Genomic DNA, 57,671 nt, shown 5'->3' with positions numbered 1-57,671 from the left:
TATCCGTTACAGCCGGCTGTTTTTTCGTTGTTGTGGAAAAAATCAGGGATCAACCGCCTGATATTATCGATTTTCTGCTGCTAATCGGATAATTTACTTTGTCACCGGCACCGTTCAAACCCTATCTTTGCAACACCATGTCGCTGTTTATTGCATCGCTGAATTCCGGAAGTAATGGAAACTGTTATTATGTGGGCAACGACCAGGAAGCCATTCTGGTGGATGCTGGTATCTCCTGCCGTGAAACCGAAAGGCGTATGACCCGCCTTGGACTGTCGATGCAAATGGTAAAAGCCATTTTTGTTTCGCATGAACATACTGATCACATTTGCGGCATTCCGGTGCTCGCCAAAAAATACAAGCTGCCTGTTTATATAACCGACTCAACGCTGTATCATGGCAGGCTGGAGATCCAGAAAGAACAGGTATACTCGTTCAAAGCATACGAACCCATTCGCATCGGCAACCTCGCTGTTCAGGCCTTTCCTAAAAGACATGATGCTGCCGAACCGCATAGTTTTATAGTGAACGGCAACAACGTGAACATTGGCGTTTTTACTGATATCGGTTCGCCCTGCGAAAACCTCATCATGCATTTCAAACATTGCCATGCTGCTTTTCTGGAGGCGAATTATGATGAAGAGATGCTGGAGAAAGGGAGTTATCCCCGGCATTTGAAGAACCGCATCCGGGGTGGTCATGGCCATCTGTCAAACAAACAGGCGCTGGAAGTATTTACCAAACACCGGCCTGCACATATGAGCCATCTGTTCCTTTCGCACCTGTCGAGAGATAATAACTCGCCGCAACTTGTGCAACAACTATTCAACGAATACGCGGGCAATACGCAGATCATTGTTGCTTCCCGTTTTGAAGAAACCGCTGTGTACCATGTAAAAGCAGACGCCAGTTCAATACCGGTCGATCTTCCTCAAAAAACAACCATGGCAGTTCGCTCAGCGCCCGTATACACACAGTTACGGCTGTGGTGATTGGGTAAAATCTTTGAACGAGTGCCTCATCGGGACAATCCTCCCATTTTATATTTCGCCTTGTCCGCACTTATTTTTTCAACAAATCACTGCCATTTTTTGGATCCGCAGCCGTGAACACCCCGGTTTTTCCATGTATAGTGGTCCAAACAGACATACCTTATTTTTATTTATATAATTCTCTGAATTGTACATTGTTAATGAAATTATAAAAGAAAAAGTACTGGCATACCGTTTTTAGAGAAAAGATTAACAATGTGTAGTTTTGCGGCAGGAATTTCCATGAAAAAATTCTTGGTAACCATATTAGCCTTTGTGTATCTGACAAGCACTTTCGGTGCTACGTTGCGGCTGGATTGTTGCCTGGAAAAATTGGTTTCCATTGGTTTGGGTGCTGCAGTGGAGGATGATTCCTTACAGGAGGAAAACAAAGGTGATTGCAACGACGATCATAAGAAGGCGAAGCTGGGGCATGAGCAAAAACGCAACGACGCCAAGATCAGGTTTGCCAAATATGTACCGGCATCACTCGATACCAATTATCCGGATTACTCATTTCATCCCGTATCTACTTTAAGGGAAGCATATCCGGTGAACAATGCGCCGCCACAAAAGGCGATGATCCCATTGTTTATCCTGCATTGCGTACACCGGCTCTAATCGGTTCTCCTACCCCATACTACTCCGGGGTCTGATTTGCAATAACTATATACAAGTCTCTACAGCAAGCTATTTACTTAACTGGCGGGTTATTCACCTGACCAGCGGCTTTAATCAATAGTACAATCACCAATAAATTGTAAGACCATGAGAAGGATATTTATGGCATTATCATTTTTAGTCATCGGAATGGTAGCAAATGCCCAGAGCGGAGTTTATCGTACACTGGATGATTTCGAGAATAACAAGCTCACCTATGCCACCAATGATGAGTCGAACAATAATAAAATACGGTTCAATGAATTTATAACAAAGCCTTTTCTCATTGTAAAGCAGAATGGAGAAAAGATCCATGTCTTCAAGGACGAGATCTATGCGTATAAGAACAAAGGGAATATTGTGCGCACCTGGAACTTTACACAGTATAATTTTTTAGAGAAAGGGCCGGTATGGATCTATTATAAGGATGTATACACTTCACAACCTAAAGGAACGCAGCGGGTACGGAAATATTTCTATTCAACGCATGGCAAGGGCGAGATTCTGCCTTTGACCGTAAACAACCTGAAGAGATCATTTCCAGACAATGACCTGTTCCATATTTACCTGGATATGCAGTTCCGTAATGACAGTGAGTTGGCGCACTATGACAATTTCGCCAACAAGTATAAAGTGAATCATCTTTTAGAAAAAGCCAATACAGGGCTATCTAAAAGGTAGGGGGAAATGAAAAACCAGAGATAGATTGTGCACTTTCAGGGTACAACACAAGGGCCCACGGCAAAAGCGGTGGGCTTTTTGTTTGGGGGTAATAAACAAAAACGGCCAGAAAAACCCTGGTTCCCCTGGCCGTTATACATTCACTGAAGAGCAACGCTAGGCGTTGAATCTTATTTTGGAAAATTCGGATCTGACTTCACTTCCTTGATCTGCTGCGTGTGCCGGTTGCTGTGAGCCGCCGTAAACAGGATCAATTGATAACTGTCTATCATGCCAATAGGTGTTTGGGTTATATGATCGCGCAGGCCGTCATTGGTCGACTTAACATATTCCATCACCTTATCACGGTTTTTCTTGAATGATTCAAATGCTTCGTCCGTGTCTTTATAGGGAAGGTTTTCAGGCATTAATTTGTCATTGGTCTTTACTTTCGTAGTGCGGTCGCCGATCCTTTGTACCAATTGTTCATCGGTGACTGTTATTTCACTGCGTTTTTCCGGATTGGCAGGCATCTTTACAGTGCCTTCCAGTGTTTGCCAGAACATCTCTTCACTGGCAGCAAGATGCTTGACACATTCTTCAATGCTCCATTTGTCAGACCCAGGTTTAAATTTCAGTTGAGCTTCCGACAGCCCTTTGATCTCATCCTTTAGTCGCTTTTCGGTGTCCTTTAACAGCTTGCTGGCGTAATTCCTTTCTTTTTTTGAAATGGGATCAACTACCAGGAAAGACAGCATCATGAGTGCTGATGCCATAAAAAACAGTTTTTTCATAATGCAATTGCTTTTTGGAGTGAACAATAAGGGGGCAGTTTAGATAGAGCGGGACTTTGGTAGCGGTTGCTAAATTAAGGAAAATTATAATAAGTCCTGAATGATAATAATCACCCTGAAAGGTCCGGCTTTCTGTTAGCAGATATTAACTAATTTATATCGGTAATTAGCCAATAATCTTACCATAACGATATAGTGCTAAGAAAACCACATCGATCTTAGTCTAAGAAATTCCGTTATATACATTTTCACACGGGCTAATTAGTTATATTTGTATTGACCCAGCCATATGAACTACAAGGTTGTTGACGATGCGATACTTTTGAAATTACTCAAAGCCGGTGATGGAGCTGCTTTGGAGGAAATTTATGTGCGTTATAGTGAACAGGTCTTTTTGGCTGCACTGAAAAAGGTACGGTCGAAAGCCATTGCCGAAGAGCTCGTGCAAAATCTTTTTATCAGTTTGTGGGTAAAACGCGAAACCGCCCAGATCCAGCACCTGTCATCCTACCTGCAATCAGCCGTTCGCTACCAGGTGATCGATTATATCCGCTCACAGCTTATCAGGGAGAAGTATTACCAGTCAGCCAGGGATCAGCTGGCCATACAGGAGAATTCCTCCGAATCAAGACTGTTATTACATGAGTTGTCTATCGCCATCGATAATACCATCAAAAAACTGCCGCATAAAACACAGGAAATATTCCGCTTAAGCCGGTATGAAAAGCGTTCTACCAAAGAGATCGCCCAGCATATGAACCTGTCTGAAAAAGCCGTGGAGTATCATGTAACGCAATCGTTGAAATTTATGCGCCTGCACCTGAAGGATTTCATCATTGTTGAATTATTCCTGTTAAGTCTTTAAATACCTTATCACCTGCATAAACCCCTTCTGCTATGAAATTCAATTGTACATCGAGTGCTGCCTGGTTAATTATAGCCCTTGCCGGCTGTTTCTCAGCCTGTTCTTCCGGCACTTCAAACACCATCGCATATCCGCAGCCAACGCCCGATTCAGCAGCTAAAGTATTTCTGCCGGGTATTGTGTCAAAAGATACCCTCGACTTCAACGCAACATTTACTGCGGATGGCAAAACCTTCCTGTTCGCCCGTTCCCAGAACCGGAAATATATGATCTTTCAATCGGTGTACAGCAATAAGCAATGGCAGCCGGAAACCATCAGTCCCCTGTTCGATACGCTGTATTCCAACGTAGATCCTTTTGTGGCGGCCGACAGCGCTATCTACTTTATCTCGAACCGGCCCAAAGACAACAGCGACACTACGAAGGATTATGATATTTACCGCATGGCCAAACTGGCCGATGGTTATGCCGCGCCGGAGTATCTTGCCGCGGTCAATAGCGACAGTACCGAATATTACGTCTCCGTATCCCGTTCGGGTGCTATCTTCTTTTCTTCCTATCGCGATGGTAACCTCGATCTGTATGTAAGTAAAAAAGGGGTGAATGGCTATGAAAGACCGGTGACCCTGGGCAATAGCGTCAATACCCAATCCGATGAGCATGACCCATTGATCGCCCCTGATGAATCGTATATCGTCTTTGCATCTGACCGGCCGGGCGGACTGGGACAGGCCGATCTTTATATCTCCTATAACCTGAACGGACAATGGCAGACGCCTACCGCTTTAGGCCATGGAATAAACACCAAAACCTACGAATACTGCCCCTATTTGTCGCCCGATGGCAAATACTTCTTTTTCAGCAGTGAGTTCAATGTTAAGTGGATCGGCAGCGATGTTCTGAAACGTTGATCGTTAATCTGATACAGGTGTGATGCGCGTACATGCAGTTACAAGTTACAGGTTACAGGGAAAAACAACTTTTAACCGCAAGCTCGTAACCGGCAACCGTCTACCCCGAAACTTATAACCTGGAACCTGTAACTTGTTATCTCTCCCCTGTAAATTTATTATCCACCCTTTAGGGGTACTTCCATTTCAAACGACTTAATAATACCTCTGCCTGCAGAGACAAACAAAACTACATGAATCGAAAGGCCTTTTATCATTTGCTGAAACGGTATGTAGAGAATGATTGCACTGAGGAAGAACGGAAACTGGTTGAACAATGGTACGACCTACTGGGTGATGAGGAAGGCATTGATCCATCTCTGCCGCCTGAGGAAATAAAGGAGTCCCTGGAGCGCCTTTGGCCAAAAATTCAACAGCAAACGCTGCATTCCGGCAGCCGGGCCTTACCAAAGGAACCAGCCGTTGTTCCCCTATGGCTGCGCTGGTTAAGTGCCGCTGTTATCACCGGAGGCATATTAGCAGCGGCCTGGTGGTACCTGGGTAATGATACTAAGTCAGCAATAGCAAAACGCCAGGCGCAGTTGGCGGATCTGCACCAGGTAAAGAATGACAAGCCCTTTAATGATACTGTTCTTTTGCCGGATGGATCGATGGTGATCCTGGAGCCAAAGGCGATAGTCCAATTCAGCGATTCATTTGCCGGCCATAAAAGAGAAGTATACCTGGAAGGAAATGCTTTCTTTAAAGTGACCCGTAACCCCAGATCACCTTTTTATGTGTATAGCAAAAACATTGTTACCCAGGTATTGGGAACCAGTTTTTATGTGAAGAACAATCCCCGTACAAAAAACATCGAAGTATCCGTTCGAACAGGTAAGGTAGCTGTATATGAATATGGCCGGCAAACCGTACAGAACAGGCGGAATGATGAATCGGGCGGTGTGATCCTGAAGCCCAACCAACGGGTGATATATAATGGTACCGATCATCATTTCAGAACTACCCTGGTTGACATTCCCCTGCCCGTAGCTGCAGAGCGAAATGCGGAGGAAAGGATCACGGAATTGAATTTCGTTTTTGAAGAAGCACCATTGGCAAGAGTATTGCTTTACCTGGAACGGTTTTATCACATTGAAATGGTGATGGAAAATGAAAGCCTGGCAAAATGTCTTTTTACAGGAGATATCAAAGGACAGGACCTGTTTGATCAACTGGAAATTATTTGTGAATCCATGCAGGCTTCTTATGAGGTTCGCGGCACACGAATTCTCATTAAGGGGTCAGGCTGTGAATGAAAGCAACTAACAATTACCCAACATCCAAAACGATTGTCGCATGAGAGAAAAACTATTCATCACGTAGTCCCGCACCGGGAACAGCTTTCCTGACATATTATTATTGAATGATCTCCCTGATCAATTGTGAATTTCCGGCAAATACCGGAACAGGTCATTTATTGGCCCCCTGTTTTCTGTAATGCCATTCACCCATAACAACTCATCTATGAATTATCAACGATTAGTTGCAATGAAACCTATTGCCCTGAGGCTCGGGTTTCTGCAAGCATTCCTCGTTCTCTTCCTGAACACTTACGCCTATTTTAATTCAGCAGAAGCACAGGGCATCCTCGACAAGATCGTTTCGTTGTCTGTTGAAAAAGGACAGCTGAAAGACGTGTTCAATGTGCTTCAGCATCAAACAGGCGCCCGTTTTGTGTATAGTTCAAAGACCATTGAAGCAGGCCGCAAAGTATCTATTAAAGCCAGTCAGAAGAAACTGGGTGAGGTACTGGAAGAACTGCTGTCTCCATTTGGCATCACCTTTAAACTGGTAAAAGACCGCATCATATTATACAGAACCTCGTCCATGACACTGGCTGAACCACCCGGTATCGATGTATTGACTGTAAAAGTAGAAGCGGCCGCCTTGCAGGAGATCAGGGGGCAGGTGACCGATGATAAAGGCACGCCGCTGCCTGGTGTCAGCATCATTGTCAAAGGCACATCAACCGGCACCAATACCGATGCAGAAGGCAATTTTACCATCAATGTACCGGACGGCAATACCATCCTGGTATTTTCCTCTGTTGGTTTTAAAACCCAGGAAGTGGACGTTGCCGGAAAAACGACCATAACGATCGCGCTGTCAGCCGGTGGCAACGGGCAGTTAGGCGAAATTGTGGTGGTTGGTTATGGCACGCAAAAGAAAGTAACGGTCACCGGTGCAGTTGCGCAGGTAAAAGGCGCCGAACTGGCGAAATCGCCTTCAGTGAATTTGTCGAACGCATTAGCCGGGCGTTTGCCGGGCGTTACCACTATTCAATCGAGCGGTGAACCAGGTTATGATGGATCAACCATCCGCATCCGTGGTTCCAACACGCCGAACAACAGCGGCGCTTTGATCGTCATTGACGGGGTGCCCGACCGGGCCGGGGGGCTCGAACGCCTGAACCCGGCCGATATTGAAAGCATGTCGATCCTGAAAGATGCAGCTGCTGCCATTTATGGTTCGCGGGCTGCCAATGGCGTTATTCTCATTACCACCAAACGCGGCAAATCGGGCAAGCCGCAATTGTCGTATGATTTCAACCAGGGTTGGTCGCAACCGACGCGCATACCCGAAATGAGCGATGCAGTAGAATATGCTACGATCATCAATGAACTCACCCTGTTCGACCTGCCTGCCGATCAATGGACTGCCGGCTGGAATGCCTTCAAGCAAAACGGGACTTACACGCGTACTGATAATGGCGTAAAAGTAGATGCCATTTACTCCCCTGAAGACATCCGCAAATTCGCTGATGGTTCCGATCCCTGGGCGCATCCCAATACCGACTGGTTCAAGACCACGCTGAAGAACTGGTCGCCCCAATCGAGACACAATGTGCAACTATCTGGTGGTTCAGAAAACGTAAAATACCTCGCCTCGGTGGGATATAATAACCAGGACGGTTATTATAAGAATTCGGCTACCGGTTACAAGCAATATGATATGCGCCTTAACCTCGATGCCAAAGTAAATAAATACATCAATACCAATATCGGATTAACGGCGAGGGAAGAGTTCCGGTTCTTTCCAACCGTAGGCGCACAGCCCATCTTTCGGATGCTCATGCGCGGTAAACCTACTGAGCAGGCGATCTGGCCCAATGGTTTACCCGGGCCCGATATCGAGAACGGCCAAAACCCGGTGGTGATCACCACCAATCAGACGGGTTATGATAAAGACCGCCGCGATTATTTTCAAACCAATGGCCGTGTCGATATCCAGGTGCCATTTGTAGAGGGCCTGAAAATATCCGGTTTTGCAGCGGTGGACAGATACTTCCGTCGTGGCAAGCGTTGGGAAACGCCCTGGTACCTGTATAACTGGGACAAAACGAGCTATGAAGCCGATGGCGTTACGCCCAAACTCACCCGCTCGGTTCGTTCTACTTTCACTGATCCCCGCCTCACCGAATCGCAGGAAGACCAACTGAACATCAACCTCTCCGGTTTTATTAATTACGACCGCACTTTTGGTGATCATACGTTGAACCTGCTGGCTGCAGTAACCCGCGAAACGATCGAAAACCAGACCTTCAATGCATTCCGCCGTAATTATATTTCTACTGCTATTGACCAGCTCCTGGCTGGTGGAGATGCCCAGCTTAATAACAACGGCAGTGCGTACAAACGGGCGCGCCTGAGTTATTTCGGCCGGGCGAATTACAACTATAAGGAACGATACATGATCGAATTCCTGTGGCGCTATGACGGCTCCTATATGTTCCCGGCCAGCGATCGCTTTGGTTTCTTCCCCGGTGTATTGCTTGGCTGGCGTTTGTCAGAAGAAAAATTTTTCAGAGGGGTATCCTTTATCAATAACCTGAAATTACGCGCGTCGTGGGGACAGATGGGGAACGACAATATTCTCTTCGATAATGTATTGCAGGAGTACCGGTACCTGGCCACCTACGGCTTGAACACGTATATCATGGGCGGCAATATGGTGAAAACGCTGACAGAAACAGGTGTGCCCAATCCGGGTTATACCTGGGAAGTGGCCAACAATGCCAATGTGGGTTTGGAAGGTTCTGCGTTGAACAGCCGCCTCACCTTTGAACTGGATGTATTCAATAATATCCGTACGAAGATCCTCATGCAGAATTCTGCGGTAGTACCAGCTTCTGCCGGTATTACTTTACCACCTGAGAACCTGGGTAAGGTCAGTAACAAAGGATTTGAATTTAATATCGGTTACAACGATTATTTCGGTGACCTGCGTTTTAGTGTAAGCGTGAACGGCGGTTATGCCCGCAATAAAGTGATCAATCTGCCGGAAACACCTGGCCTGAAACCACATCAGCTCTCAAAGGGGAAAACCTTCGGCACCAATGGCGCCGCTTTCCTGGTGTATGAGTACGATGGCGTGTTTATCGACCAGGATGATATCAACAAGAATACCATCGACTACAGCGCTGCCACCAATAAATTATTACCGGGTGATATGAAGTTGAAAGATATCGATGGAAACGGTAAGATCAACGCCGATGACCGGGTACGCCTGGAAAAGAACCGCGACCCCTGGTTTACCGGCGGGGTAAACTTCAACCTGCAATACAAGAATTTCGATTGCACGATATTATTCCAGGGCGCTACGGGTGGTTTGTTGTTCATTGGTACCGAGTCGGGCACCATTGGCAATTTCCTCCAATACTCCTATGATAATCGCTGGACGGTGGAAAATCCCAGCAGCGTTGATCCACGTTTGGTGAACAGGGGTAATACCTATTTTGCCGGCGGAGCTTTCGGCACCAATACCTATTGGCTGCGGAAAAGCAATTACCTGCGCATGAAGAACATCGAATTTGGCTATAACCTCCCGTCAAAGGTCATACAGCGGGCAGGCATCAGCAATCTCCGGCTGTATGCAAACGGTATTAACCTGGTCACATTTGATAAAATGAAGATCTGGGATCCGGAATCAACGAGTGGCAATGGACAGTATTATCCGCAGGCAAGAATACTGAATGTGGGCGCAAGAGTATCATTCTAAAATTTTTAAAATTATCATAGATGAAAAAGATCCTGTTTTGTGTATTCATCATTGCGGTGGCGGGCAGCTGTAATCGTGATTTTCTTGATACAAAACCCCTGGATAGAGTACCATCAGAAGATGCCTGGAAAGACGGTGCATTGGCGGAAGCTTTTGTCACCGGTATCTATACGGGACTGGGCCAGGGCGGATTTGATGAACAGATGCTCGCATCATTGTCAGACGAAGCGTTATTTACCCATCCCAGCCGTGGGATCAATATTGTAAATGAGGGCACACTGAATCCCTCGAACATCGGCTGGGTGAACGTGAATTACCGCTGGGGTAAAGACGCCGGTAATAACGATATGTATGCCAAGATCAGGCAGGCCAACCTGGCGCTGGAGAACTTACGCACAGCCAGTTTCGACGACCCGCCACTTAATGAACGGCTGCAGGGAGAAGCGCATTTCATGCGGGCCTATTACTATCATCAGCTGGTTCGGTATTATGGAGGTGTACCGCTCATTACCCGGTCATACGGACTGGGTGAAGATTACAGTGTAACGCGAAACACCTGGCAGGAATGTGTTGACTTTATCATAAAAGAATGCGATAGCGCCATACTGCAATTAAAAGGAAAGACCATGCCGGCCGGCCGGGCCAGCGAACTGGCTGCCATGGCATTGAAATCGCGCATGCTGTTGTATACTGCCAGTGACCTGCACGACATGCCTACTGCCAGATCAAGATCAACGTTGATCAGTGGTTATGCCAATCCGGAATTACTGGGTTATCCGGGCGGCGATCGTAAGGCCAGGTGGACAGCCGCCAAAAACGCCGCCAAAGCCGTGATGGATGCAGCATCTACCCTTGGCTACAAGATGAACCTGAATGCGCCGGTATCGGCTGCTGAAGGCAAAAAGAATTACATCTCCCTGGCCATGGGCGGCGGCAGTAAATTCGGCGACGTAGACAAATTCGCTGAAACTGAGATCCTCTTTGGCCGTTACTGGACAAACAGCAAGGACGAATACGGGGGAATGTATGTAGGATTGAACAATGGCCCCAATGGATATCATAACTGGGCCGGCAATACGCCGGTACAGCAGCTGGTGGACGATTATGAAATGATGGATGGATCGAAATTCGACTGGAACAATCCTGCCCATAAAGCACAGCCATATACGAATCGCGACCCGCGTTTCTATGCAACGATCTTATACGATGGGGCCGACTGGAAACCCCGGGATAAGATATCGGGTAATGTTGACCCTGCCAACCAGATCCAGACCGGTAAATACGACCAGGGCGGTGGCCAGTTCCTGGCCGGTCTGGATACGCGGAACAGTTCTATAGAAAACTGGAATGGCAGCTGGACCGGTTATTACATGCGCAAGTTCATAGACCCCGATCCAAATATTGTAGACAATACCACGCGGCAAACCATTCCCTGGCCTTTTTTCCGTTATACGGAGGCGGTGCTGAATTATATAGAAGCATGTATAGAGCTGGGCGAAGATATTGAAGCATTGACCTGGCTGAACAGGATACGGTTCCGGGCAGGTATGCCGGCGATCAACGAAACGGGGGCAGCGCTCAAAGAGCGGTACAGGAATGAAAGAAGGGTTGAGCTGGCTTTTGAAGATCATCGCTACCACGATTGCCGCCGCTGGATGATAGGACCCACAACGCTTGGCCGTAAGCTGCGATATATCGATGTGGTAGGCAACCTGAAACCGGGTGCTACGCCCCCATCGCCCTACAGACGCGATGAGACCAGGTATAATTATACTTACACCCCGCTGGAAGTAAATGCGCAGGAGAACCGTAAATGGGACGATAAAATGTATTTCAGGCCTATATCGCAGGATGAAATGAATACGAACCTGAAGTTGATTCAAAACCCGGGGTATAATTAATCACATTTTTACATTCGTTTAAGCTTTCAGGATATAAGGAATTTTAGCGATTGCGCGATTTCGAGATTTTGAGATTTCGAGATTTGCGATTTGTCGAAGGCAAAAAATAAATGAAATCCCGAAATCTCAAAATCCCGAAATCAGAAATTGTTTAACGATACATGAATCAATTTAAACGAGGATATTGCTTAATAATCATCGGCATTGTTTCCCTGCTGCAGGCATGCCATAACAAAGATGCCCCCAAGGAGGCTCATCCCCTGTTCACACTGCTGCCCGCCGACAGTACCCGGGTTACGTTCAGCAATACCCTCACCGAGGGCTTGAACACGAATGTATTGGTGTATGAGTATTTTTATAATGGCGGTGGGGTGGCTACCGGCGATGTAAACGGGGACGGGCTGGCTGATATTTATTTCACCGCCAATATGGGCGACAACCAGCTTTACCTTAACAAAGGGGCTATGCGGTTCGAAGATATCACCGCATCAGCCGGCGTAGCAGGCAGGCCGGGACCCTGGAAGACGGGCGTCACCATGGCCGATATCAATGGCGATGGACGGCTGGATATTTACCTGTGTTATTCCGGCAAGCTGCGCGGTGAAAAAAGGATCAATCAACTATTCATCAATACCGGCAATAATGGCAAAGGTTACCCGCAGTTTCAGGAGCAGGCGCAACAATATGGCCTCGCTGATTCAGGTTACAGTACACAGGCTTATTTTTTTGACCTGGATCGCGATGGCGACCTGGATGCTTTTTTGCTGAATCACAATCCCCATTCATTGCCGGTGCTGGATGAAGCCGGTACCGCCGCTTTATTGAAAAAAGAAGACCCGGCGATCGGTGTACGGTTATTGCGCAATGATAAAAACTACTTTACGGATATAACCGGCCGCGCAGGCCTCAGCAGTTCTTCCCTGACGTATGGATTGGCCGCCGGTATTGCAGATCTCAATGGCGATAGCTGGCCGGATCTATACATCTCGAACGACTATACGGTGCCGGATTACCTGTACATTAATAATCATAACGGCACATTTACCGATCAGTTGAAAACAAGCCTTGGCCAGAACAGCCAGTTCTCGATGGGCAACGACATTGCCGACATCAACAACGATGCGTTACCCGACATCTATACCCTGGATATGCTGCCCGAAGACAACCACCGCCAGAAGTTATTGTTTCAGCCGGATAATTATGAAAAGTTCGAGTTGAATATCAGGTCGGGGTTTCATTATCAGTATATGCGGAATATGTTGCAGTTGAATATTGGGGGCCTCCCCCCGACCCACTCCGGAGGAGGGGGAGGCCGGGAGGGGGCTCTTCCTTTATTCTCTGAGATCGGCCAGTTGGCTGGTGTATCCAATACCGACTGGAGCTGGGCGCCTTTATTAGCCGATTATAACAACGACGGCTGGAAAGACCTGATGGTGACCAACGGTTATCTGAGAGATTATACCAATCTCGACTTCATTAAATATATGAATGATTATGTGCAAAGCAAAGGCCGGCTGAAGCGGGAAGATGTTTTGGAGCTCGTACACAAGATCCCATCTTCGAATGTGATCAATTACCTGTTTGCCAATAATAAAAATTGCACGTTCAGCAATGTATCGGCGCAATGGGGCTTTACCACTGCTTCGAATAGTAATGGCGCAGCCTATGCCGATCTCGACAATGACGGTGATCTCGATCTCGTGATCAATAATATCAATCAGCCGGCATTTATTTATCGTAATGAAGCCCGCCAGCAAAACAGTTCGCATTACCTGCAGGTAAAATTGCAGGGACAGCCAGGCAATACCCAGGGCATTGGCGCTAAAATAATACTCTACAGCAAAGCCGGTGAACAATACCTGGAACAGATGCCCACCCGGGGTTATCTTTCAACAGTCGCTTCAACCCTTCATTTTGGACTGGGCGCTCAAACAGTCATTGATTCCCTACGGGTAATATGGTTAAGCGGAAAACAACAGTTGTTACAAACCATCGAGGCCGACCAGGTATTGGTAGTAGATGAAAAAGCGGCCACAGAGAGCTATGAATCGCTGCCGGAAGCCCCTGCCCTGTTTATGGAAACGAATGCACCTATACCGTACAAAGCATCGGTAAACGCCATAAACGACTTCAAGAGACAACCGCTATTGGTGAGTCCCTTATCGTTTAACGGGCCCTGCCTGGTAAAAGGGGATGTGAATGACGATGGACTGGAAGACATTTTTACGGGTGGTGGCAACGGAGAGGCGGCTAAAATTTACATTCAGCAGAAAGGCGGTCGCTTTTTGGCTAAACCGCAACCAGCTTTTGAAACCGATCGTCAAAGGGAGGATGCCGATGCAGTTATTGTTGACCTGAACGGTGATGGGGCCCGGGACCTTTATGTAGCCAGTGGCGGTTACCATAATTACACACCTGACGATCCCCTGTTGCAGGATAGATTGTACCTCAATGATGGCAAAGGAAATTTCACCAAAATTGAAAATGCACTGCCAGCGATGCGGGTCAGTAAAAGTTGCGTACGTGCGCAGGATATCAACAATGATGGGTTTATTGACCTGTTTGTAGGGGGAAGGGTGATCCCTGGCCGTTATCCGGAGCCTCCGGAAAGTTTCCTGCTCATCAACGATGGCAAGGGACATTTTACCAATCGGATACATGCAATTGCGCCCGTCTTGTCAAAGGCCGGCATGATCACCGATGCTGCCTGGATCGATATGAACAATGATAGTAGAAATGACCTGGTGGTTGTTGGTGAATGGATGCCGGTGAGCATATACATCAACGTTGATAACACGCTGCATGATCAAACGCAGCAATATTTCAATACCCGGTATCGTGGCTGGTGGAACAGGATCGCAACGGGTGATTTTAACAAAGACGGCCGGCCCGATCTGGTCATCGGCAACCTGGGATTGAACACGCAATGCCGGGCGAGCGATACGGAGCCAGCTGACCTGTACTATAAAGACTTTGACGGCAATGGCGCCATCGATCCAATTTTTTGTTTATACATCCAGGGCAAATCGTATCCCTATTGCACCCGCGATGAGCTGCTCGATCAGATCAGTCTCATGCGTACCCGGTTTATCGATTACAAAAGTTATGCAGATGCTACGCTTACCGACATCTTCACGAAAGAAGAAATCAACGGCGCCGGGCACTTACAGGCCAATTACCTGCAGACCGCTTATTTTGAAAGCAACGCCGCCGGTAAATTAAGGTTGAAAGCACTGCCTGTTGAAACCCAAAATGCCCCCGTGTATACCATTACACCACTCGATTATAATAAGGATGGCCACGAAGACCTGCTGTTATGTGGTAATATGAACAAAGCGAGGTTACGTCCCGGAAAATCCGATGCCAACCATGGCGTGTTGTTGCAGAACGACGGCAAAGGCGGGTTCACCTATGTTAACCAGCAACGATCGGGATTTTATTTAAAAGGCGATGTGCGCAGTGTGGCAGCTATCAATCAACTGTTATTGTTTGGGATCAATCAACAACCGCTGAAAGCTTATACATTGACAAGATGAAACGATTCTTCCATACCATTTACTTTATTTTACTGCTTATGATCGAACTAACCGGTTGTACAACCCGTACCAAACAACCACCTGTACTAACCGCAGCAGCCATCAACCAGGTAATGACGCAAATGACGGATGTGATGATCCATGACATAACGAATCCACCATTAGCGGCCCGCTTTTTTTCATATGCCTGTCTGGCCGGCTACGAAGTGGTGGCACAGCAGCATCCTGGTTTTAAAAGCATGTATGGCGTACTGAATGATTATCCTGACCTGAAGCGATCAGATAGTATACAAGATTATGATGTGCCGTTAAGCGCCGTGCTGGCGATGTTGCAGACAGCACAGAAATTACAACCGTCTGGAAAGTTGTTAGCCACGTACGAACAACGGTTTATGGATTCGTGCCGTCGATCGGGGTATGACGAAGCGATCATTTTAAATTCCTGGCGGTATGCAAAAGCGGTCAGTAAAAAGATCCTGGCGTATGCAAAGGAAGACCGTTATAACAAGATCAGCAATTACGCCCGTTATTCACCCATTGATAAAGAAGGTTGCTGGTATCCTACTCCACCCGGTTTTCTGCCGGCGGTAGAGCCCTGGTTCAGCACGGTGCGTACGCTGGCCTTAGATTCCTGTTCGCAATTTATGGCGCCGCCGCCCATCGCCTTTTCAACCGGTAAAAAGACGGCTTTTTACAAACTGTTATTACAAAATTATAATGAAGGCAAACCTGTGTCGATGGAGCAGCGCACCATTGCTGCTTTCTGGGATTGCAATCCCTTTGCGATCCAGGACGATGGGCATTTGATCCTTAGCAGCAAAAAGATCTCACCCGGCGCTCACTGGCTGGGTATTACCGGTATTGCCTGTGAAAAAGCCGGAAAAAGCTTTGAGGAAGCCATGCAGATCCATACCTGGGTGGCTATCGGTTTGCTCGACGCTTTTATCTGCTGCTGGGATGAGAAATTCCGCAGTAACCGTATTCGTCCGGAAACAGCCATTCGCAAATACATCGATCCGCAATGGACACCGGTATTACAAACGCCGCCATTCCCCGAATACCTGAGCGGACATTCGGTTATCTCTGCGTGTTCCGCAACCATTCTCACCCATTTTTTTGGAAATGATTTTGCATATACTGATGATGTGGAAGAAGCCTACGGACTGGCGCCCCGGCATTTCACTTCATTTAACCAGGCCGCTCAGGAAGCCGCCATCAGCCGTTTCTACGGCGGCATTCATTTTATGGATGCTATCGAGAACGGGTTGGTAGTGGGGAGTAAAGTTGGGAGCTGGATCGTAAAGAAAATGAATAATACTTTATAGGAAGTAGTTACCGGTTACCAGCTGCCAGTTACCAGGTGTTAAAAGCAATGTCAGCTTACCTGCAGGCAGGAATGCTGAAACCGGAGACCTGGTAACCGGAAACCGGGAACTGGTAACCAGCACCGCTTAGAAATCAACACTCACTTTAACGACAACCTTCTTTACAAACGAAGGCTTTTCAATAAAAATATTGGGCATATGCAGATCATGCGGGTAGAAAACTGCAAACATGCCCTGTTGCAGCACCGAAAAAAACGAAGGCTTTTCAGACCACAACATAAAATCCTTTTCTGCATCGTAGGCTTTGGAAGACGTTTGCCCTTTTAAGAAGTCATGACCGATGCGTTCAGCCCCGGTTACAATATATTGAATGTCGATATACTTCTTATGCGATTCCATTTGCTCATTATCCGGAGAAATAGTGTCGTATTCATTGACAATAGCAAACAGTTTGTCCCCATCGAGCTCGTATTTTCCTTTTTCTACTTTGGAAAAATCGGTTTGGGCAAGATATTCAAACGCTTTTTTAAACAGCGGTCCCTGGCTGGTATACAAGTGTGCATTTGACAGCAGATCGATAATCATTTTGTATAGTTATATAATATATAGGCGGGAAGATACTTAAAAGATTTCTGATTTCGAGATTTAGAGATTTCGAGATTTAGAGATTCGAGATTTAGAGATTTCGAGATTTGCATAGGGTCAGCTTTCTAAGAAATCGTAACATCCCGAATTTCAGAATCCCCAAATGGCTGAATTTCCTATTACGGATTGCTGATTTTCGACATTTGCCCTGGACCAACGTTTCCCACAAATCGTAAGGTTCCAAAATCCCAAAATCAGAAATCCCAAAATCAGAAGAATATTTGGTATTGCAACACCACGCTGTTCTTACGTTTTCCTTCTTCTACCCTGCCTCCTCTTTCTTCAAACGTTGGCCGGTTCTGCCAGTCGAGCGTAAACTTCGATTTATGTCCATTGATAAGGCAATTGATACCGGCATTGTATATGTTCATTTGGGTTCCCTGCAGTCTGTCGTAATCAGCGCTGGTAAATGTAACATACGGCATAAAACGGCTCTTGCTTTTTAGAAAGTTTTCAGGCAGCAAATAGCCGAGCTGTGAATAAATGACCTTGCCGGTTCCGAACATTGGATGCGCATTACCAAAATTGGCACCATGTCCGCCAATAGTATTGATACCGGTGGTGCCATTGGCCGGGTTCATCGAGCCGTTAAAACGAAGGTAGTTGGTGCCATAGTCGGTAATGAAATACCCGGCATAGGCGGAAAGGGCGTCCTGTTTGCTGCTTAATGGCATATCGAGGAAACTTTCAACGGCAAACAATTTCATATCCTGGTAGGCGGTATCGCCAATTTCGCCGTATTTCCACATGGCGTCTTTTTGGAAGATACCACCAACCGCAATGTTAAAGATCTTCTTTTTGCCTAAATAGGTACCAGTCATGTATGGGGTAGTATGATTTTCATGTTCGAAGAACTGGTACATCAGGTAGCCCTGTTGTTGCAGTTGGTGACCCAGCTGGGCAAAACTGGCATTTTGAGAGATGCCGGGCCATGTATTGGTGCCGTTCGATGTTATGGGAAAGGGATCACTAAGCACGAAGCGGTAATCGAATTTTCCTACCTGACCTCTTGCATAAACGCTCAGTTTTCGGCTGAACTCATCCGTTTGGTCAACCGTAGCCTGGGCAAACACCGGTACGTCCATGGTCATGATGCTGCTCACACTGGGTTGCGAAAACCTGGATAAACCATTGGTAATGGTCAATCCACCGCCCACTTTTAACTGGTTGCCTTTCGATATTTTATATTCACCAAGGGCATCATGAAAAAAGGCGTGGAGTTTCCGGTTGCCGCCGGTATTGAACTGGCTGTTGAAGTTGTTCATTCCAAACTGGAAATACACAAACACTTTATCGGTGAGCTGTCCCATCGCCTGAAAGCGGGTTCTGCGTAAGCCGATATCAAAAGTATTGTCTTTAGGTTTGCCTTCAACGAGTGTACCCGGATTGCTTTCGTTGAACCGCACCCAGGTCTGGTTCATGACCGTGAACTGGAAATAACGGCTTCCATCCTGGTTGAGGTTGAATTTTAATGCATCTTTTTCGGGAGCTGGCTGCGCTGGTGCTGCGGGTGTTGTAGTTGCCGCCTGGTCCTGTTGTACCTGTGCCCTGGAATTGACCGATAACAAAAGGAAAGCGGTAATGGCAATACAGACTGTTCTCATGGTAAGTTTCTTTAGGTTTTTTCGGACCGCGAATATAGGCACGGGAACTTACATCGGTTAACCTGGACTATTAAAAGCGGATGAGAACGTTGTATTATAACAAAATTGTAAGGAGAAACCTTTTCAGGGATGACAAACAATCGAGCTGCCCAATAGAGACCTGAGCATGGTCATTTAGCATGGCAGTCGATAGAGGCGAAACAAATGTAACTATTATTTTAATTAGTTCATAATTTCCTGCCGTGTTGCTCCGGTTATATGCTTGCGACGACCCATAGTTGTTTAAGTATCAACAAAAAGCCCCGACAGGCTCGTCGGGGCGTTGATTGTTGTTCTCAGGTTAGCCAATTACTTACCTACTTTCAATTCAACTTTCTGTACGTCGGCTGAACTGCGGCCTACCATACATTCAAATATGCCATTTTCAACACCATATTGCATGTCGGCATTCCAGAAGGCCAGTTTGCTGGCATCAATGGTAAAGGACACCGTTTTTGTTTGTCCGGGTTCCAGCGTAATACGTGTAAAATCTTTCAATTCTTTTACCGGCCGGGTGACACTGCTTATTTTTTGATGAATATATAATTGTACAATTTCATCGCCGGCCATGGTGCCGCTATTGGTAACATCTACTTCCACTGTACCGTACACCTGGTTGCCGGCTGGTTCAACCGAAGCCAGGCTGCTCTTTTTGGCCGGGGCGCCCGTTGCCATTTTTACGCGGGGTTTCGAATAGCTAAATGTGGTATAGCTGAGGCCATGCCCGAACGGATACAGGGGCATTTTATCTTCTGCCACATAGTTAAAGAAACGGGCGCTGGGTTTATGATTATAGAAAACAGGTACCTGCCCGGTCGATCTGGGATAGGTAATGGTCAATTTGCCTGATGGATTTACATCGCCAAACAGGATATTGGCAAAGGCATTACCCGCTTCTTCGCCCATGAACCAGCCATCAACGATGGCGGGAACATGTTGAGCCAGCCAGGGAATAGCGAGCGGGCGGCCATGCGTTAAATACACCACTACCGGTTTGCCGGTGGCTACCATTGCTTTTACCAGGTCTTCCTGCTGACTTTGCAAACGCAGATCGGCCATATCGCCAAAGTGATTGGGCGCCCAGGCTTCGCGCGATAATTGCTCATTCTCTCCTATGGCTACTATCACCACATCGGCCTGTTGTGCTGTTTTGACCGCTTCTTCTATCAGCTGCGCATTTTCTGCTTCGGTTGGAAAGATAATGGTGTCGATATACTGGTAGTTATTCTGACTAATGCTGTCGCCGTTTTTGGTAATGAGGCAGCCTTTCGCGTACAGTACTTCTGCGCTGCCCTGTACTTTGTTTTTTATACCTTCCAGCAGGGAAACGTTCTTGCTGGGCAGGCCTGAATAATCGCCCAGGTAATTAACGGCCGCCATGGGACCAACCACGGCGATCTTTTTATATTGGTCTTTTTTTAGTGGCAGCAGGTTACCGGCAGCATTGCCGAAAGGCGCATTCTTCAGCAAGACGATTGATTCTTCGGCAATTTTCAATGCCAGCTCACGGCCTTCGGTACTGCCAGCATTTTGTCTGGCTTTTTCTACGTCTATCGGTTGCTGATCATCAAAGAGGCCCAGCCTGAACTTCAGCTCCAGTATTTTGGCAACGGCGCTGTCCAATGCTTTGGTGTTGATCTTGTTCTCTTTCACCAATGTACCCAGGTGGCGGTAATTCACGCCATACGGCAGATCGGTAGTTACGCCGGCGTTGAAAGCTTTCAGGGCTGCTTCTTTCTGGTCGGTTGCAATAAAATGTTTATTCCACAACTGATCGATGCCGAACCAGTCGCTTACCACAATACCATTGTAGTTCCACTCCTTGCGCAGCACATCTTTCAATAACCATTTATTACCATGCGAAGGCAAACCGTCTATTTCATTATAGGAGGCCATAATGGCGGCGGGATTGGCGTATTTTACGCAGAGGCGGAAAGGTTCCATATGCGCTTCCCTAATTACCCGTTGCGAATAGTTGGCAGGCGCCTGATTGCTGCCGCTCTCTGCCTGGCCATGCCCGGAAAAATGTTTAAGGGTGGCGGCTACATGATCCGGGGCAATGGTTCCGTTATTACTGCCCTGGAAGCCGCGCACAATGGCGCTGCCGAGGATACCGCAGAGATAGGGATCTTCGCCCAGTGTTTCACCGGTGCGGCCCCAGCGCGGGTCGCGTGTAACATCTACCACCGGCGACAAAACAAGGCTGGTTCCACGTACACGGGCCTGTTTGGCTGCGTGCGAATATATTTTTTCCAGCAGGTTCACATCCCACGAACAGGCTAACCCAATGCCATGGGGAAATACATCTACCTCGCGCTGTACCAGGCCGTGATGGGCTTCGTCAATAAAAATAATGGGAATGCCAAGCCTGGTTTTCGTGCGCAGATATTCCTGCAGCCGGTTACGGGCGGCAATGGTAACCTCCATGGTTTCATCGAAGGCGGGATTGATCATTCCCATCCCATTCTTGTATAAGGAATCGAGCCTGGCGGTATTATTAAAGAGCTTATCATCGAGTTTGGGCCGGCCGGCGTGCATGGTTTGCAACTGGGCCACTTTTTCTTCCAGTGTCATGCGGCCGAGCAGGTCGGCTACCCGTTTGGCAACTGGTTGTTTGGCGTCTTTGTAAGCAGGTTGTTGCGCGTACGAGTAACACAGGCAACAGATGATACAGGGAAAGAAGAAGGTAACAAATTTCATTTTGAACAGTTGAGTTTTAGATAAGACAATGTTCATGCAGTTTCAAACCGTAAAACGGGGTTTGAGAACTTACACGCGGTGCTCCATGAAATTTGGTTGGGGGAATGCTTAGAAGATGTTGAAGATAGGAAAAATATTGAAATTGCCTGTTACCGGCCGGAATAAGAACAAAACACCGCTTTCAAGTGTCATTATTACCCTTGAAATTCATTAAAATATCCAGTCTTCGGGCCGATACCTTTGCAAATTTTTTAATGAACGGGGATCAGGCAGGAGATTGTTCAACAGATCAACCAAGAATTTGATATTTTTTCATTTTTAACGGCTCTATTAGAAAAAATGCACTTAAAACCCTTATAATCTGACTATATTTTAAGAATTTTGCAACTTGATTTAAATTATATAAAATGAGCAAAACCCCCGCTGCATTATTCGACAAAGTATGGGATTCGCATGTGGTCAGGCATATTGAAGATGGCCCCGATGTGTTGTTTATTGACCGGCATTTTATTCACGAGGTAACCAGCCCGGTTGCATTTCTGGGTTTGGAGAGCCGGGGATTGAAAGTGATGTTCCCCGAGAAAACCTTCGCCACCGCCGATCATAATACCCCCACCATTAACCAGCACCTGCCTGTTCAGGACCCCCTGTCGGCCAACCAGCTGAAAGCCCTGGAAAGCAACTCGGCTAAATATGGTATTTCACACTGGGGATTAGGCAATCCCAAAAATGGTATCGTGCACGTTGTGGGACCCGAAAACGGTATCACCCTGCCGGGTATGACCATTGTGTGCGGTGACTCGCATACTTCTACCCATGGTGCTTTTGGCGCTATTGCATTTGGTATTGGCACCTCTGAGGTTGAGATGGTGCTTTCCAGCCAGTGTATTATGCAGCCCCGTCCCAAGAAAATGCGTATTAAGGTGAACGGTAAGCTGGGTAAAGGCATTACGCCGAAAGACGTGGTGCTGTACATCATTTCAAAACTTACGGCTGCCGGCGCTACCGGTTATTTTGTAGAATTTGCCGGTGATGTGTTCGAGAACATGAGTATGGAAGGCCGTATGACCGTGTGCAACATGAGTATTGAAATGGGCGCCCGCGGTGGTATGGTTGCTCCTGATGAAACTACCTTCAATTACATCAAAGGCCGTGAAAAAGCTCCCAAAGGCGAAGCCTGGGAAAAAGCACTGGCATACTGGAAAACGCTGAAGAGCGATGAAGGTGCTTTCTTCGATAAAGAATATGAATTCAATGCCGCTGATATAGAACCCATGATCACTTACGGAACCAATCCGGGTATGGGTATCGGTATTACCAAACGCATTCCTACCGCCGAAGAAATCGGAAGTAGCAAGGCCAGTTTCGACAAGTCGTTAGCCTATATGGATTTCCATGAGTCGGAAAGCATGATCGGTAAAAAAGTAGATTATGTGTTCATTGGCAGCTGTACCAATGGCCGTATTGAAGATTTCCGTGCATTTGCTTCTGTGATCAAAGGCCGTAAAAAAGCCGATCACGTTACTGCCTGGATAGTGCCAGGTTCACATATCGTAGAGCAACAGATCAAGGAAGAAGGTATTCTGGATCTTTTGCTGGAAGCAGGTTTCCAGTTGCGTCAGCCAGGTTGTTCAGCCTGTCTGGCAATGAACGACGACAAGATCCCCGCCGGCAAGTATGCGGTGAGCACCAGCAACCGCAATTTTGAAGGCCGCCAGGGACCCGGCGCCAGAACCATGCTGGCCAGTCCGCTGGTAGCTGCAGCCGCTGCGGTTACAGGATTTGTAACGGATCCGAGGGAACTCATTTAAGTTACAGGTTACATGTTTCATGTTACAAGGAAAACCAACGACTCCCTGAAACCCTGTAACCTGCAACCTGTAACGCTGAAAGAAACCAGGAACCTAAAACTTTGAATTAACAACTTAGCATTCAACAATGGCTTACGATAAGTTCACTATATTAAGAAGTACCGCGGTACCTATGCCTATCGAGAACGTAGATACCGATCAGATCATTCCGGCCCGTTTTCTTAAGGCCACCGAGCGCAAGGGATTTGGTGATAACCTGTTCCGCGACTGGCGCTTTGAAGCCGATGGCACTCCTAAAAAAGATTTCGTTTTAAACAATCCCATCTATTCCGGTAAAATACTGGTGGGTGGTAAAAACTTCGGGAGCGGTAGTAGCCGTGAGCACGCTGCCTGGGCCATTTATGATTATGGTTTCCGTTGCGTGGTGAGCAGCTTCTTCGCTGATATCTTCAAGAACAACTCGCTGAATATCGGCATATTACCGGTTCAGGTAAGCGAATCATTCCTCGATCAGATCTTTAAGGCTATAGAAGCCAATCCTAAAACTGAACTGGAAGTGAACCTTCCCGAACAAAAGATCTCTATCGTTGGCGGTGCCTCAGAATCTTTCGAGATCAATGGCTATAAAAAGCACAATATGATGAATGGCTTCGATGATATCGATTTCCTGCAAAGCCTGAAATCTGATATCCAGACATTCGCCGCTAAAAGCATCTATTAATAAAGCACCAAGAACCAAATTCCAAGAACCAAAGAATAAGAACCAAATCTCAAGTTCCAAGATCCAAAAAAGCACCAAAAGGAATTAATATTTGAAATTTGCGATTTAGTCGAGTTTTGGAATTTGTGATTTGAGATTTTTTTGGGTCTTGAGATTTGTGATTTGAAATTTTAACCTTGTTATGTCTGGTGACCAGCGACACATAGAGATTATGGATACCACACTCCGCGATGGCGAACAAACCAGCGGCGTGTCGTTCTCCCCCACCGAAAAACTGACCATTGCCCAACTGCTTTTAACAGAGGTAAAGGTAGACCGCATTGAAATTGCCTCTGCCCGGGTAAGCGAAGGTGAATTTGAGGCGGTAAAAGCCATTACCAAATGGGCAAAAGCCAATGGGTTTTTAAACCAGGTAGAAGTGCTCACTTTTGTGGATGGCGATGTATCTATTCAATGGATGCAGCAGGCCGGCGCCAAAGTGATGAACCTGCTCACCAAAGGCTCGCTGAATCACCTCACCCACCAGTTAAAGAAAAAGCCGGAACAACATTTTGCGGAAGTAGCGGACGTAATAAAACTCGGCCGGAAAAAAGGACTGGAAAGTAATGTATACCTCGAGGACTGGAGCAATGGGATGCGCCATTCACGCGAGTATGTATTCCAGTACCTCGATTTTCTGCAAAAGCTGCCCGTAAAGCGGATCATGCTGCCGGATACCCTCGGCATTCTGACGCCGTCGGAAGTGACCGAATACATTTCGGCTATTGTACAACGCTATCCCGATCTGCATTTCGATTTTCACGCACATAATGATTATGATCTGGGTACTGCCAATGTGCTGGAGGGAGTAAAAGCCGGCGCTAAAGGCATTCACCTTACCATCAATGGTATGGGTGAAAGAGCAGGCAATGCACCCCTCGCCAGTGCAGTGGCCGTCCTGAATGATTTTCTGCCCGAAGTAAAAACTTCTGTGGTAGAAGCGTCCCTGTACCGGGTAAGTAAACTGGTAGAAACCTTTTCGGGTTTCCGCATTCCCGTTAACAAACCGGTAGTGGGTGAAAACGTATTCACACAAACAGCCGGCATTCACGCCGATGGCGATAAAAAGAACAAACTCTATTTCAGTGACCTGATGCCCGAACGTTTTGGCCGCCAGCGGCGCTATGCCCTGGGCAAAACCAGCGGAAAGGCAAATATTGAAAACAACCTGGCGCAACTGGGCATTAAGTTGAGTGAGCACGATCTAAAAAAAGTTACCCAGCGCATTATCGAGCTCGGCGACAAAAAAGAAGTGGTTACCCAGGCTGATCTGCCATACATCATCTCCGATGTGATCGACAGCAAGAACATCCAGGATAAAGTACGGATCGATAATTACGTACTCACCCATACAAAGAGCCTTCACCCTTCCGCCACGTTGAAAGTTTCGATCAACGGCGACCTGCATGAAGAACATGCGCAGGGCGACGGGCAATACGACGCCTTCATGAATGCGCTGAAGAAAGTATATAAAAAGCTGAAACAGGAATTGCCGATGCTGACGGATTATGCGGTGCGTATTCCGCCTGGTGGTAAAACCGACGCGCTGTGCGAAACGGTTATCACCTGGAGCTTTAATGGCCGGGAATTCAAGACCCGTGGCCTCGACAGCGACCAAACCGTGTCGGCAATAAAGGCCACGCAAAAGATGTTGAATCTTATTTAAATAGTTACCGGTTACCAGTTACCAGGGCCCCGGGAACCGGTAACTGGTACCTGGCAACTGACTCTTAAATCAGAAAAGCTCATTTCATAGCAAAATCAATTTTAAGGAACACATGGCAAGCAAACATATCTTAATCGTCCCCGGCGACGGCATTGGACAGGAAGTAACTGCAGTTGGTAAAAAAGTGTTGGACAAGATCGCTGCAAAATTCGGACACACCTTTACATACGACGAAGCATTGATAGGCCATGTGGCCATTGAGGCAACCGGTAATCCGCTGCCGGATGAGTCGCTCGAGAAAATGCGCAAATCAGACGCCGTGTTATTTGGCGCTGTGGGTCATCCGAAGTATGACAATGACCCATCAGCGAAAGTACGTCCGGAACAGGGCTTGCTGAAAATGCGTAAAGAGCTTGGATTGTATGCCAACCTCCGCCCTATTAAATTATTCGATGAATTGCTGGGTGCTTCCAGCATCAAACCCGAGATACTCAAAGGCGCTGACATCCTGTTCTTCCGCGAGCTGACCGGCGACATATACTTTGGTGAAAAAGGCAGAAAGAACAATGGGGATACCGCTTATGACGTGGCTGAATACAGCCGCTTCGAAGTAGAACGCATTGCCCGCAAAGCGTTTGAAGCTGCCCGTACGAGAAGAAAGAAACTCTGTTCGGTAGACAAAGCCAATGTGATTGAAACAAGCCGCCTGTGGCGCGAAGTGATCCAAAAAGTAGCCAAAGAATATCCGGATGTGGAAGTGGAGCATCAGTTCGTTGACGCTACTGCCATGTTGCTGATCAAAGACCCACGCCGTTTTGATGTGGTTGTAACCGCTAACCTGTTTGGTGATATTCTTACCGACGAAGCTTCGCAGATCGCCGGTTCTATGGGTATGCTGGCCTCGGCATCTGTAGGCGATGGCACTGGCGTATACGAACCCATTCACGGTTCTGCGCATGATATTACCGGTAAGGGCGTGGCTAATCCGCTGGCGTCAATTTTATCGGCAGCTCTGTTGCTGGATATTTCGTTCGGCATGAAGGCAGAAGCAGAAGCCGTGATCAATGCGGTTGATAAAGTATTAAAAGCAGGATTCCGTACCCGCGATATTGCGGATGCGCAAACACCTGCAAACAAAATATTAGGCACAGACGCCATTGGTGAGGAAGTGCTGAAGTTTTTATAACTGTGCACAATCAAGCACGCTTTTAAGCAGGGGCTGCCTTCCGGCGGCCCTTTTTTTTGTAGTAATAATAGTTGTCATGATAACCATTCGATACCGCCTAAACGATGTAAGGATATTTCATCACTACATTTATATATTAAGGAAGAATTAAATGTTAGTTTGAAAATAAAATTCCACTAACCGGGTATTGTTGAAGTAAAATAAGTGCTTAATTTTAGTGCTGTATAATTGATGCACAACTAAGCTGTTTTAAATTGGTTTAATTACTCACTGCGCCTCCATCCTATTTTCTCCCAACCAACCATTCTCATTGGATCCAAACCGGATCAGGTTCTCCTTTTGGGGTACTGATAAGTGTTTGTACAGGCCTAAGGTAGTTTAATTATCGTACTCAACGTAAAAAATGGGGATTTTAACATGATAAACAATCCGAAGAATAAAAATCGGGAGCGTCAATTCAATGACCTTGTTACCGCGTTACAACCGGGGTTATGCAACTTTGCCCGAACCCTTGTTAGTGATCGTGAAACTGCAGAAGACATTGTATCGGAGAGCTTTACTACATTTTGGCGAAAAGAATTGGAAATTCGCAGCATTGATGAAGCCAGAGCATTACTTTTAAAGATCACGAAAGATAACTGTTTCTCCTTTTTAAAAATCAATTCTTTACATCGTAAACTTTTCAAAAGGTTTGAATTAGCTACCCGGCATTCAACGCAATGGTTCGAAGATCGCGACGCCCGGCTATTTGAGATCACCGACCTCTTATATCATGCTATTGAAGAATTACCGGAACAATGTGGTAAAGTTTTCAAACTTATACATTTTAATCAGTTGAATAGGAATGAAGTAGCTGCTAAACTAGGAATATCTCCCAACACTGTAAAGAATCATTATGACAAAGCAATTAAACATTTGAGGAAGGTTTTTACAGAAAGGGAATTAATGATCGTATTACTGCTGGTCTCATTACATTTCTTAAAAAATTAATAAAGACGGATACAAAAAATGCCTGTTTGAGATAAACAGGCATTTTTTTTTGTTTTTTTTCTTCATTGACTAGTACAAATGCCTGCTTCGATATGGTTATATATATAGCACCCTTTATGAACAGGTGTTGGCAACGATTAGTGCATCAAACTATTTATTCAAGCAAAGTTGTGCATAATGTACTTAGAACATAAGATAATCAACGAAATAATCGTAAACTATTTCCTCGATGAACTGACCGAAGAACAGCAGGCTATACTCGATGAATGGCTATTAGTGAATGAGAACAGGTTGTTCTTTGAGAGAATAACGGCACAGGGCTTTATGGAGGAACAGTTGGCCAGACTGGATTATTATAAAAACAGACTTGAAATGAACAGGGAGCTGATATGGAATAAAATACATGAAGCTAATAATAGTGGCCAAAAAAAGAACAGGATAATCAGCATCCCGAAGATCAACTGGCTGGCCTGGCGGCCCTGGGTATATGCCGCGGCTTCTATTGGCTTGCTCCTGATGGGAACCTATTTTTGGAGGAATACAGACTGGAAGATTCCTTCAGCTACGAATAATCCGGTGGTAACTACAACTGATATACCACCGGGTTCACAAAAAGCAACGTTAACACTAGCTGACGGACGAAAGATTTCCCTCGATAGTGCCAGCCAGGGAGCCATTGCGAAGCAGGGAAATACGGTTATTAATAATTATAACGGGCAATTAAAGTATGATGGACCGGCCTTGAATGATGGCGAAATGCAGTATAATACGCTTTCTACCAATAAAGGAGAAACGTATCAGCTGCAGCTGCCTGATGGCTCCCGCGTGTGGCTCAATGCGGCTTCATCGATCCGTTATCCGATCGCCTTTAGCCAACATGACAGAACCGTTGAGGTTACAGGTGAGGTTTATTTTGAAGCGGCCAGCATAGCTTCGGGGCCAGACGGGAAAAAGATCCCCTTATTTGTTGATATTTCTACAGCCGGAAATACAGTCGAAAGCCAGCGAAGGCGTGTAGAAGTGTTAGGTACACATTTCAATATCAACGCTTATTCCGATGAGCCCGCCATTAAAGTAACACTGCTCGAAGGAAAGATAAAAGTAATGGCGGCACAGGAACAGGCGCATATTTACGAGGGACAGCAAGCCCGTATTTCATTGGCTGCGCAAACCCAGACAAATAAAAAGTTCATTCAAATACTCAATGATGTAGATATTGCCCAGGCGGTAGCCTGGAAAGATGGAAAATTCAACTTTAACCATAGCGATCTGAAAACAGTCATGCGGCAAATTGTCCGCTGGTATGATCTGGAAGTTGTTTATTACCCGTCAGTACCAGAAGAAAAATTTTTCGGGGAGATGCATCGTAATACGACGATCACCGGTGTGCTTATGGTCCTGGAGGAAACAAGCAGTGTGCATTTTACCCTGGAAGGCAGAAGAATAATTGTCAAACCTTAATCTTATGCTGTCAGCTTCGATGTGTGTTTACAATTCCTTGTCCCAACTCGGCCTTCTGGTTGAAGGCCAGGCCTTTCACCGATCAGGTGTGCAAAGTATGCACATAATGAGAGCCTTATTCCAGTAAGAACCTGTTCACTAGAAAAAAAACTGCGTCAAACAGAAGGATGCTGAAGTATTTTACAATACACGGCTCAATATGTTTACGGTAAAGTGACCTGATGCGTACCTGCACAGAGACAATTTACTAAAACCACTCCTTCTCAAGCAGTGACTATTATCATGTTGAATGGCTAAGAAATAAGCAACAACCTCAGTTGCATTAACCATTGAACTTTCCTGCCATTAACCTTCCTCATTAAACCTTGAGTACGCTTATCCCCCGTTTAGAACCGGTCGGTATCATCATGCGGGGTTGGCACAGTTGAAGACAACTGGCGCCCGGCCGTCTGTTGAATGGAATAACGGCAATATTATCTAAAACTCATAAATCTATAAACTTTATAAATCATCAAAATATTGGCAAAAAAGAACCAAAAAATAATTATGAAAAAGATTTTACTGGTATTGACATTTCTGACGCTGGCGTCCATCTGCCTTGCTCAAACCATCACGATGCAGGATAAGAATGCTTCGTTCCTAAAGGTGTCTGGGGAAATAGCCCGGCAAACCGACTATGTGGTTTTTGTAAATGCAGAAATCGTCCGGGATATTCCACCGTCCAACATAGACGTACGAGGTATGCCTTTGGAGGCGTTTTTGGAAATGTATTTAAAAGATAAATCGCTCGTTCATAATATAATTGAGAAGATAATTTATATCACTGCACAGAATAAGCGCCTGCCTTCACCGGTACCAATGCGCGCCAGTACAGCGCTTACCATTAACGGAAAGGTTACTGATCAAAACGACAACAGCCTCCTGAACGCGAATGTGACAGTAATAGGCACTGAACATGCAACTACTACCGATAGTCTGGGATATTTTATACTTAAAGGAGTTGACAGTAATGCTATGATAAAGATCTCTTTTGTAAATCATTCACCTGTAATAATGAAAGCTGCCGGCCTGAACAACAAGGTTATAAAACTGGAAATGCAAAGCCAGGAACTGATTACTGTTATCGTAAACACCGGTTACCAGTCACTACCAAAAGAAAGAACAAACGGCTCATTTGTTAAGATAGATAATGAACTGCTGAACAGGCGTATATCAACGAACACAATAGACAGATTGCCCGGGGTCACGAGCAGTTTCCTTGTAAGGTCAAACGTCGGTAATTCAAAGGAATCACCTTTTAGTATCAGAGGCCGAAGCACTGTTTCAGCCATAACATTTCCCCTGATCATTGTTGACGATTTTCCTTACACCGGAGATATAAATAACATTAACCCAAATGATGTGGAAAGTATAACCATTCTAAGAGATGCGGATGCAGCGGCTGTCTGGGGAGCTTTTAGCAGCAACGGTGTAATTGTGATAACAACCAAAAAAGGTAAAAATGGTCAGCCATTACAGCTGGAGTTGAATGCAAACATCACCATGAGTGAAAGGCCGGCGCTCTTTAAGCGTCCTGACTTTATACACGCGACGGATCTCATTGATCTTGAAATTGACCTGTTCAATAAAGGATTCTTTGATGGCATATTGAAAAATCCTTACCCTCCGGCAGTTCCCCTGGTGGTTGAGATCCTGCAGAAACGGCGAACAGGCCTGATCACCGGCACAGATTCCGCGCATTTGATAGATGCATTGAGATCAAATGATGTAGGAAAAGATTTCCATAAATATTTCTATCGAAGAAGCTGGAACCAGCAGTACGCCGTTAACATCACAGGTGGTGGTTCCCGGAATACTTATCAGTTTTCGGCGGGGTTCGACAGGAATGTACCTGTTCTGACCCATAATGAATTCAAACGATATACATTGAACTCGAATAATACCTTTTCTTTCTGGAAAAAACTCGAGGTGCAGGCAGGACTCAATTATACAGGCGTAAAGACAACTTATAATAATGGAGGGAAAGATTCAGTTACCCTGGGCGACCGAAGTTTATCCTCTTACACAGCGCTGGCCAATGATCAGCATCAGGCGTTGGCTGTATCAGGAAACCTGCCGTTGTATGTTAAAGATACAATAGCATGGGCAGTAGATCCGCATTACCGCCCTTTACAAGACCTTCGGGACGCCGATTACAACAGTTATTCAGACAAATTGACCTTTGATGCCAAGATCATTTTCAAGATCATTCCCGGACTCAGCCTGCAGGGAAGTTTTCAATACGTGAATCAGCATACCAATAACGAACAGTTCCATAAACTATCTGCTTACTATACGCGGCAACTGATCAACTCCTTATACAATCCGCTGGGTAATTCAGAAAAAGATAAATATCCCGTGCCTCAGGGTGATATTTATGATGAAACAAAAATAACGATCAAAAGTATAAGGGTGAGAAGCCTTGCAAAATTCGAAAAGTCATTTCGTAAACATTTTTTGTCGGTAATGGCGGGGGCTGAAAGCGGTGAAGTAAAAATGACATTCAATACCAACAGGCAATATGATTACGATGCAGGCAATAGCACCAGCAGGTCTTCCCTTAATTATCTGCAAAGATATCCTGCATATCCGAATAGTGGCGATAGCCTTTTGGTCCCGTTTGTTAACAGATCTGGTTGGACAAACGATGCCACCACCTCTTTCCTGATCAATTCGGCCTATACGTATAAAAACAGGTACTCAGTAAGTGCCAGCAGCCGTATAGATATGGCGAATATCCTGGGCACTGATTTTAATAATAAATATGTTCCATTATGGTCAACAGGCGTTTCCTGGCTGTTAAGTGAAGAAAAGTATTTCCGGCAGTGCCGGTGGATATCCAAATTAAAGCTAAGAGGCAGTTTCGGCTATATGGGCAATGTTAATGTTAATATTCCTGCTTTGCAGACATATAAGGCACCCGCTACACCCAATAATGCCGGTTTTCTCTGGTCATCCATTAATAATCCACCCAATCCCGATCTCGGCTGGGAAAGAAAAAGCCATTTGAATGCAGGTCTTGATTTCGAGATGCTGAATAAACGCCTGTCGGGCCGGATCGAACTTTATTTTACAAAATGTGACAATCTGATCGGCCTTAGCAGGCTGGCGCCCAGTGCCGGATACGCCGGATTGGGAATGCAGGGTTTTATGACCAATGCAGCCGGTATGAAAAGCCATGGAATAGATATTGAATTATTCAGCAATAACATAAAAGGCAGGTTCAGCTGGAATACACAAATATTATTCAGCTATAATAGAGATAAAATGACGGCTTATGAACAAACTTATACCGGGCATGGAGTGGCGCAGTCAACCGGTGGTTTTAACGATATTCATACACCGGTTGTCGGCAAGCCGTTATCGGCTGTTTACAGTTTCAAATGGGGCGGTTTAGACCCTTTAACCGGAGATCCCAGAGGATATGAAGGAAAGACACTAAGTACGAATTATGAAAAATTGATCACTGCTTCGATCAACGACATGGACTACAATGGGCCCGCACAGCCCGTTGCATTTGGCGCTATTATGAATACGTTCTATTACAAGCAATTCACACTGTCGGCAAACATAGAATATAAGTTAGGCTATGTATTCAGGGCTACCACTATCTCCTACTTTGCGTTATATAATTCAGGTTATATGCACCGGGATTATTACAAAAGATGGACGGAACCGGGAGATAATACAAGCGTACCTTCCATGGTCTATCCGCCTCAGTCGCCTATGCGCGATGAATTCTTTTCATATTCGTCAGTGAACGTACATAGTGGTGATAATATACGCCTCCAGGACATTCGACTGGCCTATAATTTCAATACTATTAAATTACAGGAGCTATCCATTTCGCATTTACAGATCTATCTGTATATAAACAACATAGCAATATTGTGGAGAAAAAATAAACTGGGGTTAGACCCTGATTTTAACAACGGCGTTGGTCCGGAACGAACATTTACACTTGGCGGTAAGATCGATTTTTAATTTCTTCAAATACTACTACATGCAATTTTTAAAAATTACTGCTGCTCTTTTTCTTATCCTGTTTTTGCAAGCCTGCTTAAAAAAGCTGGATAACAAACCTTCTTCAGCGCAGGCCACTGCAGAATCAATAGCAGATCTGCAAAGATTATTAGACAACCAATCAGTAATGAATGCCAACCGTCCTTTTCTGCTCGAATTGGGTGCTGATGATTTTTTCACGCCTACGGTTATATGGAAGAATCTCGACCCCGTATGCCAACTAGGCTATATCTGGGAAAAAGATCCATTCCTAGGAGCCGACGTAAACGATTGGAATTCCTGTTTTAGTACAATCCTTTTTTCAAATATTGCGCTCGAGAAAGTCCGAACACTTAAAGACGAAACAGACACAGCCGAAGCAAGATTTGTGCGCGGCCAGGCGCATTTTCACCGGGCGTATGCAAACTGGCTATTAGCACAGCTTTTTTGTAAAGCATATGATAATCGTACCGCTTCTACAGATCCTGGTTTACCGCTGAGGCTCTCTTCCAATGCCAAAACATTGGTAAACAGATCCACCGTCCAGGAGACCTATAACCATATTATCCGTGATCTACTGGAAGCAAAAACACTATTACCAGCCAAAACCCCAATACCTACTCGTCCCTCTTTGTTGGCGGCTGAAGCATTACTAGCCAAGGTATTTTTATCGATGGGTGATACAGAGAAAGCCTGGGATTTCGCCAACCAAGTCTTATTAAAAAGCGATACTCTTATTGATTATAATGGCGTTCGCAATTCAGGCATACCTTTCAGACAGTTCAATGAAGAAACAATATTTTATGCGACAATGGGTGCTGCCGCAATATTTAATAATGGTAATAATTGCCCTGTTGATACATTGTTATATGCAAGCTATAACGACAATGACCTTAGAAAAGAGTTGTTTTTTACCAATGGAAATAACAACTATAAGATATTTAAGGGTTCTTATTCCGGTTCCACGCTTAAGTTTTGCGGCATTACAACCGCTGAAATATTGTTGATCCGCGCTGAATGTTACGCCCGCAAGGACCAGGTCAAAGAAGCCATTGAAGACTTAAATACATTAATGAAAAAGAGATGGAAAGTAACGGTGCCTTTTCAACCGTTTCATGTAACTGGTAAAGAAGCAGCGTTGGATTCAATATTGAATGAACGGCGAAAAGAGATGATCTTTAGATGCGCACGTTGGATAGACATAAAAAGACTCAATGTAAAAGATAAAAACATTACACTTACCCGCAAAATTGATAATCGGTTGATCACTCTACCTGCCAGGGATCTAAGGTTTATATACCCGATACCAGCACAAGAAGTGCTGTTAAATCCAATGGAGCAAAATTAAAAGAAACACGCAAAAGCCTGCAATATAAGATGCAGGCTTTTACGCGTAAATGAACTATACGGCTATAAGGGAGTATAAGTACCGGGATATAATGTGCCGCCGGGAAACGTCTCATTGGTATCACGAAGCCAGGTGTAAGAATAGAACCTGCAGCATATGGGATTGCCCGGGGGACAAAGGAGGTCGAGTTCTCCTCTTGTATCTACCGCACAGGAATCCCAGGGACCGGCCTTGGCAAATGCGCTGGTTACACCGGCCAACAGAGCCAGTGTCAGCATGTTAATTTTAAACCGTTTCATAAATTTCTATTTAATGGTTAATAAGACAGGCATGTAAGGGGTTGCGACCTGTCTTTTTGAAGTAATGTGCCTACTCTATTTTCCCAGGTTTTCGGCTTCGCCTGTTTGTTATAACAAATCGTTTATCTGATACTATAAACAACCAGCTGGTTTTCGTAAATAGCATAAAACCGATCGTGCAATACATTGAACTTTACCAGGCGTTTTCCCGGTAATGAAGGAACATACAGCGTTCCGGTATAACTTCTGGTATTTATGTCGTAAACATCTATCACTATACTATTCATAAACCGGCGGCTTGTTTCATTGTCGGCCTTCAATCTAGAATGGATATACAGCCTGCCTTCACTCACACAACTGCCATTACTTAACAACTTAGGAGGAGCCGTAAAAGAAAAATAAGTGCCTTTCGCCGTAGATGTGGCTACTGCTTTGGCTGTGTATGTATTAAACGTATCGATACCCGTGCCTTTATGTAGCAATTGCAGACCGGTATCAGCATACAGGATCTTGTTTGAATAAAAATGATGGTATACGATCGTATTGGTCTTCTTGTCAAAATGCAGCATACCATCTGTTACAAAACCGCCACCATCAGTTCTGTCAGTCAGGTCTTTTTCTACTGTACGAGCCCCTGTAAGTAGATTGATGGTACTTATATTTTCATCCTTAAAGCTTGAGTCGAAACCGCGGATGATCACGGTGTTAGTATCTATTAAAGCGTTCCGGCTGAAAGCCCGGCTAACAGGATAAATAGTTTCTTTTTCAACTATCAGATCATAACGGATAACACAAGGCACGTTCGATCCAAAAATGTACAGATCCGGATAATTAAGCCGCACGGTAAAATTTCCAGCCAGTTTATTATGGGCTGTAATAGGCAGATCAATCATCTGTTCTTTAGTCAATGCGCTATTGGTGAGAATGATCTCATTGGGCCTGGCTGTAACAATAAAAATGCTGTCCCCACTTACTCCGGCTACATCCCGCAACGGAACATAGAACCGCCGTTCTGCTATTTTCGTTATTGAGAAAGGAGCCTGTTTACGTTTAAATCCATTACCAGCGTCATTCATTTGTTTTACAGATGCCTTTAGAAAAGCCATTGCCAGAAAAACGGCAGCGGTAATACTTACGAGCAGGAACGTATGTATTCGTTTCATTAGTACTTTATTTTTGGGGTTGCACAACATGCAATAAAATACCTGAAAATGCCAGTAATGTAAACACCACATTGAACCAGAAATGTTGCGTCCAACTCATCATGGCCAGTACTCCCCCGCACGAACAAGGCACATAGTAACTGTAATGCAACATCATGTATATGTAGATGGTAAATGCCAGCATGAGCGCAAACGAGGCAAACAAACCGGCCAGCCTTGTCATTTTAAACAGCAATAGCAAAACAATGACGCATTCGGTTGCAGGAATAAACCAGGCAATTGTGGCTGCATGTTGTTCCAGAAACGGCGACTTGCCTAATTGGTCTTTAAATTTGGCATATTCCGTAACCTTGTTTACACCTGTATAGGAAAACAATAAGAGCAATAGGCTAGCGATTATCTGGATCCATAAATGTCTTTTTCTCCATTGGCTAATTGGCCCGGGGGCAGACTGTTTGATCAGGTTACCGTTAACATTATATGCTTTCATACCATTTATATTGGTAAATAATTACAACAAAAGAGATTGCTGCACCTGCCGTGGCGGCAAATGGCTAAATGAAATCTCTAAAAAAATGATAGCATTAATTACACGTTCTATGATCAGGATTAATTTTCATATAGCGGGGACAAAAAGGGTCAGGGCTCTCCTGATCGCAACCGGCTGGCCGGTGCAAAATTACAATACAAGTTACGCAGCAAAATGTGTCAATTCGGGATGAAAAATTGACGAATCGGGATTTTTTACTTTCGCAATATCGGCATCTCATTATCCCGTTCGCGGCTGACCGCAAGCCGCATCTGCCGGTACTTCAATGGTGAAAAGCCCGTGCACTGTTTAAATCTTTTGCAAAAACTGCCACCATCCGGAAAGCCGACATTGTTGGCGACCCGAGCAATCGGGTCTTCTGTAAATTCAAGCAGGTCTTTGGCTTTTTCGATCCGAATGTTAGTAAGGAATTCATACAGGCTCACATGGAACGTTTGCTTGAATCCATGTTTAAGTTTGTACTCGTTGGTACTTACTTTCCTGGCTAATTGAGGGTTGGTGTAATGTTGCCTGTACTCCCTTTCAATAATGGCTTTTACCAGATGTAACTTTTCTACATCTTCTCTTCGAAGATTCAACTTCATGGAAAGGTTTATTGGTTAATAAATATAATTAATGGGCGTCCTGAGTGAACCTTCCCTGCTCCATGTTAACAGGAAAGATCCCGCATGTATCCATTCAAATTTATATATAAAATTTATTTATTAACCAGCAGTATGGTGAACTTAACCTTTTTTGTTACATGTGAAAAAATATAACCATATCTATCATGTTGGCTATTCGAAAAAAATCATAAGTCCAGTTCGTTTACGACTGTGGTACCGTAGATCAATTCAAGTGCTTTTTCAACCGGCAGGTCGCCAGGCTGACCTAAAGGCGGTAATGGTAACCGCCTGGTTTCAATAACAACATGATCAGGGGTCAGTCCGGCAGCATAATCCCCTTTGCCCAACCCGTCGGCAATTTTATATACGATGGGCATTAACAACCATTCAACCTGCTTGGGTCTGCGCTTATCTTCTATTGGAAAAGCCGCTTGGTCTTTGCCCAATGTAGTTTCTCCGATACGGATCACTTTGTTAAATGGCGCGAGGTTGTGTGCTAATAATTCTGCAGCGGAAGCCGTTGCCGGCGATGTGAGTATAAAGATCCGCGATAATGTAAGGTTGCGTGCCTGCAGATCACTCATGTTTTTACCACTGGCATTGCCGGAAAATGCAATTGCATCCTGGAAAGTTTGCCTTACCGTTCCCCCATGCTTATTTCCCCGATAGGTTATAAAAACACTGCGCGGATTAAACGAGCTAACCAGCATGGCTGCCAGTTTAGAGGCGGAAGCGACGCTGCCTCCTGGATTATACCGCAGGTCGAGTATGCATTCAACAACCCCTTCATTCTTCAATTTTTGAACACTTTGTAACAGGATGGCGTCATCCTTATCTGCACAGAGAAAATAAGCCAGATACCCTGTTTTCTTACCATTCCTTTCAAAAACTTTGGTTGCGTATACACTTTTTTGAGGAACAAAACTGCTTTGAACCCCTACCCTGGCTGAATCAATAAGCGCAGTTCGGTTTTCGTTAAAAGCAGCCAGCTGCAGTATGGCCGACTCAGCCTGTAACGCCTTTGTCACTGTCTGGCTATTGTCGGGCGTTATGATCTTGTCATTAACTGCTGTAAATAACATACCCCGTTTAAATCCCCGGTTACTGACATTACTACCCGGCACCACACAGGTAATAACACCTACTAGCTTTTGTGTATCGAAAGGATGGGTCGCTAATGCATAATGAAAACCATATAATTCTGCTGCAGTTTTTGGTGAACCGATTCCGTTTCGGTTACTGATCCAGGAAAACCGGTCTTTCGGCGACAATAATTGTTTGAAAAACGCCTGCGTAGGTAATGAGTAATCGGGATGGGCCGGCATCTCTGCGCTCCAGTAATAATACAATTGCATGCTGTCGTATACCCATTTATTCAGTATACCCAAGGAGTCAGTTGGTTGCCAGGGTGCGTCTTTTTTGCTACAGGCAGGCCCCGGCAACAATGCGAGTGAAAGTAATATATATGCAATTAATTTTCCAATGGTCATTGTTAAATACAAAGTGCTTTTGACTGAAAGTAGTTATCGTTCTCGAAGATCAAACTGCGGGTAGTGCCTGACATTAGATCGCCTAGCCGTTTCTGGACCTTTATTTTACTTTTATTTTTTTGTTAACTGTGAATAATTCATTTTTGTAATGGATTTAAACAATTACTAAGCAAAGGGTATCCCGCCTGCCCGCGGAATGCCCTTTTGCAATTTAAATGCCCCTACTTTTTAATAAATGATTTGCTTTGACGCTCGCCATTCATGTTAAATACTACCATGTAATTGCCAGGTATGAGCTGGCTAACATTTATAGTTGTTTGTACAGCGCCCTGTTGAACATTCTGGGTGAACAGTTGACGGCCATCGATGCCAACTAACTGTACTGTAGTACCGGCTTCTGCAACCGGGTGTTTCAGGATCAGCTGGCTTTGAACCGGGTTGGGATATACATTCAATTTAATAACGCCTTTAACAGCCAGTACATCGCTGGTTACCTTAGCACCGTCTTTGCCCGTCAGGGTTACGCGGTAAAATGAAGTTGTTTCTGAACGTTTGTCGGTAAGTTGATAGAAAGGTTTCGCAGCACCGGCCGTGAGTCTGCTGATCGGTGCAAATGTTTTACCGCCGTCTGTTGATCTTTCAACAACGTATTCGCGTGCATTGGGTTCATCAGGCGTATTCCACTCCATGGTGATCAGGTCTTCATCAGTTGCTTCGCCATTCAGCCACAGGTTGATGATGAACAATTTATTACCATCGATCACCAGTACGTTATCCAGGCCACCGGTGGTGTTTTTAGTATCAACAGCAGTGAGATTTTGCCCAGGCCATTTGCCATTGAACGACAGATACAGGCGATACAGGCTGCCATTCAGTGAACGCTGGGCGATGTGCACGATACCATTAGGTAAAGTGTTGGGAATAATTGTGCCCCACGCTTTATTGATTCCGTTTACGCTATCAGCATAAAAAGGTGCATAGCCGTTGGCAATGCTGTTATCAGTTCCATCGCTTTCAATAAAGGTTCCGGTTACAGGACGGCCTTGCGCGAACAGGTTATCATATAACAAAATAAATTGTTTGGGGCTGCCATTACGTAATGACGTGCAACGGATGCCGGTGCCTCCTGTTGTATCCGTACCAAAGTTGATAACTTTAACAGGGTTTGGAGCAGTGATGCGGTGTGCAACGGTAATTCCATTATTGCCATTGTTCAAAACCAGGCGGAAATAAATGTTATTGCCAGGCGTGAACAATCCAACAGTACTAACTTCATTGGCAAACCAGCCAGTATATGCACCGCTTGAATCTGTTGTAAATGTGCCGTAACGGCCACTGGTAGCGAGCGAAGCAGCAGTTACCCGCACAAAATCGCCGCTGTCTTTTACCAGGATGTAAGCGCCTTCTCCGATACTGGCGCTTGCCGGATCCTCTACAAACCGGTTATAATAACGGTATGTTGCGTTGGGTGTTAATCCGCTTACGGTCATGCGGCAGACGAAGGGCACTTTCCGATCGTCGCCTGCATTAAATGTGCCGGCGCCCTGAATATATTGTGGAAAATGCACTTCAGTGAGCGATTGTGCATAGGATGATATAGCAAAGATCAGCAATGATACTATTACGATAAATTTCAGCTTCATAAAATATTTTTTAATGGTTGTATAGCTTGGCCATCATATTACCGAATTAAAAATACCGGGCATCCCTTCGAAAGGACACCCGGTATATTTAAAAAATTACCTGTTTCATGAATGATGAAATGGATAATGATTAATAATCGTATTTGGCCCAGCCGGCTAACCAGTTGTTGGTATTACCTGCAGCCACTACGTCAAAGGCACCGCGATAGCTGGTAGCGGTGAAGAAACCAGGATAACCGTCTAAACCGGTAAAGTCTGTACCCAGTGTAGCGGCATTTGAACCAGCTACGATTCTGAAATCGGGGCTAGACAGGTTAAATGGATTGTTCAACACAACATCAGCATTTGAATTTGATGCAGTTGATGTAAAGATGCCAGCGCCGAAAGGAGCAGTTACCGGATCCAGTACTTGTGATGCATTGAAAGCATGCACTATGTTATGAGAAAAATGGCTGGCATGGTTGATGGTAGGAGTAGACTCCAGTCTGATACCTCTGGGGAAACCAATGAAAATTGAGTTGCGCACATCGTACAGGCTGTGTCTGCGGAAGTGAGCGGCACTTAATGTACCAGAGATAGCATTTGACCAACCGATCACAGTCATGTTAGAGATGTACGGATTGGTGAATGGCTGATCAGCTGCACCGGTTCCATTGTTATCACTTTCAATACCGTTAGGATTGGCTGAATAGGTTTCATTAGGATCCAGCACTGAAACAGCATATTGAATATGACCTCTGTACCCGAAATCGAAATCAAATGCATCATCATCCGGAGCCAGTGCGAACAGGTATTTAGCATTTACTGTACCACCAAAGAACTCGAATGCATCGTCATTACCATAGGCAACTTCGATATGATCCAGCACAGTACCAGCACCTACGCCACCGCAGGTTAAACCATTCAGCTCATTGTCAGTTGCAATAGCAGCACCAGCATACTCAATGCGCACATATTGTAATTCACCGGCTTTATGGTTAACATCGCCCTGACCGGCAGCACCACCACCATAATTAATATCTACACCTGCAGGAACGCTGGGCAGGTTGATACCTTCGATGGTAGCATCGGCTCTGTTCAAAGGCGCGTTACCCAACAACACGATACCACCCCAGTCGCCGCTGGCAGGATTGGCTTCGTGTGACGTGAAAACTACAGGGTTTTGTGCATTACCTACAGCAAACAACTGGCTGCCACGGGTAATGATCAAAGCTGAAGCTGAATCGTTGGTTGACTTTTTCTTTGCTTCAACGCGGGTTCCTTCTGGCACGATCAGGGTAGCGCCATTAGTTACATACGTTTTGCCATCCAATACCCACAGAATGCCGGGATCCAGCTCTGTGTCAGTTGTAATGGTCAAAGGCAAAGTGATCGTGTCAGCATAAGGACCAGCAAATGTGCTGCGAGGTTCAAAACCTTTGTCGGCTCCGTTTTTTTTGCAAGCACCGGCAGCAACTGCGAGCACTGCCATGCTCAGGATAAGTCTTTTCATGATTAATTTAATTTGGTTTAAACAATTACTGAAATGGTATATGAAACAGGTAATCTTTTACTGGTTTTTATTTGCTTTGAATCGGCGGGTTGTTACACCATTGAACTGCATTTTTATCTGCAGCCAATATATTTCGGTTAACCATGATCTTCTATGTAAAAATAATCATCAGCACAATTAAAAAATCCGATCACAAACGAATTAGCAATTAGTTGTTGTTTTGTTAATATTGCGCTTGTCCATTTAGGTAACCATAATACAATAGCGTTCGGAAAAAAGCGCTCGCAGACATGCAGGACAATACATGTTCACCACCGTGTATCCGGCAAGTATTTATAAAATGTGATTAACAGTCTGGATCAGGCCTGAACAGGATTTTCGGGATCGGGTCTTTGTTTATAGTATAGCATTTGCACATCCGCGATCCGTTGGGTTAAAGGATGTGATTCATTCAAACGGGGTCGTGCAGTTTCTTGCAGAAAAGAAATAAATATTCGTCGAATTGTGCCGTCTGGCAGTCTGCCCTTGTCATACAAGAGCAGCTGCCATTCAGCTGTATTTTCAAAAGGTAACGGTTTGCTTCTTCATGTTACTAATCGCAATTTCTTCAAAGAGTATGTAACTACTTGTCTATACCAAACAACAGGCCTAACCGTACTGTATTGCTCAATGGATTTCTATTCACTTTGTCACCAGTAGGAACGAGATAAGAAAAATTAACCGTTGCCATATTGAACCGAACCCCGGCGCCGGCGGTCACATATTGCCAGTTGCCGTAAGAATAAGATTTGCTGTTGTACCCTATGCGCAGGAACAACTGGTCTTTAAAGCCATACTCGGCACCAAACGCCAATTGCAAAGCACCATTATCAAATGAATCGAACCAGCTGCCTACAACGCTTTTATCGCGGTAAGCGGGCATGGCTTCTGTTGTTTCAGGAATTTTGGGCACCAGTAATTTATCTGCCTGCAACGCAAAGGTCATTTTGTTATCTTCATCCCACACTTCAGTATAAGACGCTCCAATACCCAGACTGGCAGGTAAATAATCCTTATTGTTCGAATCATCGGTATACCCTATCCTGGAACCCAGGTTAGATAATGACAGGCCGGCCCTCCAGCCGCGATCGTTTTCAGTAACGCCATTGTAAAATACAGAAATGTCGGCCGCAATAGCATTACCGGCTTTGTAATTGGTGCCATTCACATTGCCAGTAACGAGTTTGGAAGAAATATACCGCACGGCAGCGCCAATTCCGAATTGATCAGATAAATTTCTGCTGTAGCCGAAATCTAAAGCAAATTCGCGCGGACGAACGGTTTGCAGTTTATTCCCGTTATAATCCACCATCAGAATATCACCTGCATTGAAATAACGCAAAGATGCAGATACGGCCTGTCCTTCATCGAGCTGATGATAACCTGCCAGCGTAGCGAGGTACATGTTATCTGCTACCTCTTTCAACCAGGGCGTATAGGTAGCCGCTATGTCGGACCGTTTTTTGGCAAACGGTATTTTGGCCTGGTTATAGAAAACGCTGTTAGCGTCGGGACTTAAAGCGATGCCTGCATCACCAATACCTCCGCTGCGGGCATCTGGTGAGATACGCAAAAAAGGAACAGCTGTAGTGGTTATATTAATAGTGCTATTTTCCTGCGCATGAAGCGAAAAAGGTCCGCCGGTTAGTAAGGTAAGCAAAACAAAAGCAGCAGATTGAAATGACTTCTTCATCACAAAATGTTTTGGATAATTAATTCGTTGTTTGATTCTCCTTATTTCAGTAAACAGGGGCTTGTAGTTATTGTATGATCAATTTCGTTTTCAGCAACACACCGGCTACAGCCGTCCGCACACTATATATGCCCGGAGCTACATTACCTACAGGCACCTGAAATGTGTTATTCCCTTTGCCGAGCGCCACATTTACATTAACCAGCCGGGTTCCATTCAGGTCGAATAACTGAATAACACCTTTGCCGCCGGTCACTGAAAAGATGTTTACCTGTAACTGACCGGGCCTGCTGATATAAGCGAACATATTATCCTGTACAGCCCCGTGCCCCGGCAGTACAATAACAACACCGTTCAACTGCGCTACCGAATAATTAAGGGCAGCAGCGCCACTTACGATAATGGGATAATTGCCCGGTACCGAATTGGCGGTAGCGGTGGTGGTAACCGTTGGTAAAGCGGTCAATACACCTGCATCTTCATTCTTCACAAATCCGCTATAAGTAATAGTAAGTGCAGGAACAGGTTGGCCTTCATTTTTAGTCAAAGTATCAGCTTTTATGATCAGCCTTGCTTTTTGCACTGTAAGGGTTTGCGATGCGCTGGCAGGTCCCCAAATGGCATTACCACTTTGTGAAGCAGTGATAACGCTGGTACCTGCTGTAAGAATGATGAGTGAATCATTCCTGATAATAGCAACTGCCGGATTACTGCTGCTAAAAGTGACCGGCAAATTGCTGCTGGCCGAAGCATTGAGCCTGAAGTTGGCATCCCCATATTTTTTTTCTGAAAATGCGGTAAATGTAATTGTCTGAACGGCGAGTGGTTCTATTATCAAATCACCTTCAACATAATCAATCGTATAATTTGCAGCTGCTGCGCCGTTTACGGTAATTTTATAAGTACCGGCTGGAGAATTGACAGCTGCAGTGGTAGCTGCCACCGGCTGTGCAGTGAGCACGGCAGGAGTTTCTCCATAAACAAATCCTGAATAAAGTAAAGTAAAGGTTGGGTTGGGCTCTCCCACTTTCCGTGTTTTATTTTCTGCGGTAATTGTCAATTTGCCTCTATTTACTGTAAGCGTAACACTTACGTCGGGAGCTGCGAGCCAGCCACTGTTGCCATCCTGTTTGGCGGTAATAGTAGTAGTTCCAACCCCTTTTATCACGACCCTGCCATTGGCAGTATCGGCTACTGCTGTATTGCTGCTCACATATTTAATGGGTAAACCCGACCCTGCGCGGGCGCCCGGATCAAAAGCAACGTCCCCATAGGTTTTATCAGGAACAGGTGCAAACGTTATGGTTTGCGGTTGCTTCGAAGGCACTATTGTTAACTTGCCCGATATATATTTGAAATCGTAGTTGGCAGCAGCACCACCATCCGGTCTGACCTCGTAGTCACCAGCGGGTGATGACTGGCTGGCTGTAGTAGTGGCAACAGGCTGTGTGCTGAGATCCGCTGCGTCATCACCATTCTTAAATCCTGAATAAGTTACGGTAAGCGCAGGAATGGGATCTCCCTGCAGTACCTGGTGATCATCGGCAGTGACGGTTAGTTCCGCTTTATTAACAGTTAAAACTTCCACTTTCTGGCTGGCCGCGTTAAAGAAATCATCGCCGGGCTGGCTGGCGGTAATGTTGGCATTACCTGCTCCTTTAATGGCAACCAGCATCTGGTTATTTACGGTAACAATTTCGGCTACAGCGGTATTGTCGCTTGCATATGTTAGCGGCAAACCTGCACTAGTTGTTGCGCCCGCATCAAAGTTATCGTCGCCGTATGTTCTGGCAGTTAAAGCATTAAATGTAATGGTTTGATCGGTTTTGAGGTTGGCGCCATCGAGCCGGGCGATTGCTCCATTTAATACAATGACATTTGTTGACCCGCCGTTGGGATTAACTGTACTGGCTTTGCCGCCCCCTTCCACGGGCCACAGGCTATTGGTAGAAATTTTATACCCTGTTTCAACGGCACCGGTTACACTGTACTGGTTGATCCTTTTAATGCCGTTGGGGAGGTTATTGGGAATAATGGTGCCCCATGTCTGGCTCTTATTATTTACATGGTCGACGTAAAAGGACGCAAACCCCAAACCGGAACTGTTATCAATTTCATCGGCTTCTATATAGGTTCCGGATACCGGCTGCGCTCCTATAGGATCAGTAACATCCCAAAGAAACACGAAGTTCCTGGCCGTACCGCCTGTTACCGGTGTGCTGCGTATGGCAGTTCCTTCCGTTGCGCCACTACCAAAATCGATCACTTTTACCGGAATGGTAACGGTAGGGCGATGAACAGGCGAAGATGAACTGGTACCATCATTCAGGATTATGCGGAAATAAATTTCAGTATTAGGCACAAAGATAGAGGCTGCACCAGAACCAGGCTCAGTAATGAACCAGCCGGTGTATGATCCGGAGCCATCGGTGGTAAGTACACCGGCATTATTGCTGACGCTCGACAAGCTTGGAAAAGACGCCCTGAATAAACTGCCATTCGGTTTGATCAGATAATACACGCCTTCGCCATTGCCCTGATCAGTAATCGATGTTACAAACCTGTTGTAGTACCGGTAGGTGGTATTGGCGTTCAACCCGGTAATAGTAACCCTGCATACAAAAGGCACTTTAGCTGAATTGGTACCGCCTCCCTGAACATACCTTGGAAAGATCACAGGTGTAAGGGCAACCTGACCAAAAGAAAGCTGTGTAATGAATAATACAATGATTAGCGTATAAACAGATCTCATTTTAACGACAGTTGTATAGAATTAATAAAGTTTGGTAAGTGATACAGAACCGGCGGAAATACCTGAAAAACTAAAAATGGAGAAATCAGCAATGGCCTCTGCAAACTGGCTGTTATTAACCTCTAATATCAGGTTATCATTAGTATCATATATTCTTAGCTTTGGTTTCCGGTTGTTCCAGCTCCAGAAATAAGGAGAGAATTCCCCTCTTTTCAAAGAAAAGCTGTCAGACGGTATATAGTCCGAGCCTGAAGTGCCGCTGAGACTGTTGTCTACAACAACTTTTACCTTGTCAGGAACTGCAGGTAAGGAATATACAATGGAGATCTTCTTTTTCTCAGCAGGCGGCAGCGGTTCATTTACGGGCGGACCAACCAACACCAGTTTGCCACCGGCAACCGGTTGAAAAAAAGTGATGGTGTTCTTTTCTCCGGCCTTATAATCGATCATTGTATCAGCCATAAGCGTATTGCTGTACTGATCCATTACCCGGAAACGATGGGTAGGGTGTAAGTATTTAACAGGAAACGTGGTGCTTGCATTAGGTGTAGCCAACAAGTCGTTCAGCTGTGTTTCATCAACGGTGAACTGCAGCAACAACGGATCAACCGTTATCGCTTTCAATTCAAGGGTGGTATACCTCGTTTCTTCAATGGCCCGCTCATTCTTTGAGCAACCGGTGATCAATAAGGCGAAGATGATCGATCCTGAAAATGCCATTTTGTTGAATAAATAAATTCGACGCATTACTATATCATTTAAATAAAAATCCTGTTAATCGTTATAGTTTGTAAGTGAGGCTTATGCTGAAACTGGTTCCTTTCTTTACTTTGTAGGTAGCGAAATCAAGCGCTTCATTATAAGCCGATCCCTTGGGGTCGTTATTGTCTTTTTCCGTAGGATGACCACCTCCTTCCGAGTACTTAATATTATTACTGTAATAGATGGTATACTGATTCAATAGGTCAGATATATTGAACCGGAGCTCTGCTTTCTGTTTCATCAGCTGCGTGCTTATTTGTATATCTACTACATCCCGTGGATTTTCATATTGGATGATGCGGGGATTGGTTCCTCCATTTATGATGCGGCGACCGAATCGGTTGTAAGCCACATTAAAGCCCCAGTTCTTCGATTGATAATTCAGGCCGGTGTTAATTATATAAGGCGATAAACCCTGGATAGGCCGGCTGCCATTATCAATATAGCTGGTATCTTTCTGTGTAAACGGACTTTTGGTAACAAGGTATTTTATCTCTCCTTCGAGGTAAGTAGCATTGGCGCTGAAGGTGAGGTTTTGCAACCAGCTGGAAGCCGGCGCTATGAATGATAACGATTTCCTGATCTCCGCTTCCACACCTTTGGCGGTAGCGCTGTACAGGTTCCAGTACTCTACCAGGTTATTGGGGCTTCCGAGAATATAGAAACGCTCTACCGGTTTATCAAAATCCTTGTAGAATATGGATGCAGACAGGATCTCATTACCGCTTGGATAATATTCGACCCTGAAATCATAGTTCTTGATCCGGGTAACCTGTAATGCTTTCTGGCCGGTTACCTGTAACTGCTCCACAAAGTCGAAATACACATAGGGCGACCTTTCTACAAAATCGGGTCTTGCCAGTGTTTTGCTATAGGCCGCCCGGAGATTTAATTTGTCGGTAATGCTGTAGATGACGTTAACGGAAGGCAACCAGTCTTTCTCGGTATACACGGAATCGCTGAATACCGGAAAGCCATCGGTATTGTAGGTTTCGGTAGACATGGTGACCTTGTTATGTTCATACCGCATGCCACCCACCAGTCGCAGGTGCTGTAATATTTTCAGATCAAGCATGGCATACCCGGCTTTAAGAAGTTGCTCGCCGTCATAGCGGTCACCCGTACTTTCCGACCGGATGTAGGTGGGTACATATATCAGGCTCCCATTGGCAATGGCCTCCTGGGTAACGATGGTATAGTAAGGCAGGCCGCGGTGGTTCTTTTCAAAATCTACATCTGTAGAAAGGATCCGCAAACCCGTAGCATCATAGTCAGCTTCCCTTTTCGAATAGGCATAACCGGCTTTAAGAGTCTGTTTTGCTTTTGCCACGGTAAAAGGTATGCTGAAGTTTCCACCATAGTTGATCCTTTTTTCATTAAGTGTAGCCGAATACAATCCGCCCCAGAATAAGTTGCGTTCGCCGAAATTGTACAGGTAGGTATGCCTGCCTGAATCAGCATCGCGGCCAACAAGATAACGTCCGTCTGGTTGTTCGCGTTTCATCGTAATGTAATCGCCATACCAGTCAACCCTCAATTTTGCGTTAAGCAGACTATGCTCTCCCTCTACCCTGCTTTGGATCATCCGGTTGGCCAGGGTGGTTTCGCCGGTGCGGTTCTCAAATCCGGAATTGCTGATCTGATAACCGTAGCGGTCGTCGTACTGATTGCTGTACCTGTTGTTGTACAGGTTTTTCAGGGCCAGTTTATGGCCTTTTGATCTAAAGGCTGCATTCACAATACCGCCGATCGTCGTATTGTAGCGGTTTCTTTGGATATTGTAATCGTAATTCTGCAGACTACGGGCTTCGCCTTCTTCAAACAGCATTTCATTACGATAAGTAATCGCGGCTACTGCACCAACGGTGCTGTTGTCAGAAACTTTTTTGCTTAAACCACCCGATAGCTGGTAGTTCTGCATAGGCCGGTATTGATACTGGTAAGTTTGCCAGCGATTAGGTATCTGTTTGCCGATATTACGCATGGCAGCTGTATCTCTGCTGCCATGATATTTTACATATTGCTGTTGATCGAATACCCTGCCATCGCCAAACCATTTTCTATCTTCATCTATGATGCCTAAAGCGGCTCTTTTATCGCGCTTATGGCTTATAAAATTCTTGCCTGTACTTGAGGTATTAAATCCGGTACCAATGCCAATGTTCAAAAAATTACGAAAGGGTACATCGGTGGTATTGATCTGTACCATACCGCCTGTAAATTCACCAGGCAGATCAGGGGTTGCAGTTTTGTTTACAATTACGTTATCAACGAGTGAACTGGGAACAATGTCAAAACTGAAATTTCTTCTGTTTGGTTCTGTACTGGGCAATGAGGAGCCGTTGATCAACACGTTATTATAGCGGTCGCTTACGCCCCGAATGGTTACAAACCTGTCGCCCTGTACGGTAATACCGCTTACCCTTTTCAATACCTGCGCCGTGTTGTTATCTGCAGTAACGCGGATCTGCTCGGCGCTGATACCATTTGTCATGCCGGCGTTGTTCTTTTGCGTCATCAGTAGTGAACGGGTACTTTCTTTGCGGGCGCCGCTGGTAACCACAACTGCCTGCATTTGTTTGGTAGCTGCCGTAAGCACAACGCTCAGGTCGGTTACTTGTTCTTCCTTTACCACGGCGTCGGTAATTCGGCGCGTCTGAAACCCTACAAATGAAAACTGCAAGGTGTAGTTACCGGGAGGCAGCGATAATATATACTCACCATTAACTGAAGTGGTGGTTGCCTTACCCGACGATTCTACTGTTACGGAAACGCCTGGCATCACTTCATTTTTTTCATTGCGGATAATACCGGTTATCTTACCGGGCTTTGCACTGGCTGGTAAGGAAGGTACCGCTGCCAGCGCCGCGCTGACCTTTACAGCAATGGTATTCCCCAGCAGGTTGAATTCAAGATTGGCGAGGCGTTGCAGGTTATCTAATGCATTGCCGAGTGAGGTATTATTGAAAACAAAAGATCTGATGGGTATCTTTTCTAATTGATCTCGTGTATACGAAAACGTGTAGTTGCTGCGTTTATCCAATTCTTCCACTACGTGCGCAGCAGTAGTGTTCCTTAACTCAATGGAGATCTTTTCCTTTAGGGTGATCACCTGCCCAAATGAAACCAGGCACGAGGTGAAAAAAATGAGGACAGTCTGTATACCGGTTATTTTATTCATATCACAGTCTTGTTCTGAATGGCTTTGTTTACTGAATTAATAATTATAGGATGCTGTTTGCGCCTGCCGGCAGGTTTAGTGTCTAGCTTTCCCGATGATGATCTTCTCCCCTGACCTTCTGTATTGCAGGTCATGCACAAACAGGATATTGCCCAGCACGTTTGGCCACGAGGTATTATGGAAGCTCGCCGTGATGCGTTTGTTTTGAACAAGTGCTGCATCATATTCAATAGGCACCTGATACCTTTGGCTGATACGTTCAATAGCTTCCTGCAACGGAACTTCATTGAATACCAGGTATCCTTTGGTCCATAAGGCCACATTTTCGGCCATTACAGGCATTACCTGCCACGATTGGGTTTGTTTAGAATAACGTACCGCCTGGTTAGGGGAAAGCAAAGTAGTTTGATCGGTAGCGGTATCGTCTAATGCAATCTTACCATGCACCAGGGAAACACGTACTTCCGATGCCAGTGCATAGGCTTCTATGTTAAAAGCTGTACCTAATACACGGGTTCGTAAGCTGCCGGTCTCTACAATGAACGGGATCTTTTGTGATGTTTCAGGTGAAGTGTAAGGGACCACCTCGAAGAAGCCTTCGCCCGATAATTTAACCAGGCGTTCTTTAGTATTGAATTGTTGTGGATCAAATTCGAGCCGCGAATGTGTGTTCAAACATACCTGCGATCCATCAGGCAGGCTGATGCGCCTGATGCCCGGGTGATTGTTTTCGATGACAGTGAGCAGCGGTTTTGAAGCTGGAACATTTACAGCAGAAGGACGGTTAATATACCCTAATATAATAACCGACACAGCCAGTACCAGCCAGCTGGCAGCTACCAGCAAACGACGATAGTTTAGCCCGTGGCGGTTGGGTACAGTCTGGATGCTTGTCACTTGATGGTACATGCGGTCTTTAACCGCATGTAGCTGCCCTGGCGACAATTCCGTTGATCCATCAGACATGTCGAGTTGGGCAACCCAGTGTTGTAGCAGTTCAATTTCTTCGGGGGTGCATTCATTGTTCCTGAACCGTTGAATCAATGCTTCAACGGACATGGGGCTTTGTTTCATACATCATAGTAATAACACGGGCGGCAAATAGTACCATGCCGTGTATATTACCATAATGTTAAGCCATAAAGGTGTTCCAATATTACTTTTTGAGTATCTCTATGTGATGGAGTTCCCGGCAGATAATTGCCTAAGTTGTTGGCCGGGCCTACAGGAAAAAGAATACGTGCACGGCAATCTGCTTCACTGCCCGGCGTAAGCGCTTTGAAGCTATATGCAATTGATTCTTTACCGTTTGTTTTGAAAGGGAAAGATCACCGGCGATCTGCGAAATAGACTGGTCCTGATAGTAGTTGCGGATGAATATCTTTTTCATTTTCTCAGGCATGCCTGTAATTTCTTTTTCTATGGCCTGCTGAATATTCTCCTGCTCCTGTTCCTGCTGCTGTAAGGCATGTGCAGGGTCGGCAACTGATTGATTCGTCAAAAATGTCTCCAGGTTTTTGTAGTGTTTTTCGCGCAGTCCTTTTGACCGGAAATAATTAAAGACCTTATGATATAAACAGGCGACCAGGTATGACCTCACGGCAGCAGCATCATCGGATAATTCAGGCATGGAGCGCCAGATGTCGGCAAACAGGTCGTGCACAAGATCATACGCATCATCGGCTGAGCCTGTTTTTTTACAGGCCAGCTTAAATAATAATTCCCAATGCTGATGATACCATTCGTTAAATAACAGTTCATCAGTATTGGGTGATCCGGTTTTTGGATTAAGTAGTCGGTTCTGCCACATAACTATAACAGAGACGTGCAAATTATATTAACGAATGAAATTGCACTGTTATGAAAATATGAACACATATTAACAAACATGCATTTCAGTTTACCTGGAACATGTGCAACGGTAACAATTATTTTCAGAAATACTTTATTGCTTATTTACAAACACCGGACGTTCGATTTTGACAAAAAGTTACATTAATAGCGGGTGTAATATTAAACTGTCAGTAAAACAATTAGTAAATCATTTTAAACGTACCGATGTCGGATAAAAACTTAACATTGGAAAATAAAATTCCTTTGTAATTTTACAGTAAGATAATATACAGAGGTTAAAGCCAGCTCCCGACACTCCTTCTAACCTCCCATCAAAGATCCGGTTGGTAATAGTTATAATGCCATTCCATCCCAAATTGGAATGAACCGGCATTTCCGTTCCTGATGAAAACCCAACCGTATAATTATAGTTTTTTAAGGAAAACATGCAAGCATAAACACCCTGTCGCACGGCAGGGCAATAAACCTTATTCGTCAACATTAAGAACCTGCAATGCTATGAAAAAGAGTAATGTGGCCTTGGGGATCATATGCACTTTGAACATTATCCTCTTTGTGTACGCTGCTACCGCCAAATTGCTTGACTATTACAATTTTCAATTCGGACTTTCAGAATCGCCCTTTATTGCGCCCTTTGCCAGTGAATTAGCCTGGGGGGTGCCTGTCAGTGAGCTGCTGATTGCCGCTTTTATGGCTATACCGGCATTACGTCTCACCGGCTTGTATGCTTGTTGTGTTGTAATGTCGTTATTTACTATTTATATAGCGGCCATGCTGCTGTTCGGAAGCGAAATCCCGTGTTCTTGCGGCGGAATACTTGAAGAAATGTCGTGGAGCGCACATGTTGTATTCAATAGCGCTTTTGTAGCATTATCTGCCTGGGGTATTTATCTTGAGCGTAAAAAGCGACGAACCCTTCCCAAACTGCCTGCTTTAGCTTAATCATTTCCATTCACACTGTTAATTCCGACTTCATAAAAGGCCATGTTACGTTTCGGACGTAACTACCAGAAACCAAGATTCCTTATCCCGTGACGACTTACCATCGTCGCACAAATTCACCCGATATGCAAAGAGACATTATTGACCGGCTCTCGCGACTCGATCACCTTATTCGCATTAAGGGAACCGGTACACCAGCCCAACTGGCTGAACGGTTAAATCTTTCCGAGAGAAGTATTTATGATTACATCAATTTTATGAAAGGACTTGGTTGTCCGATCAAGTTTGACAGCTACCGCGAAAGTTATTTCTATGAAGAAGAAGGTTTTTTTGTGATTGCCTTTTTTTCAAAGAACAAATTAAAGCCGTTACTGGAAAATTATAATATGGAATTAAATGAATGACGATGCTTTGTGTGAAAGTTTACTGGCCACTGCAGGCAGACTGCAGTGAACGTTCCGAATTTTAATAGTTATGTAATACCAATACGTAAAGGTTAAATGTATGAAAGCAGCAAGTGAAATAACTGTATCACAAAGTGCGGTGGAAACAGAGGTAAAAGGCAAAGCCATTAAAAAGGCCGGAAAACGCATCGGCTACAATTATATTATAGTCAAAAGTTTAAAAGAAAGTCAGAAGAATGATGTTGTCAAATGCCTGTACATAAAGAGCCTTACCAATTTCGGTTTTTGCGTTATTAAAGAGGGTACTTATGGGGATAGTAAAGACAAACATGGCCGTGATATCAAGGATAGGTTGATCTGGCAGCAACAACTGCATGCAGCATTACAGGATAAAGTACGTATGCCAAGGCTGTTGGGGCATTTTGAAGAAAATGGTAATTATTACCTGGTGATGGAGCGCATAAAAGGCAAACCCTTGTATAAAGCCTGCCGCGATAAAAATGGCGAGTTGCGTGATGGGCTACTAACCGGAACCCGTACGGGAATAACCTTTGTCAATTATTTAATTCAGATCGTTGACCTGTTGAATACCCTGCATAAACACCATGTTGTGCACCGTGATGCTACTTCCAATAATTTTATCATTATGCCCAATGGCAAGGTGGCGGTGATAGATATGGAATTAAGTTATTCCCTGCAACAACAGGCGCCGGCGCCGCCATTTCAGTTAGGAACACATGGTTATATGTCGCCGGAGCAACTTAAAACAGAAACGCCTACGATCAAAGAGGATGTATTTTCCGCCGGCGCAGTGTTATTGCAGGTATGGACGGGTATATCGCCATATAAGCTTACAGACACCCAGATTGATGAATTGTATGACAAAGTACATTTTCTTATTCCTGACAAAATTATAGCCGACATGGTGGTGCAATGCCTGCATCCTGATGCCACCAAACGGCCGGCTTTACCACTTGTATATGATGCGTTAGTTCAATATAAAGGTGACCTGCGCAATAAAGTAGAACGACAGGTAATAAAACCGGTTGCTTATACCAGTACGCAAATACAACAAGTAGTAAAACGGGCATTGAATACCCTGACTTCTCCTTTGCTTGCGGATGAAAATAAAGGCTGGTTTTCGGAAGACATGGAAGCTGAACCTAATATTGACAAGAATAAGATCAATAAAGCCTGGTATACCAGTTTCAGCAAAGGGGCTACAGGTGCCATGTATGTGATAAATGTAGCTAATCGCCTGGGGTTCGATATTAGTACTGCCTCAACCCCTATCCATCATGCACTGAATTTGATCGAATCTAAATACATGAAGCGCATTGGGCAGGTTTCAGCCAGTCTGCATTTCGGTTCATCAGGTATTGCCGCTACGCTGGCTTGCGCCATAGCGGATGGACTTATAGAACCTAAAACCATTTATCTGGACTGGATAAATGAATTGCTGAACCGGGAAAACCAGGAACCTGGTTTTATAAATGGCATAGCCGGTCAGGGTATGGCCCATTGGCTATGCCATGACTTTTTACCGCCTGGAACAATGAGAGAGCGACTGAGTAAATATGTTGGCTGGTTGATACAGCATCAACATAAAGATGGTTCGTGGGTATATAAAGAAGTAAAAGGTAAACAAAAGAAAAGGCAGGGATTTGCCAATGGGGCTTCAGGCATCATTTATTTTTTACTGGAATATGCAAAACGTTATAACGACAAAAAAGCCCAGGCAGCTGCACAAGCCGGCTTGCGCTGGTTAATGAAAAAAGCCGTTCACCGGGGCGACAAAATACAATGGCGCACCGACAGGAACAAAGAATTAATGCACTGGTGGAGCGAAGGCACGTCGGGAATCGCCCTCGCTTTTATAAAAGCTTATGAATGTTCGGATAGCCCTACAGATAAGCTACAATATAAACATTATGCCACCGGTGCATTATTAAATCATCCCAAACAGGTGCTGGATAACAACCTGAGCCAGCTGCAGGGATTGAGCGGTTTGGGTGAGGTATATCTGGAAGCTTATAAAGTATTCCAGGAAGCTGAATGGCAGGAAAGAGCCGGTTGGATAGCCCAGGTGATCATGCACCTAAAGAAAGATCATCCGCAGTTTGGTCCTTACTGGCTTGTACAGCATGAACGACAACCCACTTCGGAATTTATGACGGGAAACAGCGGGGTGATTCACTTTTTATTGCGATATTGTTATCCGGACGGCATTAGAATGCCGTTGTTATAAAAGTTCATTTTTAAATATAAACCTATTCCTATTTTGTGAACTACGCTAAAGTGTTGGATGCAGCCCTGCAATTATTTCCCCGGAAGATCAGGGTGACCTGTATTGATGGTATAACAGGGAACCAGATCGGGACATATAAGATCGGATTGTCGCAATTGCCGCCTTCATTTAATAAACCGGTTTCATTAACGATAGACGGGCGGGAATGGCGGGTAATTAAGGCCCATCCTGCCGGGGCAGATGATATTTCAATATTTAGAAAATTGACCCTTCATGTGCTGGGTAAGGATCAGTTGCAACAGGTGTCATTAGGCCATAACGTACCCACCCGCCATGCCGCCAGCGCCCACCCTACTACCACGCCTTTCTTTCAACAATTTACATTGGATATAACGGCTGATGAATGGCTGCAGTTGGAGTTTCTGCCAATATCGGCGATGCCAGAGATCCAGGAGGAAATGGCACTTATAGATCCCATTCTTTTGGCTGAAGGCGATAGAAACCCCTTAATGGGTTATGGGAGTATCCATATCCGCCAGTTGACTGCCCAACTGGGAGCCGACATCCCATTTGACGCTTTTTGCGCAGCCATCCCCATAAGTAAAAAGGGCAATGTCCGGCTCGATGGCAACGACTATGTTGAGAATGGGTTTGCCCTGCAGTCGGACAATTATACATATTACGGTACGCTTGTTAATAACCGAATTACCCATTTAAGCCTGCTGGCTATTGATGGCATCGATGACGAATTTGCCCAGGTAGCCACTACCTGGAACCTGCTGCTGGTAGATTGGTGCAAAGCCAGCATCACGATGGCTGGCAGCGATTAGAAAATGCTGCGGACTTTACGTAATAAATTTGCCTGATTTCAAAAATCCTTTTAATTTACACGGCCAGAAAAGTAGCACTTCCACCAACAGATACTTTGGAAGTTTTATACACGATGCTCCGATTAGTAAGCCAACTGCCACTATTGGCTTAACCTATTAAATGTATTGAACAGCATGGCAAAAAAGAAACGCATTGCTGCAAAAAGGAACGTTCCCGCGAAGAAGAAGGCAACAGCTACCAAAAAGAATGTCGCCGTTAAAAAGAAAAAGACTACGAAAAAACTGCCCGCTTCAGCCAGGAGAGCCACCCAACGGCTGGTGATACATACTAATGATATCACGAAGATCCTTGGCATTAATATACGTACAGCCCAGCGGTTATTACAAACGATCCGCGAAGAACTGGGCCGGAAGAAGAAAGATTATGTTTCGATAAGAGAGTTCGCGCAGTATGTACACCTCGAAGAAGAGGAGGTAAAGCAAAACCTGAGCGCAGAAGTGCTGGCCTGACGGATATGACGGTTTTTTATTATTGGAAGACGTCTTATGACGTTCTATACACGTTTATTTCCTGGAACTCTTGAAAGTACCGTTCCGAGGAGTAAGACAATATGTTAGTATTTGATTTACCGTTGAAAAGGCGGTTACATCCACAGCTTTGATATGTTCTAGCTAGTATTTGATCCGACAGTTTGAGGATTTTTTCTTTTTAGTTTTATAGGGTCAGGATATATTTTATGCTGCAGGTGGGAC

Annotated in this window: 40 protein-coding genes; 23 read left to right on the top strand and 17 right to left on the bottom strand. The window is 45.1% G+C overall.

What is annotated here, in order from left to right; translation table 11 throughout:
- The first annotated feature begins 137 nt into the window (after nucleotides 1–137).
- From JUB15_RS16205 to JUB15_RS16195, 3 genes are all read left to right on the top strand, one after another.
- Entirely contained in the window at nucleotides 138–992 is an 855-nt protein-coding gene (locus JUB15_RS16205) for an MBL fold metallo-hydrolase (RefSeq protein ID WP_207513546.1), read from the top strand.
- A 282-nt stretch (nucleotides 993–1,274) separates the two neighbouring features.
- Complete coding sequence (locus tag JUB15_RS16200) at nucleotides 1,275–1,652, top strand: HYC_CC_PP family protein (RefSeq protein ID WP_207513545.1); 378 nt, start codon at nucleotides 1,275–1,277, stop codon at nucleotides 1,650–1,652.
- 147 nt (nucleotides 1,653–1,799) lie between these two features.
- Nucleotides 1,800–2,372: a hypothetical protein gene (locus JUB15_RS16195; RefSeq protein ID WP_207513544.1), complete on the top strand. Its 573-nt coding sequence runs from the start codon at nucleotides 1,800–1,802 to the stop codon at nucleotides 2,370–2,372.
- Nucleotides 2,373–2,542: 170 nt separating this feature from the next.
- Here the strand turns inward: JUB15_RS16195 and JUB15_RS16190 are convergent, their stop codons facing one another.
- Nucleotides 2,543–3,127: a DinB family protein gene (locus tag JUB15_RS16190; RefSeq protein WP_207513543.1), complete on the bottom strand. Its 585-nt coding sequence runs from the start codon at nucleotides 3,125–3,127 to the stop codon at nucleotides 2,543–2,545.
- 307 nt (nucleotides 3,128–3,434) lie between these two features.
- Here JUB15_RS16190 and JUB15_RS16185 point away from each other — a divergent pair, with 307 nt between their 5' ends.
- From JUB15_RS16185 to JUB15_RS16155, 7 genes are all read left to right on the top strand, one after another.
- The gene (locus tag JUB15_RS16185) at nucleotides 3,435–4,010 is read left to right on the top strand and encodes a sigma-70 family RNA polymerase sigma factor (protein ID WP_207513542.1); all 576 of its coding nucleotides are present in this window, start codon (nucleotides 3,435–3,437) and stop codon (nucleotides 4,008–4,010) included.
- Nucleotides 4,011–4,042: 32 nt separating this feature from the next.
- Complete coding sequence (locus JUB15_RS16180) at nucleotides 4,043–4,921, top strand: TolB family protein (RefSeq protein WP_207513541.1); 879 nt, start codon at nucleotides 4,043–4,045, stop codon at nucleotides 4,919–4,921.
- Nucleotides 4,922–5,154: 233 nt separating this feature from the next.
- Entirely contained in the window at nucleotides 5,155–6,216 is a 1,062-nt protein-coding gene (locus JUB15_RS16175) for a FecR family protein (RefSeq protein WP_207513540.1), read from the top strand.
- Nucleotides 6,217–6,448: 232 nt separating this feature from the next.
- Nucleotides 6,449–9,958: a TonB-dependent receptor gene (locus tag JUB15_RS16170; protein WP_242696375.1), complete on the top strand. Its 3,510-nt coding sequence runs from the start codon at nucleotides 6,449–6,451 to the stop codon at nucleotides 9,956–9,958.
- A gap of 20 nt (nucleotides 9,959–9,978) precedes the next feature.
- Complete coding sequence (locus tag JUB15_RS16165) at nucleotides 9,979–11,859, top strand: RagB/SusD family nutrient uptake outer membrane protein (RefSeq protein ID WP_207513538.1); 1,881 nt, start codon at nucleotides 9,979–9,981, stop codon at nucleotides 11,857–11,859.
- A gap of 161 nt (nucleotides 11,860–12,020) precedes the next feature.
- Nucleotides 12,021–15,395 (top strand): VCBS repeat-containing protein, encoded by a 3,375-nt coding sequence (locus tag JUB15_RS16160; protein WP_207513537.1) that lies wholly within the window; start codon nucleotides 12,021–12,023, stop codon nucleotides 15,393–15,395.
- Nucleotides 15,392–16,720 (top strand): vanadium-dependent haloperoxidase, encoded by a 1,329-nt coding sequence (locus JUB15_RS16155; RefSeq protein ID WP_242696374.1) that lies wholly within the window; start codon nucleotides 15,392–15,394, stop codon nucleotides 16,718–16,720. The genes JUB15_RS16160 and JUB15_RS16155 overlap by 4 nt, the downstream gene beginning before the upstream one ends.
- Before the next feature lie 126 nt (nucleotides 16,721–16,846).
- On the opposite strand, the gene JUB15_RS16150 is transcribed toward JUB15_RS16155, so the two are convergent.
- The 3 genes from JUB15_RS16150 to JUB15_RS16140 all read right to left on the bottom strand — a co-directional run bounded on the left by JUB15_RS16150 (nucleotide 16,847) and on the right by JUB15_RS16140 (nucleotide 21,708).
- Nucleotides 16,847–17,305 carry a NanQ anomerase/TabA/YiaL family protein gene (locus tag JUB15_RS16150; protein WP_207513536.1) on the bottom strand — a complete coding sequence of 153 codons (459 nt, stop codon included), beginning with the start codon at nucleotides 17,303–17,305 and terminating at the stop codon, nucleotides 16,847–16,849.
- 269 nt (nucleotides 17,306–17,574) lie between these two features.
- Nucleotides 17,575–18,969: a hypothetical protein gene (locus tag JUB15_RS16145; RefSeq protein ID WP_207513535.1), complete on the bottom strand. Its 1,395-nt coding sequence runs from the start codon at nucleotides 18,967–18,969 to the stop codon at nucleotides 17,575–17,577.
- A gap of 348 nt (nucleotides 18,970–19,317) precedes the next feature.
- Nucleotides 19,318–21,708, bottom strand: a complete 2,391-nt coding sequence (locus tag JUB15_RS16140) for a glycoside hydrolase family 3 N-terminal domain-containing protein (protein ID WP_207513534.1) — start codon at nucleotides 21,706–21,708, stop codon at nucleotides 19,318–19,320.
- Nucleotides 21,709–22,115: 407 nt separating this feature from the next.
- Between JUB15_RS16140 and leuC the strand changes: the two genes are divergently transcribed.
- From leuC to JUB15_RS16100, 8 genes are all read left to right on the top strand, one after another.
- Entirely contained in the window at nucleotides 22,116–23,519 is a 1,404-nt protein-coding gene (leuC, locus tag JUB15_RS16135) for a 3-isopropylmalate dehydratase large subunit (protein ID WP_207513533.1), read from the top strand.
- 127 nt (nucleotides 23,520–23,646) lie between these two features.
- Nucleotides 23,647–24,240: a 3-isopropylmalate dehydratase small subunit gene (leuD, locus tag JUB15_RS16130; protein ID WP_207513532.1), complete on the top strand. Its 594-nt coding sequence runs from the start codon at nucleotides 23,647–23,649 to the stop codon at nucleotides 24,238–24,240.
- 211 nt (nucleotides 24,241–24,451) lie between these two features.
- Nucleotides 24,452–25,945 (top strand): hydroxymethylglutaryl-CoA lyase-like TIM-barrel protein, encoded by a 1,494-nt coding sequence (locus tag JUB15_RS16125; RefSeq protein ID WP_242696373.1) that lies wholly within the window; start codon nucleotides 24,452–24,454, stop codon nucleotides 25,943–25,945.
- 112 nt (nucleotides 25,946–26,057) lie between these two features.
- The gene (gene leuB, locus JUB15_RS16120; RefSeq protein ID WP_207513530.1) at nucleotides 26,058–27,131 is read left to right on the top strand and encodes a 3-isopropylmalate dehydrogenase; all 1,074 of its coding nucleotides are present in this window, start codon (nucleotides 26,058–26,060) and stop codon (nucleotides 27,129–27,131) included.
- Nucleotides 27,132–27,548: 417 nt separating this feature from the next.
- Nucleotides 27,549–28,121, top strand: a complete 573-nt coding sequence (locus JUB15_RS16115; protein WP_207513529.1) for an RNA polymerase sigma-70 factor — start codon at nucleotides 27,549–27,551, stop codon at nucleotides 28,119–28,121.
- A 177-nt stretch (nucleotides 28,122–28,298) separates the two neighbouring features.
- Nucleotides 28,299–29,582 carry a FecR family protein gene (locus JUB15_RS16110; RefSeq protein WP_207513528.1) on the top strand — a complete coding sequence of 428 codons (1,284 nt, stop codon included), beginning with the start codon at nucleotides 28,299–28,301 and terminating at the stop codon, nucleotides 29,580–29,582.
- A gap of 546 nt (nucleotides 29,583–30,128) precedes the next feature.
- Nucleotides 30,129–33,605 carry a SusC/RagA family TonB-linked outer membrane protein gene (locus JUB15_RS16105; RefSeq protein ID WP_207513527.1) on the top strand — a complete coding sequence of 1,159 codons (3,477 nt, stop codon included), beginning with the start codon at nucleotides 30,129–30,131 and terminating at the stop codon, nucleotides 33,603–33,605.
- A gap of 19 nt (nucleotides 33,606–33,624) precedes the next feature.
- Nucleotides 33,625–34,971 carry a RagB/SusD family nutrient uptake outer membrane protein gene (locus JUB15_RS16100; protein WP_207513526.1) on the top strand — a complete coding sequence of 449 codons (1,347 nt, stop codon included), beginning with the start codon at nucleotides 33,625–33,627 and terminating at the stop codon, nucleotides 34,969–34,971.
- A gap of 62 nt (nucleotides 34,972–35,033) precedes the next feature.
- Here the strand turns inward: JUB15_RS16100 and JUB15_RS16095 are convergent, their stop codons facing one another.
- The 13 genes from JUB15_RS16095 to JUB15_RS16035 form a co-directional block, all read right to left on the bottom strand.
- Entirely contained in the window at nucleotides 35,034–35,270 is a 237-nt protein-coding gene (locus JUB15_RS16095; protein ID WP_207513525.1) for a hypothetical protein, read from the bottom strand.
- Between the two features lie 122 nt (nucleotides 35,271–35,392).
- Complete coding sequence (locus tag JUB15_RS16090) at nucleotides 35,393–36,433, bottom strand: hypothetical protein (RefSeq protein ID WP_207513524.1); 1,041 nt, start codon at nucleotides 36,431–36,433, stop codon at nucleotides 35,393–35,395.
- A 7-nt stretch (nucleotides 36,434–36,440) separates the two neighbouring features.
- The gene (locus tag JUB15_RS16085; protein ID WP_207513523.1) at nucleotides 36,441–36,923 is read right to left on the bottom strand and encodes a MauE/DoxX family redox-associated membrane protein; all 483 of its coding nucleotides are present in this window, start codon (nucleotides 36,921–36,923) and stop codon (nucleotides 36,441–36,443) included.
- Nucleotides 36,924–37,177: 254 nt separating this feature from the next.
- Entirely contained in the window at nucleotides 37,178–37,567 is a 390-nt protein-coding gene (locus JUB15_RS16080; protein ID WP_207513522.1) for a helix-turn-helix transcriptional regulator, read from the bottom strand.
- Nucleotides 37,568–37,773: 206 nt separating this feature from the next.
- A complete protein-coding gene (locus JUB15_RS16075) occupies nucleotides 37,774–39,078 on the bottom strand; it encodes a S41 family peptidase (protein WP_207513521.1) in 1,305 nt (434 codons plus the stop codon).
- Between the two features lie 221 nt (nucleotides 39,079–39,299).
- Nucleotides 39,300–40,721 carry a T9SS type A sorting domain-containing protein gene (locus JUB15_RS16070; RefSeq protein WP_207513520.1) on the bottom strand — a complete coding sequence of 474 codons (1,422 nt, stop codon included), beginning with the start codon at nucleotides 40,719–40,721 and terminating at the stop codon, nucleotides 39,300–39,302.
- A 130-nt stretch (nucleotides 40,722–40,851) separates the two neighbouring features.
- A complete protein-coding gene (locus JUB15_RS16065) occupies nucleotides 40,852–42,213 on the bottom strand; it encodes a beta-helix domain-containing protein (RefSeq protein ID WP_207513519.1) in 1,362 nt (453 codons plus the stop codon).
- A gap of 622 nt (nucleotides 42,214–42,835) precedes the next feature.
- On the bottom strand, nucleotides 42,836–43,945 hold the full coding sequence (gene porV / locus JUB15_RS16060) for a type IX secretion system outer membrane channel protein PorV (protein WP_207513518.1): 1,110 nt from the start codon (nucleotides 43,943–43,945) through the stop codon (nucleotides 42,836–42,838).
- 67 nt (nucleotides 43,946–44,012) lie between these two features.
- The gene (locus tag JUB15_RS16055; protein WP_207513517.1) at nucleotides 44,013–46,697 is read right to left on the bottom strand and encodes an MBG domain-containing protein; all 2,685 of its coding nucleotides are present in this window, start codon (nucleotides 46,695–46,697) and stop codon (nucleotides 44,013–44,015) included.
- A gap of 21 nt (nucleotides 46,698–46,718) precedes the next feature.
- Entirely contained in the window at nucleotides 46,719–47,444 is a 726-nt protein-coding gene (locus JUB15_RS16050) for a hypothetical protein (RefSeq protein WP_207513516.1), read from the bottom strand.
- A gap of 34 nt (nucleotides 47,445–47,478) precedes the next feature.
- Entirely contained in the window at nucleotides 47,479–50,640 is a 3,162-nt protein-coding gene (locus JUB15_RS16045; protein ID WP_207513515.1) for a TonB-dependent receptor, read from the bottom strand.
- Nucleotides 50,641–50,715: 75 nt separating this feature from the next.
- Nucleotides 50,716–51,714 (bottom strand): FecR family protein, encoded by a 999-nt coding sequence (locus tag JUB15_RS16040; protein WP_207513514.1) that lies wholly within the window; start codon nucleotides 51,712–51,714, stop codon nucleotides 50,716–50,718.
- Nucleotides 51,715–51,862: 148 nt separating this feature from the next.
- Nucleotides 51,863–52,450 carry an RNA polymerase sigma factor gene (locus JUB15_RS16035; protein WP_207513513.1) on the bottom strand — a complete coding sequence of 196 codons (588 nt, stop codon included), beginning with the start codon at nucleotides 52,448–52,450 and terminating at the stop codon, nucleotides 51,863–51,865.
- Between the two features lie 542 nt (nucleotides 52,451–52,992).
- On the opposite strand from JUB15_RS16035, the gene JUB15_RS16030 reads away from it, so the two are divergent.
- The 5 genes from JUB15_RS16030 to JUB15_RS16010 all read left to right on the top strand — a co-directional run bounded on the left by JUB15_RS16030 (nucleotide 52,993) and on the right by JUB15_RS16010 (nucleotide 57,428).
- Nucleotides 52,993–53,436 (top strand): MauE/DoxX family redox-associated membrane protein, encoded by a 444-nt coding sequence (locus JUB15_RS16030; RefSeq protein WP_207513512.1) that lies wholly within the window; start codon nucleotides 52,993–52,995, stop codon nucleotides 53,434–53,436.
- A 125-nt stretch (nucleotides 53,437–53,561) separates the two neighbouring features.
- On the top strand, nucleotides 53,562–53,840 hold the full coding sequence (locus JUB15_RS16025; RefSeq protein ID WP_207513511.1) for an HTH domain-containing protein: 279 nt from the start codon (nucleotides 53,562–53,564) through the stop codon (nucleotides 53,838–53,840).
- 100 nt (nucleotides 53,841–53,940) lie between these two features.
- Complete coding sequence (locus JUB15_RS16020; protein ID WP_207513510.1) at nucleotides 53,941–56,088, top strand: protein kinase/lanthionine synthetase C family protein; 2,148 nt, start codon at nucleotides 53,941–53,943, stop codon at nucleotides 56,086–56,088.
- 35 nt (nucleotides 56,089–56,123) lie between these two features.
- The gene (locus JUB15_RS16015; RefSeq protein WP_207513509.1) at nucleotides 56,124–56,918 is read left to right on the top strand and encodes a hypothetical protein; all 795 of its coding nucleotides are present in this window, start codon (nucleotides 56,124–56,126) and stop codon (nucleotides 56,916–56,918) included.
- Between the two features lie 174 nt (nucleotides 56,919–57,092).
- Nucleotides 57,093–57,428, top strand: a complete 336-nt coding sequence (locus JUB15_RS16010; protein ID WP_207513508.1) for a hypothetical protein — start codon at nucleotides 57,093–57,095, stop codon at nucleotides 57,426–57,428.
- Nucleotides 57,429–57,671 lie beyond the last annotated feature (243 nt).

Source organism: Longitalea luteola, assembly GCF_017356035.1.
Lineage (GTDB): Bacteria > Bacteroidota > Bacteroidia > Chitinophagales > Chitinophagaceae > Niastella > Niastella luteola.
Note: the sequence above shows the minus strand (reverse complement) of the source record. Positions and strands in the feature narration are given on the sequence as shown.

Coding starts and splice junctions, on each gene's coding strand:
- JUB15_RS16035 (WP_207513513.1), bottom strand. CDS start 52,450: ATGTGGCAGAACCGACTACTTAATCCAAAAACCGGATCACCCAATACT.
- JUB15_RS16150 (WP_207513536.1), bottom strand. CDS start 17,305: ATGATTATCGATCTGCTGTCAAATGCACACTTGTATACCAGCCAGGGA.
- JUB15_RS16050 (WP_207513516.1), bottom strand. CDS start 47,444: ATGCGTCGAATTTATTTATTCAACAAAATGGCATTTTCAGGATCGATC.
- JUB15_RS16145 (WP_207513535.1), bottom strand. CDS start 18,969: ATGAGAACAGTCTGTATTGCCATTACCGCTTTCCTTTTGTTATCGGTC.
- JUB15_RS16195 (WP_207513544.1), top strand. CDS start 1,800: ATGAGAAGGATATTTATGGCATTATCATTTTTAGTCATCGGAATGGTA.
- JUB15_RS16180 (WP_207513541.1), top strand. CDS start 4,043: ATGAAATTCAATTGTACATCGAGTGCTGCCTGGTTAATTATAGCCCTT.
- JUB15_RS16085 (WP_207513523.1), bottom strand. CDS start 36,923: ATGAAAGCATATAATGTTAACGGTAACCTGATCAAACAGTCTGCCCCC.
- JUB15_RS16125 (WP_242696373.1), top strand. CDS start 24,452: ATGGATACCACACTCCGCGATGGCGAACAAACCAGCGGCGTGTCGTTC.
- JUB15_RS16040 (WP_207513514.1), bottom strand. CDS start 51,714: ATGAAACAAAGCCCCATGTCCGTTGAAGCATTGATTCAACGGTTCAGG.
- JUB15_RS16110 (WP_207513528.1), top strand. CDS start 28,299: ATGTACTTAGAACATAAGATAATCAACGAAATAATCGTAAACTATTTC.
- JUB15_RS16205 (WP_207513546.1), top strand. CDS start 138: ATGTCGCTGTTTATTGCATCGCTGAATTCCGGAAGTAATGGAAACTGT.
- JUB15_RS16105 (WP_207513527.1), top strand. CDS start 30,129: ATGAAAAAGATTTTACTGGTATTGACATTTCTGACGCTGGCGTCCATC.
- JUB15_RS16185 (WP_207513542.1), top strand. CDS start 3,435: ATGAACTACAAGGTTGTTGACGATGCGATACTTTTGAAATTACTCAAA.
- JUB15_RS16175 (WP_207513540.1), top strand. CDS start 5,155: ATGAATCGAAAGGCCTTTTATCATTTGCTGAAACGGTATGTAGAGAAT.
- JUB15_RS16020 (WP_207513510.1), top strand. CDS start 53,941: ATGAAAGCAGCAAGTGAAATAACTGTATCACAAAGTGCGGTGGAAACA.
- porV (WP_207513518.1), bottom strand. CDS start 43,945: ATGAAGAAGTCATTTCAATCTGCTGCTTTTGTTTTGCTTACCTTACTA.
- JUB15_RS16025 (WP_207513511.1), top strand. CDS start 53,562: ATGCAAAGAGACATTATTGACCGGCTCTCGCGACTCGATCACCTTATT.
- JUB15_RS16140 (WP_207513534.1), bottom strand. CDS start 21,708: ATGAAATTTGTTACCTTCTTCTTTCCCTGTATCATCTGTTGCCTGTGT.
- JUB15_RS16165 (WP_207513538.1), top strand. CDS start 9,979: ATGAAAAAGATCCTGTTTTGTGTATTCATCATTGCGGTGGCGGGCAGC.
- JUB15_RS16010 (WP_207513508.1), top strand. CDS start 57,093: ATGGCAAAAAAGAAACGCATTGCTGCAAAAAGGAACGTTCCCGCGAAG.
- leuC (WP_207513533.1), top strand. CDS start 22,116: ATGAGCAAAACCCCCGCTGCATTATTCGACAAAGTATGGGATTCGCAT.
- JUB15_RS16160 (WP_207513537.1), top strand. CDS start 12,021: ATGAATCAATTTAAACGAGGATATTGCTTAATAATCATCGGCATTGTT.
- JUB15_RS16090 (WP_207513524.1), bottom strand. CDS start 36,433: ATGAAACGAATACATACGTTCCTGCTCGTAAGTATTACCGCTGCCGTT.
- JUB15_RS16100 (WP_207513526.1), top strand. CDS start 33,625: ATGCAATTTTTAAAAATTACTGCTGCTCTTTTTCTTATCCTGTTTTTG.
- leuB (WP_207513530.1), top strand. CDS start 26,058: ATGGCAAGCAAACATATCTTAATCGTCCCCGGCGACGGCATTGGACAG.
- JUB15_RS16200 (WP_207513545.1), top strand. CDS start 1,275: ATGAAAAAATTCTTGGTAACCATATTAGCCTTTGTGTATCTGACAAGC.
- JUB15_RS16155 (WP_242696374.1), top strand. CDS start 15,392: ATGAAACGATTCTTCCATACCATTTACTTTATTTTACTGCTTATGATC.
- JUB15_RS16080 (WP_207513522.1), bottom strand. CDS start 37,567: ATGAAGTTGAATCTTCGAAGAGAAGATGTAGAAAAGTTACATCTGGTA.
- JUB15_RS16190 (WP_207513543.1), bottom strand. CDS start 3,127: ATGGCATCAGCACTCATGATGCTGTCTTTCCTGGTAGTTGATCCCATT.
- JUB15_RS16075 (WP_207513521.1), bottom strand. CDS start 39,078: ATGACCATTGGAAAATTAATTGCATATATATTACTTTCACTCGCATTG.
- JUB15_RS16115 (WP_207513529.1), top strand. CDS start 27,549: ATGATAAACAATCCGAAGAATAAAAATCGGGAGCGTCAATTCAATGAC.
- JUB15_RS16095 (WP_207513525.1), bottom strand. CDS start 35,270: ATGAAACGGTTTAAAATTAACATGCTGACACTGGCTCTGTTGGCCGGT.
- JUB15_RS16065 (WP_207513519.1), bottom strand. CDS start 42,213: ATGAAAAGACTTATCCTGAGCATGGCAGTGCTCGCAGTTGCTGCCGGT.
- JUB15_RS16070 (WP_207513520.1), bottom strand. CDS start 40,721: ATGAAGCTGAAATTTATCGTAATAGTATCATTGCTGATCTTTGCTATA.
- JUB15_RS16170 (WP_242696375.1), top strand. CDS start 6,449: ATGAAACCTATTGCCCTGAGGCTCGGGTTTCTGCAAGCATTCCTCGTT.
- leuD (WP_207513532.1), top strand. CDS start 23,647: ATGGCTTACGATAAGTTCACTATATTAAGAAGTACCGCGGTACCTATG.
- JUB15_RS16045 (WP_207513515.1), bottom strand. CDS start 50,640: ATGAATAAAATAACCGGTATACAGACTGTCCTCATTTTTTTCACCTCG.
- JUB15_RS16055 (WP_207513517.1), bottom strand. CDS start 46,697: ATGAGATCTGTTTATACGCTAATCATTGTATTATTCATTACACAGCTT.
- JUB15_RS16030 (WP_207513512.1), top strand. CDS start 52,993: ATGAAAAAGAGTAATGTGGCCTTGGGGATCATATGCACTTTGAACATT.